Origin of the sequence: Streptomyces lusitanus (genome assembly GCF_042647945.1) — a bacterium.
Taxonomy (GTDB): domain Bacteria; phylum Actinomycetota; class Actinomycetes; order Streptomycetales; family Streptomycetaceae; genus Streptomyces; species Streptomyces pseudogriseolus.
The window spans coordinates 218198-274544 of the sequence record NZ_JBHRWL010000001.1; the positions used below are offsets into that span (position 1 = coordinate 218198).

Annotated in this window: 52 protein-coding genes and 2 pseudogenes (2 of these 54 cut by a window edge); 33 read left to right on the plus strand and 21 right to left on the minus strand. The window is 73.3% G+C overall.

The features are described from left to right. Both ACFOSY_RS01120 and ACFOSY_RS01125 read left to right on the plus strand, forming a co-directional pair. Positions 1 to 623: the end of a restriction endonuclease gene (locus ACFOSY_RS01120; protein ID WP_394304843.1), read on the plus strand. The gene continues 1438 nt to the left of window position 1, outside the view; the window shows 623 of its 2061 coding nt (coding positions 1439–2061); the start codon falls outside the window, past its left edge; its stop codon occupies positions 621 to 623. A gap of 63 nt (positions 624 to 686) precedes the next feature. Continuing rightward, positions 687 to 2078, plus strand: a complete 1392-nt coding sequence (locus ACFOSY_RS01125; RefSeq protein WP_394304844.1) for a hypothetical protein — start codon at positions 687 to 689, stop codon at positions 2076 to 2078. 13 nt (positions 2079 to 2091) lie between these two features. On the opposite strand, the gene ACFOSY_RS01130 is transcribed toward ACFOSY_RS01125, so the two are convergent. Beyond that, entirely contained in the window at positions 2092 to 2544 is a 453-nt protein-coding gene (locus ACFOSY_RS01130) for an NUDIX hydrolase (protein ID WP_031021580.1), read from the minus strand. 244 nt (positions 2545 to 2788) lie between these two features. On the opposite strand from ACFOSY_RS01130, the gene ACFOSY_RS01135 reads away from it, so the two are divergent. The 3 genes from ACFOSY_RS01135 (at position 2789) to ACFOSY_RS01145 (ending at position 4478) form a co-directional block, all read left to right on the plus strand. Further along, positions 2789 to 3748 carry an EamA family transporter gene (locus ACFOSY_RS01135; protein ID WP_394304845.1) on the plus strand — a complete coding sequence of 320 codons (960 nt, stop codon included), beginning with the start codon at positions 2789 to 2791 and terminating at the stop codon, positions 3746 to 3748. Positions 3749 to 3858: 110 nt separating this feature from the next. Continuing rightward, positions 3859 to 4221, plus strand: coding sequence for a DUF6247 family protein (locus tag ACFOSY_RS01140; protein ID WP_394304846.1), 363 nt, complete (start codon positions 3859 to 3861; stop codon positions 4219 to 4221). Further along, complete coding sequence (locus tag ACFOSY_RS01145) at positions 4218 to 4478, plus strand: hypothetical protein (RefSeq protein WP_394304847.1); 261 nt, start codon at positions 4218 to 4220, stop codon at positions 4476 to 4478. Before ACFOSY_RS01140 ends, ACFOSY_RS01145 begins: the two co-directional genes overlap by 4 nt. A 10-nt stretch (positions 4479 to 4488) precedes the next feature. On the opposite strand, the gene ACFOSY_RS01150 is transcribed toward ACFOSY_RS01145, so the two are convergent. Then, positions 4489 to 4794: a helix-turn-helix domain-containing protein gene (locus tag ACFOSY_RS01150; protein WP_394304848.1), complete on the minus strand. Its 306-nt coding sequence runs from the start codon at positions 4792 to 4794 to the stop codon at positions 4489 to 4491. A 199-nt stretch (positions 4795 to 4993) separates the two neighbouring features. Between ACFOSY_RS01150 and ACFOSY_RS01155 the strand changes: the two genes are divergently transcribed. From ACFOSY_RS01155 to ACFOSY_RS01190, 8 genes are all read left to right on the plus strand, one after another. Next, on the plus strand, positions 4994 to 5794 hold the full coding sequence (locus ACFOSY_RS01155; protein ID WP_394304849.1) for a TIGR03084 family metal-binding protein: 801 nt from the start codon (positions 4994 to 4996) through the stop codon (positions 5792 to 5794). Further along, positions 5791 to 7479, plus strand: a complete 1689-nt coding sequence (locus ACFOSY_RS01160) for an acyclic terpene utilization AtuA family protein (RefSeq protein ID WP_394304850.1) — start codon at positions 5791 to 5793, stop codon at positions 7477 to 7479. The genes ACFOSY_RS01155 and ACFOSY_RS01160 overlap by 4 nt, the downstream gene beginning before the upstream one ends. Next, positions 7476 to 9074 (plus strand): acyl-CoA carboxylase subunit beta, encoded by a 1599-nt coding sequence (locus ACFOSY_RS01165; RefSeq protein WP_394304851.1) that lies wholly within the window; start codon positions 7476 to 7478, stop codon positions 9072 to 9074. The genes ACFOSY_RS01160 and ACFOSY_RS01165 overlap by 4 nt, the downstream gene beginning before the upstream one ends. A 7-nt stretch (positions 9075 to 9081) precedes the next feature. Continuing rightward, the gene (locus ACFOSY_RS01170) at positions 9082 to 10953 is read left to right on the plus strand and encodes an acetyl/propionyl/methylcrotonyl-CoA carboxylase subunit alpha (RefSeq protein ID WP_394304852.1); all 1872 of its coding nucleotides are present in this window, start codon (positions 9082 to 9084) and stop codon (positions 10951 to 10953) included. A gap of 42 nt (positions 10954 to 10995) precedes the next feature. Continuing rightward, complete coding sequence (locus tag ACFOSY_RS01175) at positions 10996 to 12159, plus strand: acyl-CoA dehydrogenase family protein (RefSeq protein WP_394304853.1); 1164 nt, start codon at positions 10996 to 10998, stop codon at positions 12157 to 12159. 64 nt (positions 12160 to 12223) lie between these two features. Further along, positions 12224 to 13804: a 4-coumarate--CoA ligase family protein gene (locus tag ACFOSY_RS01180; RefSeq protein ID WP_394304854.1), complete on the plus strand. Its 1581-nt coding sequence runs from the start codon at positions 12224 to 12226 to the stop codon at positions 13802 to 13804. Further along, positions 13801 to 14535 carry an enoyl-CoA hydratase family protein gene (locus ACFOSY_RS01185; protein WP_394304855.1) on the plus strand — a complete coding sequence of 245 codons (735 nt, stop codon included), beginning with the start codon at positions 13801 to 13803 and terminating at the stop codon, positions 14533 to 14535. The genes ACFOSY_RS01180 and ACFOSY_RS01185 overlap by 4 nt, the downstream gene beginning before the upstream one ends. Positions 14536 to 14542: 7 nt before the next feature. Continuing rightward, a complete protein-coding gene (locus tag ACFOSY_RS01190) occupies positions 14543 to 15157 on the plus strand; it encodes a TetR/AcrR family transcriptional regulator (RefSeq protein WP_394304856.1) in 615 nt (204 codons plus the stop codon). Between the two features lie 10 nt (positions 15158 to 15167). Here the strand turns inward: ACFOSY_RS01190 and ACFOSY_RS01195 are convergent, their stop codons facing one another. The 3 genes from ACFOSY_RS01195 to pdxH are packed head-to-tail and all read right to left on the minus strand — an operon-like array spanning position 15168 to position 16531. Further along, positions 15168 to 15572, minus strand: a complete 405-nt coding sequence (locus ACFOSY_RS01195; RefSeq protein WP_394304857.1) for a type II toxin-antitoxin system VapC family toxin — start codon at positions 15570 to 15572, stop codon at positions 15168 to 15170. Further along, entirely contained in the window at positions 15569 to 15805 is a 237-nt protein-coding gene (locus ACFOSY_RS01200) for a FitA-like ribbon-helix-helix domain-containing protein (RefSeq protein WP_394304858.1), read from the minus strand. The genes ACFOSY_RS01195 and ACFOSY_RS01200 overlap by 4 nt, the downstream gene beginning before the upstream one ends. Before the next feature lie 39 nt (positions 15806 to 15844). Next, on the minus strand, positions 15845 to 16531 hold the full coding sequence (gene pdxH, locus ACFOSY_RS01205) for a pyridoxamine 5'-phosphate oxidase (RefSeq protein ID WP_394304859.1): 687 nt from the start codon (positions 16529 to 16531) through the stop codon (positions 15845 to 15847). Positions 16532 to 16858: 327 nt separating this feature from the next. Between pdxH and ACFOSY_RS01210 the strand changes: the two genes are divergently transcribed. After that, positions 16859 to 17959, plus strand: a complete 1101-nt coding sequence (locus ACFOSY_RS01210) for a citrate synthase 2 (protein WP_006134255.1) — start codon at positions 16859 to 16861, stop codon at positions 17957 to 17959. 535 nt (positions 17960 to 18494) lie between these two features. Next, positions 18495 to 19889, plus strand: coding sequence for a PAS domain-containing protein (locus tag ACFOSY_RS01215; protein WP_394304860.1), 1395 nt, complete (start codon positions 18495 to 18497; stop codon positions 19887 to 19889). 575 nt (positions 19890 to 20464) lie between these two features. On the opposite strand, the gene ACFOSY_RS01220 is transcribed toward ACFOSY_RS01215, so the two are convergent. Continuing rightward, positions 20465 to 21220 carry an SIS domain-containing protein gene (locus tag ACFOSY_RS01220; protein WP_394304861.1) on the minus strand — a complete coding sequence of 252 codons (756 nt, stop codon included), beginning with the start codon at positions 21218 to 21220 and terminating at the stop codon, positions 20465 to 20467. A gap of 232 nt (positions 21221 to 21452) precedes the next feature. Between ACFOSY_RS01220 and ACFOSY_RS01225 the strand changes: the two genes are divergently transcribed. Then, positions 21453 to 22145 carry a metal-dependent transcriptional regulator gene (locus ACFOSY_RS01225; RefSeq protein WP_006134258.1) on the plus strand — a complete coding sequence of 231 codons (693 nt, stop codon included), beginning with the start codon at positions 21453 to 21455 and terminating at the stop codon, positions 22143 to 22145. 538 nt (positions 22146 to 22683) lie between these two features. Continuing rightward, positions 22684 to 23598, plus strand: a complete 915-nt coding sequence (locus ACFOSY_RS01230) for an alpha/beta fold hydrolase (RefSeq protein WP_394304862.1) — start codon at positions 22684 to 22686, stop codon at positions 23596 to 23598. Positions 23599 to 23638: 40 nt separating this feature from the next. Here ACFOSY_RS01230 and ACFOSY_RS01235 read toward each other — a convergent pair whose 3' ends face one another. The 4 genes from ACFOSY_RS01235 to ACFOSY_RS01250 all read right to left on the minus strand — a co-directional run bounded on the left by ACFOSY_RS01235 (position 23639) and on the right by ACFOSY_RS01250 (position 27721). Further along, positions 23639 to 24385: a dienelactone hydrolase family protein gene (locus ACFOSY_RS01235; protein WP_394304863.1), complete on the minus strand. Its 747-nt coding sequence runs from the start codon at positions 24383 to 24385 to the stop codon at positions 23639 to 23641. Between the two features lie 220 nt (positions 24386 to 24605). Next, entirely contained in the window at positions 24606 to 26201 is a 1596-nt protein-coding gene (locus ACFOSY_RS01240) for a transporter (RefSeq protein WP_394304864.1), read from the minus strand. Next, positions 26198 to 26989, minus strand: a complete 792-nt coding sequence (locus tag ACFOSY_RS01245) for an ABC transporter ATP-binding protein (RefSeq protein ID WP_394304865.1) — start codon at positions 26987 to 26989, stop codon at positions 26198 to 26200. Before ACFOSY_RS01245 ends, ACFOSY_RS01240 begins: the two co-directional genes overlap by 4 nt. 69 nt (positions 26990 to 27058) lie before the next feature. Next, on the minus strand, positions 27059 to 27721 hold the full coding sequence (locus ACFOSY_RS01250) for a bifunctional DNA primase/polymerase (RefSeq protein ID WP_394304866.1): 663 nt from the start codon (positions 27719 to 27721) through the stop codon (positions 27059 to 27061). A 309-nt stretch (positions 27722 to 28030) separates the two neighbouring features. On the opposite strand from ACFOSY_RS01250, the gene ACFOSY_RS01255 reads away from it, so the two are divergent. Continuing rightward, complete coding sequence (locus tag ACFOSY_RS01255) at positions 28031 to 29416, plus strand: transcriptional regulator (RefSeq protein ID WP_394304867.1); 1386 nt, start codon at positions 28031 to 28033, stop codon at positions 29414 to 29416. A 199-nt stretch (positions 29417 to 29615) separates the two neighbouring features. Beyond that, positions 29616 to 31376, plus strand: coding sequence for a hypothetical protein (locus ACFOSY_RS01260; protein WP_394304868.1), 1761 nt, complete (start codon positions 29616 to 29618; stop codon positions 31374 to 31376). A gap of 19 nt (positions 31377 to 31395) precedes the next feature. On the opposite strand, the gene ACFOSY_RS01265 is transcribed toward ACFOSY_RS01260, so the two are convergent. Continuing rightward, positions 31396 to 32703 (minus strand): ABC transporter substrate-binding protein, encoded by a 1308-nt coding sequence (locus ACFOSY_RS01265; protein WP_394304869.1) that lies wholly within the window; start codon positions 32701 to 32703, stop codon positions 31396 to 31398. Between the two features lie 172 nt (positions 32704 to 32875). Here ACFOSY_RS01265 and ACFOSY_RS01270 point away from each other — a divergent pair, with 172 nt between their 5' ends. Continuing rightward, positions 32876 to 33322 carry an SCO4402 family protein gene (locus ACFOSY_RS01270; RefSeq protein ID WP_031021549.1) on the plus strand — a complete coding sequence of 149 codons (447 nt, stop codon included), beginning with the start codon at positions 32876 to 32878 and terminating at the stop codon, positions 33320 to 33322. Between the two features lie 47 nt (positions 33323 to 33369). Beyond that, positions 33370 to 34251 carry a formyltetrahydrofolate deformylase gene (gene purU / locus ACFOSY_RS01275; protein WP_394304870.1) on the plus strand — a complete coding sequence of 294 codons (882 nt, stop codon included), beginning with the start codon at positions 33370 to 33372 and terminating at the stop codon, positions 34249 to 34251. Between the two features lie 169 nt (positions 34252 to 34420). On the opposite strand, the pseudogene ACFOSY_RS01280 reads toward purU, so the two are convergent. Next, positions 34421 to 35598 (minus strand): annotated as a pseudogene (locus tag ACFOSY_RS01280) (maleylpyruvate isomerase N-terminal domain-containing protein). Further along, positions 35595 to 36176 carry a sigma-70 family RNA polymerase sigma factor gene (locus ACFOSY_RS01285; protein WP_031062474.1) on the minus strand — a complete coding sequence of 194 codons (582 nt, stop codon included), beginning with the start codon at positions 36174 to 36176 and terminating at the stop codon, positions 35595 to 35597. The pseudogene ACFOSY_RS01280 and the gene ACFOSY_RS01285 overlap by 4 nt, the downstream one beginning before the upstream one ends. Before the next feature lie 362 nt (positions 36177 to 36538). Between ACFOSY_RS01285 and ACFOSY_RS01290 the strand changes: the two genes are divergently transcribed. The 3 genes from ACFOSY_RS01290 (at position 36539) to ACFOSY_RS01300 (ending at position 38576) form a co-directional block, all read left to right on the plus strand. After that, a complete protein-coding gene (locus tag ACFOSY_RS01290) occupies positions 36539 to 36919 on the plus strand; it encodes an STAS domain-containing protein (protein ID WP_225657483.1) in 381 nt (126 codons plus the stop codon). A gap of 176 nt (positions 36920 to 37095) precedes the next feature. After that, positions 37096 to 37608, plus strand: a complete 513-nt coding sequence (locus ACFOSY_RS01295; RefSeq protein WP_394304871.1) for an EF-hand domain-containing protein — start codon at positions 37096 to 37098, stop codon at positions 37606 to 37608. 491 nt (positions 37609 to 38099) lie between these two features. Next, complete coding sequence (locus ACFOSY_RS01300) at positions 38100 to 38576, plus strand: ATP-binding protein (protein WP_394304894.1); 477 nt, start codon at positions 38100 to 38102, stop codon at positions 38574 to 38576. A gap of 662 nt (positions 38577 to 39238) precedes the next feature. Here the strand turns inward: ACFOSY_RS01300 and ACFOSY_RS01305 are convergent. Further along, the gene (locus ACFOSY_RS01305; protein ID WP_394304872.1) at positions 39239 to 40315 is read right to left on the minus strand and encodes a GlxA family transcriptional regulator; all 1077 of its coding nucleotides are present in this window, start codon (positions 40313 to 40315) and stop codon (positions 39239 to 39241) included. Positions 40316 to 40387: 72 nt separating this feature from the next. On the opposite strand from ACFOSY_RS01305, the gene ACFOSY_RS01310 reads away from it, so the two are divergent. Next, complete coding sequence (locus tag ACFOSY_RS01310; RefSeq protein WP_394304873.1) at positions 40388 to 41695, plus strand: MFS transporter; 1308 nt, start codon at positions 40388 to 40390, stop codon at positions 41693 to 41695. A 13-nt stretch (positions 41696 to 41708) separates the two neighbouring features. Here ACFOSY_RS01310 and ACFOSY_RS01315 read toward each other — a convergent pair whose 3' ends face one another. The 4 genes from ACFOSY_RS01315 to ACFOSY_RS01330 form a co-directional block, all read right to left on the minus strand. Continuing rightward, complete coding sequence (locus tag ACFOSY_RS01315; RefSeq protein ID WP_394304874.1) at positions 41709 to 42908, minus strand: flavin-containing monooxygenase; 1200 nt, start codon at positions 42906 to 42908, stop codon at positions 41709 to 41711. 141 nt (positions 42909 to 43049) lie between these two features. Next, positions 43050 to 43715, minus strand: coding sequence for a pyridoxine/pyridoxamine 5'-phosphate oxidase (locus ACFOSY_RS01320; protein WP_394304875.1), 666 nt, complete (start codon positions 43713 to 43715; stop codon positions 43050 to 43052). A 38-nt stretch (positions 43716 to 43753) separates the two neighbouring features. Beyond that, positions 43754 to 44179 carry a pyridoxamine 5'-phosphate oxidase family protein gene (locus ACFOSY_RS01325; protein WP_394304876.1) on the minus strand — a complete coding sequence of 142 codons (426 nt, stop codon included), beginning with the start codon at positions 44177 to 44179 and terminating at the stop codon, positions 43754 to 43756. Between the two features lie 234 nt (positions 44180 to 44413). Further along, a complete protein-coding gene (locus tag ACFOSY_RS01330) occupies positions 44414 to 45049 on the minus strand; it encodes a TetR family transcriptional regulator (RefSeq protein WP_031021540.1) in 636 nt (211 codons plus the stop codon). Positions 45050 to 45183: 134 nt separating this feature from the next. Here ACFOSY_RS01330 and ACFOSY_RS01335 point away from each other — a divergent pair, with 134 nt between their 5' ends. The 3 genes from ACFOSY_RS01335 to ACFOSY_RS01345 all read left to right on the plus strand — a co-directional run bounded on the left by ACFOSY_RS01335 (position 45184) and on the right by ACFOSY_RS01345 (position 49249). Further along, complete coding sequence (locus tag ACFOSY_RS01335) at positions 45184 to 45906, plus strand: VOC family protein (RefSeq protein WP_394304877.1); 723 nt, start codon at positions 45184 to 45186, stop codon at positions 45904 to 45906. A 224-nt stretch (positions 45907 to 46130) separates the two neighbouring features. Beyond that, on the plus strand, positions 46131 to 48482 hold the full coding sequence (locus ACFOSY_RS01340; protein WP_394304878.1) for an outer membrane protein assembly factor BamB family protein: 2352 nt from the start codon (positions 46131 to 46133) through the stop codon (positions 48480 to 48482). 203 nt (positions 48483 to 48685) lie between these two features. Further along, positions 48686 to 49249 (plus strand): hypothetical protein, encoded by a 564-nt coding sequence (locus ACFOSY_RS01345; protein WP_394304879.1) that lies wholly within the window; start codon positions 48686 to 48688, stop codon positions 49247 to 49249. 65 nt (positions 49250 to 49314) lie between these two features. Here the strand turns inward: ACFOSY_RS01345 and ACFOSY_RS01350 are convergent, their stop codons facing one another. Both ACFOSY_RS01350 and ACFOSY_RS01355 read right to left on the minus strand, forming a co-directional pair. Then, entirely contained in the window at positions 49315 to 49992 is a 678-nt protein-coding gene (locus ACFOSY_RS01350; protein ID WP_394304880.1) for a hypothetical protein, read from the minus strand. Further along, positions 49989 to 50465, minus strand: a complete 477-nt coding sequence (locus ACFOSY_RS01355) for an ATP-binding protein (RefSeq protein WP_394304881.1) — start codon at positions 50463 to 50465, stop codon at positions 49989 to 49991. The genes ACFOSY_RS01350 and ACFOSY_RS01355 overlap by 4 nt, the downstream gene beginning before the upstream one ends. 232 nt (positions 50466 to 50697) lie before the next feature. Here ACFOSY_RS01355 and ACFOSY_RS01360 point away from each other — a divergent pair, with 232 nt between their 5' ends. Next, on the plus strand, positions 50698 to 51951 hold the full coding sequence (locus tag ACFOSY_RS01360; protein ID WP_394304882.1) for a helix-turn-helix domain-containing protein: 1254 nt from the start codon (positions 50698 to 50700) through the stop codon (positions 51949 to 51951). After that, positions 51936 to 52478 (plus strand): GNAT family N-acetyltransferase, encoded by a 543-nt coding sequence (locus tag ACFOSY_RS01365; RefSeq protein WP_394304883.1) that lies wholly within the window; start codon positions 51936 to 51938, stop codon positions 52476 to 52478. Before ACFOSY_RS01360 ends, ACFOSY_RS01365 begins: the two co-directional genes overlap by 16 nt. 973 nt (positions 52479 to 53451) lie before the next feature. Here ACFOSY_RS01365 and ACFOSY_RS01370 read toward each other — a convergent pair. Then, positions 53452 to 53634 (minus strand): annotated as a pseudogene (locus ACFOSY_RS01370) (transposase); the annotation flags it as partial. Positions 53635 to 54024: 390 nt separating this feature from the next. Between ACFOSY_RS01370 and ACFOSY_RS01375 the strand changes: the two are divergent. The 3 genes in view from ACFOSY_RS01375 to ACFOSY_RS01385 are tightly spaced (each overlapping or abutting the next) and all read left to right on the plus strand, a layout consistent with a single transcriptional unit that may run on beyond the window. Continuing rightward, on the plus strand, positions 54025 to 55647 hold the full coding sequence (locus tag ACFOSY_RS01375) for a type I-E CRISPR-associated protein Cse1/CasA (RefSeq protein ID WP_394304884.1): 1623 nt from the start codon (positions 54025 to 54027) through the stop codon (positions 55645 to 55647). Then, on the plus strand, positions 55644 to 56243 hold the full coding sequence (gene casB, locus ACFOSY_RS01380) for a type I-E CRISPR-associated protein Cse2/CasB (RefSeq protein ID WP_394304885.1): 600 nt from the start codon (positions 55644 to 55646) through the stop codon (positions 56241 to 56243). The genes ACFOSY_RS01375 and casB overlap by 4 nt, the downstream gene beginning before the upstream one ends. Then, a protein-coding gene (locus ACFOSY_RS01385; protein WP_394304886.1) for a type I-E CRISPR-associated protein Cas7/Cse4/CasC crosses the window boundary here: on the plus strand, positions 56240 to 56347 show its beginning. 1254 nt of this gene lie beyond the right edge of the window; only the first 108 of its 1362 coding nucleotides appear in the window; the start codon lies at positions 56240 to 56242; its stop codon lies beyond the right edge, outside the window. Before casB ends, ACFOSY_RS01385 begins: the two co-directional genes overlap by 4 nt.

A 56347-nucleotide genomic window follows, 5' to 3' on the forward strand; every position in this document is an offset into this window, starting at 1 on the left:
ACGGCAAGCCGCTGGAGCTGATTTCCGGTCCCGAGCTCGTCGACCTCCTCCACCGGCACGGGCTGCGGGGGCGGCTGGGGGACGGGACGACCGGGGCCACGGCCCGCCCGGCCGAACCGGACGACGACCGGCTGCCCGACGACTACAACGTCCTCGGCATGAGCTGGACCGGGGGCGTCGCCCTGGACGTGTGCGCCCTGGTGTGCCGCAGCGGCCGTGTGCTCAGCGACGACCACTTCGTGTTCTTCAACAACCCGGGCACCCCGGACGGCGCCGTGCGCGCCCTGCCCGCCACCGCACCCGACAAGGCGGCGATCCGCGTCGCCTTCGACGATCTGCCCGCCGAGGCCGACCGCTTCGTGCTGGTCGCCGCCGTCGACCCGGAGATCAACCCGCACGCCGATCTCGCGGGCTTCACCGACGCCCGCATCCGCCTTCTCGACCCCGCGATGACCGAGCAGGGGCAGCTGGAGGTGTCCGACGGCCGGGAGGGCGAGACGGCCCTGGTCCTCGGCTCGTTCCGCCGCCGCGCGAACGGCGACTGGGACTTCGTCCTGGGCGGCAAGGGATATCGGGGCGGGCTCGAGGAACTGGTGCAGGACTACGGGATCGAGGTGCGGTAGCGCCTACGCGGGGGTGGCAGAATCAGTGGGTTCGGGGCGGGCGGGATGTGGCGGGGGAACGTGGTGACGGCAGATCGTCGGCGTGACGAGCTGATGGCGCTCGCATGGAACACCTCGGCCCCGGCCGGCGTGCTGCTGCGGCTGCTGCATTCGGAGGCCGCCGACGCCTGGCACGCCCTCATGTCGCGTGCGCTGCCGGACGAGGTGGTCGACGCCGCCGTCGTGCACCCGGAACGCCGCATACGAGCCTGCCTCGCGGACAGTGTCCTGGCGTCCGGGGAGCAGCGCGGCCGGCTGGTCGACGATCCGGACCGCCGTGTCCGACAGGGGCTCGCCAACGCGCCGATGCCGTTCCGGGGCTCCGTGCCACCGTTGCCCCTCTCCGTCCAGCGGCGGCTGCTCGACGATCCGGAGCCGGCGGTGCGGCGTGACGCGGCCCATTTCGGGGGCTTCGATCCGCAGCTGATCGCGGGGCTCGCCGACCACGCGGAGGCGGATCTGCGAGCGGCCTCCTGCGGCCATTGGTCCCTGCTGTCCGAGGGCACCCGGGACCGTCTGCTGCACGACCCCGACGACGACGTCCGGCGGCGGGCCAGGATGGAGGCCTGCCGCGACGACGCCGGCTGGACCGGCGTGCTCCTCGACACGGAGCCGGCGTACCCCTCCCGGCGCGACGTGATCCTCCACGGAGCGATGACCACGGCACTCGCCGGACGGATCGCGGCGAGCGACGACGCGGGGGACCGCGAAGCACTGGCGCTCAACCTCGGCGCACCCCTCGAAACCGTGCGGAAGCTGGCGGACGACCCCGAGCACAGCGTCCGGCTGGCCGTGTCGGTCCGTCCGGAGTTCACGGAGGCCGAGCGGGCCGCCATCGACGTCGTCGTCCGTCCGTCCGACCGGCTGCTCCCGGTCACGTGGGTGCGCACATGCGAGGACGCCGACGTGCTGCGCGACTGCGCGCGGTCGTCCCACATCTGGCTCCGGCGCAGCGCGGCCTGCGCCGCGCACCTGCCCGCCGACGCGGTCGACCTGCTGTCGCGGGACGACGACCACGCCGTACGGCTGCTGCTGTGCGAGAACCAGCCGACCGTCGACGGGGAAGTGGTGCTGCGGACCTACCTGGAGTGCCAGGTCATCACCAAGGGACTGCTGCTCGCCCACCCGAACTTCCCCAAGGCGGGCCTCGCGGGCCGTTTCGCCGACGACCCGGACCCGGTGAGGCGCGCCCTGGCGGTGCAGGACCCGGGCATTCCTGCCGACGTCCTGGCCCGGCTGCTCGCCGACTGCGACGGCGGCGTGAGGCGTGCGGCGGCCGGGCACCCCGCCCTGCCGCCGGAGCTGCTGCTCCGGGCCTGCGACGACCCGGGGACCGCCGGCTCGGCCCTCCGCAACCCGGCCCTCCCGCCGGAGGTCATGCACGAGCGGCTGGACGCCCTCGGCGTCCCCCGCTGAGCCCCGCCACGGCTCAGGGCGTCGTCTCGCCCCGGACCAGGGGGTGGCACACCGGCTGGACGCCCTCGGGAAGGGCGTCCGGATCGCACCAGCGGGCCTCCAGGATCTCGAAGGGGTCCAGGCGCAGTTCGCCGCCGAGGAGGCGGGCCTCGAAGGCCACCTCCATGCGGGTGCGCAGGCCGCTGTTCAGCATGACCAGGCGGCCGACCTCCACGTCGAGGCCGGTCTCCTCCTTGACCTCGCGCACCACCGTCGCCCGGAAGTCCTCGCCCTTGCGCGCGAAGCCGCTCGGCAGTCCCCACTGGCGGCCGGGCGGCCACATCCGGTGCCGCAGCAGCAGCACCCGCCCCGCGTCGTCGCGCACCACGCCGGTCACACCGACCACGAACTTGGCGTGCAGCAGCCACATGATGCGGCTCTGCAGCGGGCGCAGGAGCCGCCAGACACGGACCAGAAGTCGTCGCACGGAACCTCGGCTGACTGGGGGAACGGACGGGGTGTCACCAGGGGGAACCGTACCGGGTGCGGCGTCCGCACCGTGGACGGAGTTGACCCGGACGCGACGCGGGTCGCATCGTCAGGCATATGAACGCTTCACGGTACTGACGTAGTTCAATACGCTGGACCCGTGAGTCCATCAAGGTGCACACTCGGAGCAGTCGTGTGCACCACCCTCAGCTCTCGCGTCTCCTACGTCCCTGGAAGGCACCGTGACCACCCCCAGCGCCGCCACCCCGTCGTCCACCGCACCCGGGCAGGCCCACGGTCCCGCCCCCGCGCAGGCCGGCGCGCCGGGCGGCCGCCGCGGCTCCCTGGGGCCGGTCGGGCTGGTGCTGGCGGGCGGGATCTCCGTGCAGTTCGGCGGGGCGCTCGCGGTGACGCTGATGCCCCGGGCCGGCGCGCTCGGGGTGGTGACGCTGCGGCTGCTGGTGGCGGCGCTGGTGCTGATGGTGCTGTGCCGGCCGCGGCTGCGCGGACACTCCCGCGCCGACTGGGGCACGGTGATCGTCTTCGGCGTCGCGATGGCGGCGATGAACGGCCTGTTCTACCAGTCCGTCGCCCGCATCCCCCTCGGCCCCGCGGTCACCCTGGAGGTCCTGGGCCCCCTCACCCTGTCCGTGCTGGCCTCCCGCCGCGCGCTCAACCTCGTGTGGGCCGCGCTCGCCCTGACCGGCGTCTTCCTCCTCGGCGGCGGAGGCTTCAGCGGCCTCGACCCGCTGGGCGTCGCCTTCGCGCTGGGCGCCGGGGCGATGTGGGCGGCGTACATCGTCTTCAGCGCGCGGACCGGGCGGCGCTTCCCGCAGGCCGACGGGCTCGCGCTCGCCATGGCGGTGGCGGCGGTGCTGTTCCTGCCGCTGGGCGTGCTCGAGTCCGGCACGAAGCTGCTCGACCCGACGACGTTCGCGCTGGGCGCGGCGGTCGCGGTGCTGTCCTCCGTCCTGCCGTACACCCTCGAACTCCTCGCGCTGCGACGCCTCCCCGCGTCGACGTTCGCGATCCTGATGAGCCTCGAACCGGCCCTCGCGGCCACCGCCGGCTTCCTCATCCTCGACCAGACCCTCGCCGCGACGGAGGCCGCCGCCATCGCCCTGGTCATCGCGGCGAGCATGGGCGCGGTGCGGACACAGGTGGGGCGGGGGAGGCGCGGCAGGACCGAGGGCGGGTCCTGACGACGCCGGGCGCGTCGAGGCGGGGCGGGACTAGAGTCGCTCCCGTCTCTCCAAGCAGCCGGTCCTCTCGTGTGACCGGCCCCTCCCGGAGGCACGAAGGGAACAGCGCCATGAGCGTGCAGCACAGTGAGTCCGCCGGTGACCGCCCTCTGATCCCCCGTCCGGAGCGGACACCGGGCGCCCTGCGGGCTGCCTGCACGGTCGTCGCCCCCGGCCTCCTGGTGGCCTACGACCGGGCCAAGGACCAGGCGCTCGCGGAGGCGGTGGAGCACGGGTCGCTCAAGCCGATCCACGCCTACCTCAGCCACTGGGCCACCCTGCTGGAGATCGAGCGTCACCCGGCCATGGCACGCGAGTACCACCGCGCGGAGTACCTCGCCCAGATCGCCGGCACGGCGGACGAGGCGCGTGAGCACCTCAGAACGGCCAGCTCGCTGTACCGCGCTGCCGCCGAGGCGGTGCGCGCGGAGTGACGTGGCGCTGGGAGTACGAGCCCGACAGGGAGACGGTGGCGGGCGGCGCCCCGGCCGAATTCCTCGCCGAGGTGGAGAAGATGGCCGGCGAACTGGTGCGGGCGGCCGAGGTGCTCCATCTCCACGGACCCTCGTTCCAGGGCGCGGACGAGGGCGCCAAGCACGCCTTCGTGGCCGGCGGCTTCTTCGTCTACATGATCACGCCGCGCTCGGAACTGCTCACCATCTGGCAAGTGACGCCGGACCCTCTTTCCTGACCGCCGCTCGTCAAAGGCGCACGGACAGGTTGCCGACCGTGGCCGTTATGGTCAGCTCGCCCCCGATGGCGTGCAGATACGCCGCCATGGTCGAAGTGTCGAGGCGTGCCGCGCCTCGCTCGATCCGACTGACCCGGCCCTGGGTGACGCCCATGGTCTTGGCCACCTGGGCCTGGGTGAGACCCTGAGCCTTGCGGAGCGACGCCAGTTCATGCCCGCGTTCCGCGTCGACCATCTCCGCCTTGATGGCGTCGATCCGCTCGCGCTTCTCGGGAGTGATGTCGGCCGTCAGGTCGTCCATGGAGCCAAGGTTCATCAGGAGGATCGTCCGCCCGTCGGTCGGGGTGAAGCCCGGATCGTGTGGTTCTGATACGGGATGGATACCAGCGGCGGCCGGCAAGTAGGGGCAATTCCCCGCAGGAAATTCCATGCAAGCACGCTTGCTTGTTTTACCGGCCCCTGCCATGCTCCCCCCATCCACCCCGCACACCGCCGTGCCCCGAGGGGAGCGACTCGTGTCCGATCCGTCGCCTGTGATCGACGATCTGCGTGAGGAGAGTGAGGAGCTCGACCGGCTGGTCGCCGGGCTGGAGCCGGAGCGGTGGGCGTCGGCCACGCCCGCCGCCGGATGGACCGTCGCCCACCAGATCGGGCACCTCGCCTGGACCGACCACCGCGCCTGGACCGCCGTCACCGACCCCGCCGGTTTCCGCGCGCTCCTCGAGCAGGCCCTCGCCGCCCCGTACTCCTACGTCGACGAGGGCGCCGAGGAGTACGCCCGCGCCGAGCCCGCCGCCCTGCTCGCCCGCTGGCGGGAGGGGCGCGCGGCGTTGGAGAAGGCGTTGCGTGAGGCGCCGGACGGGGCGCGGTTCCCCTGGTTCGGGCCGCCGATGTCCGCCGCGTCCGTGGCCACCGCCCGTCTGATGGAGACCTGGGCGCACGCCCAGGACGTCGCCGACACGCTCGGCGTGACCCGCGCGCCCACCGCGCGCCTCCGCCACATCGCCTGGCTCGGCGTCCGCACCCGCGACTTCGCCCACGGCGTGCACGGGCTCACCCCGCCCGCCGACCCGTTCCGCGTCGAGCTGACCGCGCCGGACGGCGAGGAGGTCTGGGCGTACGGGCCCGAGGACGCCCCCCAGCGCGTCACCGGCCCCGCCCTCGACTTCTGCCTCCTGGTCACCCAGCGCGCCCACCGCGCCGACCTGGACCTCACCGCCGACGGCCCCGACGCCGACCGCTGGCTGGACATCGCCCAGGCGTTCGCCGGGCCGCCCGGCGGCGGGCGGGAGCCGAAGGGGGAGGGCACGCGGTGACGGCGGCCCCCCTGCGCGTCGGCAACTTCTCCGGCTTCTACGGCGACCGCTTCTCCGCCCTGCGCGAGATGCTCGACGGCGGCGAGGTCGACGTCCTCACCGGCGACTACCTCGCCGAGCTGACCATGCTGATCCTGGCCCGCGACCGGCTGAAGGACCCCTCCGCCGGATACGCCCGCACCTTCCTGCGGCAGTTGGAGGACACCCTCGGGCTCGCCCACGACAAGGGCGTCCGGATCGTCACCAACGCGGGCGGGCTCAACCCCGCAGGACTCGCCGACGCGGTACGGGAGCTGGCCGGCCGCCTGGGCGTCCCCGTCCGGGTCGCGCACGTCGAGGGCGACGACCTCACCGCGCGTCACCCCGGCAGCCTCGCCGCCCACGCCTACCTCGGCGGCTTCGGTATCGCCACGTGCCTGCGCGCGGGCGCCGACGTGGTCGTCACCGGGCGGGTCACCGACGCCGCCCTGGTCACCGGGCCCGCCGCCGCGCACTTCGGCTGGAAGCCGACGGACCACGACCGGCTGGCGGGGGCGGTCGTCGTCGGGCACGTTCTGGAGTGCGGGGCGCAGGCGACCGGCGGGAACTACGCGTTCTTCGGGGAGGGCGGCGCGACGCGGCCCGGCTTCCCCCTCGCCGAGCTGCACGAGGACGGCAGCAGCGTCATCACCAAGCACCCCGGCACCGGCGGCCACGTCGACGTCGGCACGGTGAGCGCCCAGCTCCTGTACGAGACGGCCGGGGCGCGGTACGCGGGACCGGACGCCACCGCCCGCCTGGACACCGTACGGCTCACCCAGGACGGCCCCGACCGGGTGCGGATCGACGGCGTCCGGGGCGAGGCGCCGCCGCCGGACCTCAAGGTCGGCGTCAACCGCCTCGGCGGCTTCCGCAACGAGGTCGTCTTCGTCCTCACCGGCCTGGAGATCCCGTCCAAGGCGGCGCTGGTGCGGCAGCAGATGCGGGCCTTCTTCGACGAGTCCGGGGCCCGCCCCGCCGAGGTGAGCTGGGACCTGGCCCGCACGGACCGGCCCGACGCGTCCACCGAGGAGACGGCGAGCGCCCTGCTGCGGCTCGTCGTGCGGGACCCCGACCCGGAGAAGGTCGGCCGCGCCCTGAGCGGGGCCGCCGTCGAACTGGCCCTGTCCAGCTACCCCGGCTTCCATGTCCTGGCCCCTCCGGGCAAGGGCACCCCCTACGGCGTCTTCGAGGCCGCCCGCGTCCTGCAGGACGCCGTGGAGCACGTGGCCGTCCTGCACGACGGGCGCCGGGTCCCGGTGCCGGCCGCCCAGGACACCGCCGTACTCGACGCCGTACCGGAGCCGCCCCTGCCGGAACCCCTCCCGGCCGGGCCCGTCCGCCGTGCCCCCCTCGGTCTCGTCGCCGGCGCGCGCAGCGGCGACAAGGGCGGGGACGCCAACGTCGGCGTGTGGGCGCGGACGGACGACGCCTGGCGGTGGCTCGCGCACGAGCTGACCGTCGAGCGGTTCCGGGAGCTGATCCCCGAGGCCCGCGCCCTGCCCGTCACCCGGCACACGCTGCCCAACCTGCGCGCCCTCAACTTCGTCGTCGAGGGCATCCTCGGCGCGGGCGTCGCCGCGCAGGCCCGTTTCGACCCGCAGGCCAAGGCGCTGGGGGAGTGGCTGCGCTCCCGTCACGCCGACATCCCGGAGGTGCTCCTGTGACGGTCCTCGCGTCCGCCCTCAACCCGTCCGACCCGGACCACCGGGAGCACCGCGAGGCCATGCTCGCCAAGCTCGCCGAACTCGACGCCGAGCACGCCAAGGCCCTCGCGGGCGGCGGCGAGAAGTACGTCGCACGGCACCGGAAACGTGGCAAGCTGCTCGCCCGCGAGCGCATCGAGCTGCTCCTCGACCCGGACACGCCCTTCCTGGAGCTGTCCCCGCTGGCCGCGTGGGGCAGCGACTACACCGTCGGCGCCTCGCTCGTCACCGGCATCGGGGTCGTCGAGGGCGTGGAGTGCGTGATCACCGCCAACGACCCGACCGTGCGCGGCGGCGCCAGCAACCCCTGGTCGCTGAAGAAGGCACTACGGGCCAACGACATCGCGCTCGCCAACCGGCTCCCGCTGATCAGCCTGGTCGAGTCCGGCGGCGCCGATCTGCCGTCGCAGAAGGAGATCTTCATCCCGGGCGGCGCGATCTTCCGCGACCTGACCCGGCTGTCGGCGGCCGGCATCCCCACGATCGCCGTCGTCTTCGGCAACTCCACGGCGGGCGGCGCGTACATCCCCGGCATGTCCGACCACACGATCATGGTCAAGGAACGGGCCAAGGTGTTCCTCGGCGGGCCGCCGCTGGTGAAGATGGCCACCGGAGAGGAGAGCGACGACGAGTCCCTGGGCGGCGCGGACATGCACGCCCGCGTCTCCGGCCTCGCCGACCACTTCGCCGTGGACGAGCCGGACGCGCTCCGCCAGGCCCGCCGGGTCGTCGCCCGCCTCAACCACCGCAAGGCGTACCCCGATCCGGGACCCGCCGAGCCGCCCAAGTACGACCCCGAAGAGCTGCTCGGCATCGTCCCCGGCGACCTGAAGATCCCCTTCGACCCGCGCGAGGTGATCGCGAGGATCGTCGACGCCTCCGACTTCGACGAGTTCAAGCCGCTCTACGGCGCCAGCCTGGTCACCGGCTGGGCGTCCCTGCACGGCTACCCGGTCGGCATCCTCGCCAACGCGCGGGGCGTCCTCTTCAGCGAGGAGTCCCAGAAGGCCGCCCAGTTCATCCAGCTGGCCAACCAGCGTGACATCCCGCTGCTGTTCCTCCACAACACCACCGGCTACATGGTCGGCAAGGAGTACGAGCAGGGCGGCATCGTCAAGCACGGCGCCATGATGATCAACGCGGTCTCCAACTCCCGCGTCCCGCACCTGTCCGTCCTCATGGGCGCCTCCTACGGCGCCGGCCACTACGGCATGTGCGGGCGGGCGTACGACCCGCGCTTCCTGTTCGCCTGGCCCAGCGCCAAGTCCGCCGTGATGGGCCCGCAGCAGCTCGCCGGCGTGCTGTCCATCGTCGCCCGCCAGTCCGCCGCCGCGAAGGGACGGCCGTACGACGACGAGGCGGACGCGGCGCTGCGCGCCATGGTGGAGCAGCAGATCGAGTCCGAGTCCCTGCCGATGTTCCTGTCCGGGCGGCTGTACGACGACGGCGTCATCGACCCGCGCGACACCCGCACCGTCCTCGGCCTGTGCCTGTCCGCCGTCCACACCGCGCCCTACGAGGGCGTGCGCGGCGGCTTCGGCGTCTTCCGGATGTGAGGGACCGATGATCACTTCCCTGCTGATCGCGAACCGCGGCGAGATCGCCTGCCGCATCGCCCGCACCTGCCGCGACCTCGGCATCACCACCGTCGCCGTGCACTCCGACGCCGACGCGGGCGCCCTCCACACGCGCGTCGCCGACACCGCCGTACGGCTCCCCGGTTCCGCGCCGGCCGACACCTACCTGCGCGGCGACCTGATCGTGAAGGCGGCCCTCGCGGCCGGCGCGGACGCCGTGCACCCCGGCTACGGATTCCTTGCCGAGAACGCCGACTTCGCGCGCGCCGTCCAGGACGCGGGCCTGGTGTGGATCGGGCCGCCCCCGGAGGCGATCGAGGCGATGGCGTCCAAGACGCGCGCCAAGCAGCTGATGGGCGTCGAGCCGCTCACCGAGGTCACCGAGGCCGACCTGCCGGTGCTGGTGAAGGCCGCGGCGGGCGGCGGCGGACGCGGCATGCGTGTCGTACGGCGCCTCGCGGACCTGGACGCCGAACTCGCCGCCGCCCGCGCGGAGGCGGCGAGCGCCTTCGGCGACGGGGAGGTGTTCGTCGAGCCGTACCTGGTCAACGGCCGCCACGTCGAGGTGCAGGTCCTCGCCGACACCCACGGCACGGTGTGGGCGCTCGGCACCCGCGACTGCTCCCTCCAGCGCAGACATCAGAAGGTGATCGAGGAGGCCCCGGCGCCCGGCCTCACCGACGCGCTCACCGAGGAACTCCATGCCCTCGCCGTACGCGCCGCCCGCGCGGTCGGCTACGTCGGCGCCGGCACCGTCGAGTTCCTGGTCGCGGGCGGCCGGGCGCACTTCCTGGAGATGAACACCCGCCTCCAGGTCGAACACCCCGTCACCGAGGAGGTGTTCGGCGTCGATCTGGTCGCCGGGCAGCTCCGGGTCGCCGAGGGCCACGCCTTGGATCCCGAGCCGCCGGCCCCGCGCGGCCACGCCGTCGAGGCCCGCCTCTACGCCGAGGACCCCGCCCAGGACTGGGCCCCGCAGACCGGCCGCCTGCACCGCCTCGCCGTCCCGGACTCCGTCCGCCTGGACACCGGCTGCACCGACGGCGACGACATCGGCGTCCACTACGACCCGATGCTCGCCAAGGTCGTCGCCCACGCCCCGACCCGCGCGGAAGCGATCCGCAAGCTCGCCGCCGCCCTGGACCGCGCGGTGATCCACGGCCCCGTCACCAACCGCGACCTCCTCGTCCGCTCCCTGCGCCACGAGGAGTTCGCCGAGGGCCGCATGGACACCGGCTTCTACGACCGCCACCTGCCCGCCCTCACCACGCCCGCCGCCGACCCGTACGCCCCGCTCGCCGCCGCCCTCGCGGACGCGCACGGCCGCTCCCGCTTCGGCGGCTGGCGCAACGTGCCCTCGCAGCCGCAGATCAAGCGGTACGCGATGAACGGCGAGGAGCACGAGGTCCGTTACCACCACACCCGCACCGGCCTCGCGGCCGACGGGGTGACGGTCGTGCACGCGGACGCGTCCCTGGTGATCCTGGAGACCGACGGCGTACGGCGCCGCTACGAGGTCAGCCGCCACGGCGACCGCGTGTACGTCGGCAACACCGCCCTCACCGCCCTCCCCCGCTTCCCGTCCCCGGCGCCCGAACACGCCCCCGGCTCCCTCCTCGCCCCGATGCCGGGCACGGTGGTCCGCATCGCGGAGGGCGTCACGGAGGGCGCGAGGGTGGAGGCGGGCCAGCCGCTGGTGTGGCTGGAGGCGATGAAGATGCAGCACAGGATCACGGCGCCGACGGCCGGGATTCTGACCGACCTCCACGTGACACCGGGCCAACAGGTGGAGCTGGGCGCCCTCTTGGCGGTGGTGGAGGGAAACGCCCTTCAGGGGCGCGGGGAACTGCGCAAATAACCCCCCACGCACCCGCACTGACCCGACGACCCAAGGAACCCCATGCCCCTGATCGAGTCAGAAGAACACAAAGCCCTCCGCGCCGCGGTCTCCGCCCTGGGCACGAAATACGGCCGCGCCTACTACACCCGCACCGTCGACGAAGGGAAACCCCCCACCGAACTCTGGTCGGAGGCCGCCAAACTCGGCTACCTGGGCGTCAACCTCCCGGAGGGATACGGCGGCGGTGGCGGCGGTATCGCGGAACTCTCCATCGTCCTCGAAGAGTTGGGCGCCGCCGGCTGCCCCCTCCTCCTGATGGTGGTCTCCCCGGCCATCTGCGGCACAGTGATCGCCCGCTTCGGCACGGAGGAGCAGAAGCGGGCCTGGCTGCCGGCCCTCGCCGACGGCACCCGCACCATGGCCTTCGGCATCACCGAGCCCGACGCCGGCTCCAACTCCCATCGCATCACCACCACCGCCCGCCGCGACCCCGCCACCGGCGACTGGCTCCTCACCGGCCGCAAGGTGTTCGTCTCGGGGGTGGACATCGCCGACGCCACGCTCGTCGTCGGCCGTACCGAGGACGCCCGCACCGGGCGCCTCAAGCCCTGCCTGTTCATCGTCCCGCGCGACACCCCGGGTTTCCGGCGCCACCAGATCGACATGGAGCTCAGCGCGGCGGAGAAGCAGTTCGAGCTGGTCCTCGACGACGTGCGGCTGCCCGCCGACGCCCTCGTGGGCGACGAGGACGCCGGGCTGCTCCAGCTGTTCGCCGGTCTGAACCCCGAGCGCATCATGACGGCCGCCTTCGCGATCGGCATGGGCCGCTTCGCGCTGTCCCGTGCCGTCGAGTACGCCCGCGAACGGACCGTCTGGAAGGCGCCCATCGGCTCCCACCAGGCGATCGCGCACCCCCTCGCGCAGGCGCACATCGACCTCGAACTGGCCCGTCTGATGATGCAGAAGGCCGCCCACCTCTACGACGCCGGCGACGACGTGGGCGCCGGGGAGGCCGCCAACATGGCCAAGTACGCGGCCGGCGAGGCCTGTGTGAAGGCCGTCGACCAGGCCGTGCACACCCTCGGCGGCAACGGCCTCACCCGTGAGTTCGGGCTCGCCTCGCTCATAACGGCCGCGCGCGTGTCTCGTATCGCGCCGGTCAGCCGGGAGATGATTCTCAACTACGTCTCCCATCAGACCCTGGGCCTGCCCAAGTCGTACTAGGCGACCGGCTCGTACCGGCTCGTACCAGGCAACGGGCAAGCCACCCGGCCGTCCAGGAGGAACCATGTTCCGCAGCGCGTACGCAGACGTCACGCCGGTCGACCTCCCCATCCACGAGGCGGTGCTGTCCCGCGCCGCCGAGTTCGGGAGCACCCCGGCGCTGATCGACGGCACCGACGGCACCACCCTCACCTACGAACAGCTCGACCGGTTCCACCGGCGGGTCGCCGCCGGACTCGCCGAGGCGGGTGTGCGCAAGGGGGACGTGCTCGCCCTGCACAGCCCCAACACGATCGCCTTCCCCACCGCCTTCTACGCGGCGACCCGCGCGGGTGCCTCCGTCACCACCGTGCACCCCCTCGCCACACCGGAGGAGTTCGCCAAGCAGCTAAGGGATTGCGCGGCCCGCTGGATCGTCACCGTGTCACCCCTGCTGGACAGCGCGCGCAGAGCCGCCGAACTCGCGGGCGGCGTGCGTGAGATCTTCGTCTGCGACAGCGCGTCCGGGCACCGCTCGCTGATCGACATGCTGGCCTGCACGGCCCCCGAGCCGGTCGTGGACATCGACCCGGCCGAGGACGTCGCCGCGCTGCCGTACTCCTCCGGGACGACCGGCATCCCCAAGGGCGTGATGCTCACCCACCGGCAGATCGCCACCAACCTCGCCCAGCTTCAGCCGGCGATCACGGCGGGACCCGGCGACCGCGTCCTCGCCGTATTGCCCTTTTTCCACATCTACGGCCTCACCGCCCTGATGAACGCCCCGCTGCGACACGGCGCCACCGTGGTCGTCCTCCCGCGTTTCGACCTGGAGCAGTTCCTCGCGGCCATCCAGAACCACCGCATCACCGCCCTCTACGTCGCCCCGCCGATCGTGCTGGCCCTCGCCAAGCACCCGCTGGTCGCCGAGTACGACCTGTCCTCCCTGAAGTACGTCATCAGCGCCGCCGCGCCCCTGGACGCGCACCTCGCCGCCGCCTGCGCGCGGCGGCTCGGCCTGCCGCCGGTCGGCCAGGCATACGGCATGACGGAGCTGTCGCCGGGCACCCATGTCGTCCCGCTTGACCTCATGGAGGAGGCCCCGCCCGGCACCGTCGGCAAGCTCATCGCCGGCACCGAGATGCGGATCGTGTCCCTCGACGACCCCGGCAAGGACCTGGGGCCGGGCGAGTCCGGCGAGATCCTCATCCGCGGCCCGCAGGTGATGAAGGGCTACCTCGGTCGGCCCGACGCCACCGCCGCGATGATCGACGAGGACGGCTGGCTGCACACCGGGGACGTCGGCCACGTCGACGACGACGGGTGGCTCTTCGTCGTCGACCGGGTGAAGGACCTCATCAAGTACAAGGGCTTCCAGGTCGCGCCCGCCGAGCTGGAGGCGCTGCTGCTCACCCACCCCGGTGTCGCCGACGCGGCCGTCATCGGCGTCTACAACGAGGACGGCAACGAGGTCCCGCACGCCTTCGTCGTCCGCCACCCCTCCGCGCCGGAGCTCACCGAGACCGAGGTCATGCTGCACGTCGCCGAACGCGTCGCCCCGTACAAGCGGGTCCGGCACGTCACCTTCATCGCCGGCGTGCCCCGCGCCGCCTCCGGAAAGATCCTGCGCCGCGAACTCCGGGCGGCGCACAAGGAGCCCTCGTGACCCAGATCGGCCGCAGTCGCACCCGGGGCGTCGAGACCCTGTCCCTCGACGCCCCGGAGCGCCGCAACGCCCTGTCCGCCGCCCTCGTCGCGGACCTCGCCGCCGCGCTCACCGACGCCGGCAAGGACACCGGCGTCCGCGCGGTGATCCTCACCCACACCGGCAACACCTTCAGCGCGGGCGCCGACCTGCGCGACCCGCCCGCCCCCGAGACGCTGGTGGACCTGCTGCGGCAGATCGTCGAACTGCCCAAACCGGTCCTCGCGCGGATCACCGGGCACGTCCGCGCGGGCGGCCTCGGTCTGCTCGCCGCCTGCGACATCGCCGTCGCCTCCCGGGCGGCGACGTTCGCCTTCACCGAGGTGCGCATCGGGGTCGCCCCGGCGGTGATCTCCCTGCCGCTGCTGCCCCGCACCGACCCGCGCGCCCTGGCCCGGTACTACCTCACCGGGGAGCGCTTCGACACCGCCGAGGCCACCCGCATCGGCCTGCTCACCGCCGCCGCCGACGACGTGGACGAGGTCCTCGCCCCGATCCTCGACGGCCTGCGCCGGTCCGCCCCCGAGGCCCTCGCCGAGACGAAACGGCTGCTCACGGCTAGGGTGCTGGAGACCTTCGACCGGGACGCGGACGCACGGACCGCGCTCTCGGCACGCCTCTTCGCCTCCGCGCCCGCGCGCGAGGGCATGACGGCGTTCCTCGAACGACGGGATCCGGAATGGGTGGTGTGAGCGCGGCATGGGTGGTGTGAGCACGGCCGACCGTGCCGGACGCGTCCCCAAGCAGGACCGCAGCCGGGCCACCCGGCAGCGGCTGCTCGAGGCCGCCGTGGCCTGCCTGGCCGCACACGGCTGGGCGGGCTCCACGGTCTCCGTCGTCGCCGAACGGGCCGGCGTCTCCCGGGGCGCCGCCCAGCACCACTTCCCGACCCGGGAGGACCTGTTCACGGCCGCCGTGGAGTACGTCGCCGAGGAACGCACCAACGCGCTGCGCGCCCTCTTCCCCGACGGCGCCGGCGCCCACGACCGCCGCGCGGTGGTCGCCGCGCTCGTCGACCTCTACACCGGCCCCCTGTTCCGCGCCGCCCTGCACCTGTGGGTGGCCGCGTCCAACGAGGAGCAGCTGCGGCCGCGGGTGACCGAGCTGGAGCTGCGGGTCGGGCGCGACTCGCACCGGATCGCGGTGGAACTTCTCGGCGCGGACGAGTCCCGCCCCGGCGTCCGCGAGACCGTCCAGGGCTTTCTCGACATGGCCCGCGGCCTGGGCCTCGCGAACCTCCTCACGGACGACACGGCCCGCCGCGAACGGGTCGTCGCCCAGTGGGCGGATCTGCTGGACGACGCCCTGCGCTGAGGGTTCCGGCTCAGCCCAGCCGCAGATTGTTCACCCGGCAGCGTATGTGCGGCGTTCCGGCGAATTTGGCGTCGACAGTGACGAGCTCGGCGCCCAGCGCTTCGGCGAGCGCCACGTACGAGGCGTCGTAGGGCCACATGTTGTGCCGCAGTTCCCAGACACGTGGGAGCAGCGGCGTGTGGTCGTAGCGTCTGAGCGGCATACGGCGCAGGACGTCGAGGGCGCGTTCTGCTTCGCCCTCGGGAAGCTTCTTGCCCCGGACAAGACCGCGCAGTACCGAGGCGGTCTCCAGATCGACGACGTGGGGTGCGGCCAACCGCCGTCCGCGGGTGTGGTCGCGCACCCGGTCGGCGAGAGCGTCGCCTCCGACGAGGAACTCCACGACGGCTGACGTGTCGAAAACGAGCACGCTCACCAGCGAGCCTCTCGCATTTCCCGTACGGCTTCCGAGATGTCGTCCGCCGTCACATCCCCGCGAGCCGCGATGGCGCGGGCTTCCCGCGCCGCCTCCTCGAGTGACAGGAGGGCGGCCTCGCCGGTGAGCAACTGCAGGACGTAGTTCTGGAGCGACTGCCCGCTCTTGGCCGCCCGCGTTTTCAGTATCCGCAGCGTGTCGTCCGGGACATCACGCACGTGAATCGTGGCCATGCAAGCATTTTACCGCCGCTGCAAGCAGACTGCTCCCAATCAAGGGCTCAGCCTTTCCACCCGCCACCCCCCGCCCGCCTCCGCGACGTACCGCAGGCGGTCGTGCAGCCGGTTCTCCCGCCCCTGCCAGAACTCCACCGTCTCCGGGACGACCCGGAAGCCGCCCCAGTGCGGCGGCACCGGCACCCGCTCGTGTTCCGGATAGCGTGCCGCGAGAGCGGCGTACGCCGTGTCCAGTTCCCCCCGCGACGCGATCACCGTCGACTGCCCGCTGGCCCACGCGCCCAGCTGAGACCCGTGCGGCCGAGTACGGAAGTACGCGGCCGTCTCGTCGCGCCCGGTGCGCCGCGCCGTACCGGTGACGATGACCTGCCGGGCGACCGGATGCCACGGGAACAGCAGCGAGACGTACGGGTTCTCGGCCAGGTCGCGGCCCTTGCGGGACTCGTAGTTCGTGTAGAACACGAACCCGCCCTCGTCGAAGTGCTTCAGCAGCACCGTCCGCGAACTGGGCCGCCCCGCCGCGTCCGCGGTCGACACGATCATGGCGTTCGGCTCGAACAGCCCGCCCTCCCGCGCGGCCTGCGCGAACCACCGCGCGAACTGCTCGACGGGCGTGGCGGCGAGGTCGGTCTCGGAGAGCCCCTCCGTCCGGTACTGCTTGCGCATCGTGGCGGGATCGAGGGGGACGGCGTCTCGGTCGGTCACTCCGTCATCCTGCCGCATCCCCACGCCCCCCGAGCGGCAGGTGCCCCACCTCACATACGGGCGGTGCCCGACCTCACGCACGGGCGGTGCCCAACCTCACGGGTGGCACTCAGTGCCGCGAACCCTCCCCAAAACTGGCACTCAGGGATATCGTGCTGGCACTGATCCGGTTGGGTGACCGCCAGCCGGGCATCACAGGGATGACGTCCACGACCGCGAGTCCACAGAGCCGACCGCGGATCCCCGGACCCGCCACGGCCGTGCCGCCACCCCGACCGCGCCACGACACATGGTCGTCCCACCCCACAACACCATCTGTCACCCACCTACCGAGGGAGCCGCCTGATGTCCGACTTCGTACCCGGGCTCGAAGGAGTCGTCGCGTTCGAGACGGAGATCGCCGAACCGGACAAGGAGGGCGGTGCCCTGCGCTACCGGGGCGTCGACATCGAGGATCTGGTCGGTCACGTCTCCTTCGGCAACGTCTGGGGGCTGCTCGTGGACGGGGCGTTCGCCCCCGGACTGCCGCCCGCCGAGCCGTTCCCCATCCCCGTGCACTCCGGCGACATCCGCGTCGACGTGCAGTCCGCGCTGGCGATGCTGGCCCCCGTGTGGGGCCTGAAACCGCTCCTCGACATCGATGCCGAGCAGGCCCGCGAGGACCTCGCCCGCGCCGCCGTGATGGCCCTGTCGTACGTCGCCCAGTCGGCGCGCGGGCAGGGGCTGCCGATGGTGCCGCAGAGCGAGATCGACAAGGCCGAGTCGGTCGTCGAGCGCTTCATGATCCGCTGGCGCGGCGAGCCCGACCCCAAGCACGTCGCCGCCGTCGACGCCTACTGGACGTCGGCCGCCGAGCACGGCATGAACGCCTCCACCTTCACCGCCCGCGTCATCGCCTCCACCGGCGCGGACGTCGCGGCGGCGCTCTCCGGGGCCGTCGGCGCCATGTCCGGCCCGCTGCACGGCGGCGCGCCCTCGCGCGTGCTGGGCATGATCGAGGAGATCGAGCGCACCGGGGACGCCGAGGCGTACGTCAAGCAGGCCCTCGACAAGGGCGAGCGCCTGATGGGATTCGGCCACCGCGTCTACCGCGCGGAGGACCCGCGCGCCCGCGTGCTGCGCCGCACCGCACGTGAGCTGGGCGCACCGCGCTTCGAGGTCGCCGAGGCGCTGGAGAAGGCCGCCCTGGCCGAGCTGCACGCCCGCCGCCCGGACCGGGTGCTGGCCACGAACGTGGAGTTCTGGGCCGCGATCGTGCTGGACTTCGCCGAGGTGCCGGCGCACATGTTCACGTCGATGTTCACCTGCGCCCGCACCGCGGGCTGGTCGGCGCACATCCTGGAGCAGAAGCGCACGGGCCGGCTGGTCCGCCCGTCGGCCCGCTACGTGGGCCCGGGCCCGCGCGACCCGCGGGAGGTCGAGGGCTACGGGTCCCTCGCCCACTGAGCGCTCCGAGTGCTCCGAGCGCTCCGAGCGCTGTAGATCATCAAAAACGCAGGCGACCCGCGAGTCTGGTTCCCCCTCGGGGGAGCCGGCCGGACGTTACCGGCGACTCGCGGGTCGGGTGACTGCGTTGGATTAGGCCGGTCGCGTGCAACTCGCGCACGCCGGTCCGGCGCCGAACCGAGTACGACGGCGGGCCACTAGCCCGCAGCCACCTCTTCCGTCCGGTTGTCATACATCTGCCGAACCACCTCCTTTCCGAAGTACCGCCACCCTAAGAACCGGCCGCCGCAGGATCAACCACTTTTTTGTGCCGACCTTCCGGCGGCATGCCGCCGGAAGGTCGGCGGACCCCGCAGGGCGCCCTGACCACGTATGAGGTCTTTTGCCTCGTGAAAGCGTGGGTACCGGAGAGCGGACAACAATTCCCAGCATCTTGTCGGGAACTCGATGTGCGCTGGGTCACGTTCAAGTTGAATGATTGTTGGTGAGCGAATCGTCGTGCCGTACGTACGGACGCAGCCTGCAGGGGGTTCAGGTGAGTGCATCCCGGCGTAGTGGGGCCACCGACGAGCTCGGGCCGGAGGGGCCCGAGCCCGAGCGGGAGGGGCCGGCCGGCTCCGACCTGCTCGCGGCGCTGCTCGACGGCATGGACGCCGCGCTGTGCGCCTTCGACGCGGACGGTGTGGTGACCCACTGGAACCGTGAGGCCGAGCGCATCCTCGGCTGGACCGCCGAGGAGGCGGTCGGCCGTGCCGGGTTCGCCGGGTGGGCGGTGCGCAGCGCGGACGCCGAGGAGGTCGAGGCGCGGCTGATGGCGGCCATGGACGCGCCCGGCCGGCAGGTGAACGAGTTCGCGCTGCTCACCAAGGACGGCCGCAGGGTCCTGGTGCGCACCCAGTCCGCGGCCGTACGCGGCCCGGACGGCGAGCCCGCCGGGGTGTACTGCGCGTTCAGCGAGGTCCACGCGCAGATCGATCTGGAGCGCTCCATCGCGCTGAGCGAGGCGCTGCTGGAGGACGCCGGCTGGGGCGTCGTCCTGGTCGACGCGGACCTGCGGCCCGCCGTCGTCAACGCGTACGCCGCGAAGGCGCTCGGCGCGGGCCGTACGGCGGTGCTGGGGCGGCCGCTCGGGGAGCTGCTGACGCAGGGCGTGGAGGAGCTGGAGAGCGCGCTCACCCATGTGCTCGCCGAGGGCGCGCCGCCCGCGCCGGCCGAGCTGTGGGTGGCCGTGCGGACGCCCGAGGGGGAGCGCCGGCGGTGCTGGCGGAACGGGTTCGTGCGGCTGTCCTCGCCGCTCGCCGAGGAGCCCGTGCCGCTCGGGGTGGGCTGGCTGTTCCAGGACGTGACGGAGACGCGGCAGGGCGAGCAGGAGGCATCGCTGCTGCGGTTCCGCGCCCAGCAGCTGCACCGGGCCGCCCGGGCGGCGGCGGAGTGCGAGAACCCGGCCGAGGCGGCCGCCGTCCACCTGGACTTCGCGCTCGCCGGGTTCGCCGACCACGCGATGATCGACCGGGTCGCCGAGGGCGGGGCGGACGCCGACCGGGTCCGGCTGGTGCGGGTCGCCGAGACCCCGTCCGGCGCGCCGGGCCCCAGCCGACTCGACGGCAGGGCGGGCCTGCCTGTGCTGTACGGGGAGGGGCATCCGGCCCTCCAGTGCGTGGAGCGCGCCGGATCGGTACGGGCCGGCGCGGGCTCGCTCAAGGGGGACGCGGCGCGGGAGTGGGCGCTGGCCCGCCAGTGGCCGAAGGACACGGTCCACGCCCTGTGCACGGTCCTGCGCAGCCGCGGCCGCACGCTCGGTGCCGTGACGTTTCTGCGCACGTCCAACCGCACGGCCTTCGAACGCGCCGACGCGATGTACGCGGAGGACGTGGCGGCCCACATCGCCACGGCGATGGACCTGGCGTCGCTGCTGCCCGGGGAGGGATGAGCCCCCCCGACCGGGGGCCGCGCCCCGGGACGCGTTGACACGGGCTGGGCGTACGCGAGCGCGCGGCGGGAGTCGCCCAGAACCGCTCCGGCGATGAGCCGGTAGGGCGCGGCCCGAGCCGCGTCGACGCGAGCCGCCCGCGTGGCGCGCGCATATGCGAGCTTTGGCAACAGTGGCTCGGGCGCGATGACGCGTCGAGGCGTCGGCCTCCGAGTGCCGCCACGGATGGCCAGGGCCACGCGGGCACGGGTGTGCCGGCCCTTGCCTGCTGGGGCGTGAGGGCCTGCCGGGGGCGTTCCGGAGGGACATCGCGACCCGGCGCGCGGGCGCAGGCGAGCCCGCGGCGGCAGTGGCTCGGGCGCGAGGACGGATTGAGGCGCCGGCCTCTGCACACCGACGCGCGGCGGCCGGAGCCACGCCGGCACGGGGAGCCGCCCGATACCGCCGTAGGGCCGACGAGCCGGCCGGGCGCAGCCCGGGCCGCGTCGGACACGCGCGGGCACGGGGGGTACCCCGCAAAGAGGGGGCCCCGCCCCACCCGCCCGGGGCGGCCCGCGGCCGGCCCGGGCTCCCGCTCAGTGCTGGTAGAAGATCCGGTCCCCGTACTCCGTCATCACGTGCGCGTTCCAGTCGAGGCCGCCATCGACGTTGCCCGAGCGGAGCAGGGGCGGTTCGATGCCGCGGTCGGCGAGGGTGGCCGCGGCGGTGGCCATGACCGCCTGGAGCAGTGCCGAGGTGACGACCGTGGACGCGGGCGCGAACGGCGCGGACACGCCCTCCCAGGTCAGCTCCGCGTCGCCGACCGGGATCCCCTGGTCCAGGACCAGGTCGCAGTGGTCCTTGAGGAACGTCCCGGAGGGATTCCGCGGCGACGTCTCCGACGCGTACGCCACCGACGTCACGCCGATCACCTTCACGCCCTTGGCGCGCGCCTTCGTCGCCATCTCCACCGGCAGCACGTTGCGCCCGGACAGGGAGATGACCACCAGGAGGTCGCCCTCCCGCAGCGGGGAGGAGTCCAGCACCACGCCCGCCAGCCCCTCCACCCGCTCCAGCGCGGACCCCAGCGTCGCCGGCCGGACGTCGACACCGACCGCTCCCGGCACGGTGAGCAGGTTCATCAGGGCGAGCCCGCCCGCGCGGTAGACGAGGTCCTGCGCGGCGAGCGAGGAGTGGCCCGCGCCGTAGGCGAAGAGCCGTCCGCCGTCGGCGACCGTGTCCGCGATCATCGTGCCCGCGGCCGCGATCGGCCCGGCCTCCTCGTCGCGGAGCCGCCGCAGCAGCCCGATCGCGGCGTCGAGGTACTGACCGGCGGGCGTGCGGTCGCTCATGCGGCTCCCTTCGGGGCGGACATGTCGCGGATCACCGTGCGGTCTGGACCACTGCCGTGTCAATACGGTCTTCGGACGCCTCTCCCGCCGCCCCGCCCAAGCCGCGCGTTTGCCGGGCGCGGCCCGGTTGTCCGTCCTATGCGTAAGAATTGAGTCTCGGGCCAGCGCACACGCCGGTGAGCCGTCCAGCCTTCCGGCAGAGCCAATCCGCAGATCTCATCGAGGGGCACGTATGTCCGGACTGATCGACACCACGGAGATGTATCTCCGCACCATCCTCGAGCTGGAGGAGGAAGGTGTGGTCCCCATGCGCGCCCGGATCGCCGAGCGGCTCGACCAGAGCGGGCCGACGGTCAGCCAGACGGTGGCCCGGATGGAGCGCGACGGCCTGGTGTCCGTCGCCCCGGACCGCCATCTGGAGCTCACGGAGGAGGGCCGCCGGCTGGCCACCCGCGTGATGCGCAAGCACCGCCTCGCCGAGTGTCTCCTGGTCGACGTGATCGGCCTGGAGTGGGAGCAGGTGCACGCCGAGGCGTGCCGCTGGGAGCACGTGATGAGCGAGGCCGTCGAGCGCCGCGTCCTGGAGCTGCTGCGGCACCCCACCGAGTCGCCGTACGGCAACCCGATCCCGGGTCTCGAGGAGCTGGGCGAGACGGACGGGACGGTGCCGTTCCTCGACGAGGGCATGGTGTCGCTGGCCGACCTGGACCCGGGCGCCGAGGGCAAGACGGTCGTGGTGCGCCGGATCGGCGAGCCGATCCAGACGGACGCGCAGCTGATGTACTCGCTGCGCCGGGCGGGCGTGCAGCCCGGCTCGGTGGTGAGCGTGACGGAGTCCGCGGGCGGCGTGCTGGTGGGCAGCAGCGGCGAGGCGGCGGAGCTGGAGTCGGAGGTCGCCTCGCATGTCTTCGTCGCCAAGCCCTGACGCGGGCCGGTATCGGGCGGCCCCCCACCGGACGCGAACGCGCCGAATAACGCGCCGAATCCGGCTCCACCGCGTCTGCGTTGCGCCGAATCGCAGCGTTCGCCCGGCCGGCGTGCGAGGCTGTCGCGTGAGGCATATGACCTGAGGGGTTCTTGGCCCGGTGGCGGGGAGGCCGCCCGGGCCGGGGAGGGGCGGGACGATGTGCCGTGACCACGTGAGGAGCCCCGGCGCCGCACGGCGCCGGGGCCTGTCCTCCCCTGTGCTGACCCGGAGCCCCGAGCTCTCAGGGTCATTCCCCTCGGACCGGTTTCCCCGAGCGGTCCGCCTCCCGCTGAAGATCTCCCCCCGGCAGCGCCGGTCAATCCCCGCGCGGGGTCACTCGAACGAGGGGTGTTGCCGGGCAGAACGGCATTTTCGAATACCTATTCGATAGCGTGCGGCAGTGGCAACAGGCAGGGACCGGCGGCCGGCACGGGCCGGAGCGCCGGCGGCAGTCAGTGGGCAGTGGGCAGGCAGCGAGCTTGGGGGGTGCCAGACCATGGCGCGACGCATCGACGTGACGGGGGCCGACGGCGTACGCCTGGCCGCCTGGGAGTTCGGCGACCCGGCCAAGGCCGGACCCGGCTCGAAGGACTCGCGGGACCCGGGAGACCCGGGAGACGCGGGGGAGGGGACCGCGCCGGACGCGCCCGGCGTGCTGTTACTGCACGGCCTGATGGGCCGCGCCTCGCACTGGGCGTCCACCGCCCGCCGGCTCTCCGCGCGGCACCGCGCGGTCGCCCTCGACCAGCGCGGCCACGGCCGCAGCGAGAAACCCCCGGGGGGCGCCTTCACCCGCGGCGCCTACGTGGACGACGCGGAGGCCGCCCTCGACCAGCTCGGCCTCGGCCCCGCCGTCCTGATCGGCCACGCGATGGGCGCGCTGACCGCCTGGCAGCTGGCCGCCAAACGCCCCGACCTGGTCCGCGGCCTGATCATCTGCGACATGCGGGCCTCCGCCCTCGGCGGCGCCTCGCAGCGCGAGTGGGCGGAGTGGTTCGCGTCCTGGCCGGTCCCCTTCGCGACCCTGGCCGACGTCCGCAAGTGGTTCGGCGAGGACGACCCCTGGGTGGAGCGCCCCAACCCGGCCCGCGGCGAGTTCTACGCCGAGGTGATGGCCGAGTCCCCCGACGGCTGGCGCCCCGTCTTCGACCCCGACCAGATGCTCCGCTCCCGCGAGACCTGGGTCTACGACGCCCACTGGGAGGAGCTGGCCCAGGTCCGCTGCCCCGCCCTGGTGGTCCGCGGCCTGGACGGCGAACTGGGCCGCGCCGAGGCCCAGGAAATGGTCCGCGTCCTCCCCCGCGGCCAGTACGCCGAGGTCCCCGACGCCGGCCACCTGGTCCACTACGACCAGCCCGAAGCCTGGCTCACCACGATCGAACCGTTCCTGGACTCCCTCGACGGGGAGTGAGACCCGGGGCCCCGCTCCAGCGAGGCCCCGGGCCCGGACGTCAGCCCGCCCTCAGATGCCGCTCGAAGAATCCCGCCGCCGCGTCCCCCGCGTGGGAGGGGACGCCGGTGTGGCCGCCCAGGTGGGCGTGGAGGGACTTCTCCGGGGAGGCGAAGGCGTCGAAGAGGGCCAGGGAGGCCTCGCGGTCGTTGCCCTCGTCGTCCCACTGGAGCAGGACGTGCAGCGGCACCGTGACCTGCCGGGCCTCCTCGAAGATGACCCGCGGCACCAGGCTGCCCGCGAACAGCACCGCGGCCGTGATGCGCGGGTCCGTCACCGCCAGGCGGACGGCGACGGAGATCAGGCCGCCCGAGAAGCCGACCGGGCCGTCGATCTCCGGCAGGGAGAGCAGGGCGTCCAGTGCGGCCCGCCATTCCGGGACCGCCGCGTCGACCAGGGGGAGGACGAGGGCGTCCACCAGGTCGTCGCCGACCGGTTCGCCCGCCCGCATCGCGCGGCGGAGTTCCTCGCGGGCCTGGTTCAGGGCGGGCCGGGCCGGGCGGTCGCCGCTGCCGGGGAGTTCGATCGTGGCCGACGCGAAACCGTCCGCCGCCGCGCGCCGGGCGCGGGACACCAGCCGGGGGTGCATCGCGCGCAGGCCGAGCGGCGGGTGGCCGAGCAGGATCAGCGGGACGGGCGCGGAAGCGGACGCCTCCGGGGGCGTCCACAGGAGGCCCGGGATGCCGTCGAGGGTGAAGTGGCGTTCCAGGACGCCGTCGTCGAGACGGGTCTCAGAGGTGAAGTGCATGGTCGTGCCTTCCGGGAGTGCGCTGGGACGGCGCTCCCGGATGACCTGCCTGTCACCCGACCGTGACCCCGGAGGGGAGCACCCATGTCGTCGCTGCTGCGTTCACGGGTACCACCTCCTCGTCACCAGGCACGGCCGAGGACGGACGCTAGCAGCGTCCGTGCTCCGGCCTCCACCCTTTTTCGCCCCGCCCCTCAGGACGGGCCCCGGGACGGACCCCTCAGCCCTTGCTGACCGCCATCACGATCTCCGGGAGGCGCGCCGCCGTCTGCGGGGCGGCCAGGCGGAGGCCGCCGAAGGTGAGCAGGGCGCCGTAGGCCGTGCCGGCGGGGAGGAGGAGCCAGCGGAGGTCCTGGCCCGCGTTGTCCAGGTTCAGCCAGATGGTGAGGGCGATGACCGGGAGGCAGAGGAGGGCCGCCGCCGTCATGCCGCCGAAGATGGAGATCCAGGCCAGGCCCACCTGACCGGGGGCCACGTTCTTGTAGCCCTCCTGCGGGACGGAGTACGGGAACCGCGCCGAGGTCCACGCGCCCGTGGCGAGCATCGCGCCGAGCAGCGCGAAGGACAGGCCCAGCGCCTCCGGCAGCCGCGCCCAGTCGTCCAGCATCGCCGTCGTCAGCACCGTGACGAGCGCGGCGTACGGGAGGGTGATCAGCAGCAGCGCCTGGGCGCGGGCGCGCAGTTCGGCGTAGGCGTCGCGGGCGGAGGAGATGGTCATCGCGACCATCCAGAACGCGGACGTGTCCTGCCCGAACTGGTTGTACATCTGGATGCCCAGCATCCCCGCCGCGAAGCAGGCGAAGTACACCGAGCCGGTGCCCTGCCAGGCGTTGAACACCGGCACGATCAGGCCGATCGCCAGCGACGTCACCCACGCGGCCTTCGTCTTCGGGTCGCGCCAGATGTAGCGCAGGCTGCGCTCCATCACCGTGCCGGTCCTGCCCGGCGGCAGCAGGCGCGCGAGGCCCGTGGAGGGGCGGTCGCGGACCGCGGAGTCGCCCGCGGCCTGGAGGGTGGAGCCGTCCGGCGCGGTCATCAGCCGGGTCAGGGTGCGTGACCACAGCGCGAGCAGCACCGCGAGCGCCCCCGCGCTCACCGCCAGCTGCGCCGCCGCGACCCCGTACGCCCCCTCGCCCGCCGCGTGCACGGCGCCGATCGCCGACGCGCCCGGCAGCCAGCCCAGCACGTCCGCGACCGGGCCGAGCTGGTCCAGGCCGCCCGAACCCAGCCGCTGCGCGCCGAAGTTGACCACCTGCGCGCCGATCGCGACGACCAGGCCGCTGAGCACCGCCAGGTCACGTCCCTTGCGGCTGGTCAGCAGCCGTACGTTCGCCGCGGCCACGGCCCGCGCCAGCGCCACGCACACCAGCAGCGCCAGCGGCACGGCGAGGACGCCCACCGCCCACGCCGCCGCGCCCCGGGCGACCGCGAACACCGAACCGACCAGCAGGCACACCGTGAACAGCGGCCCGATGCCCACCAGGGACGCCGCCAGCAGGGCCCGCACCAGCGGCCGGGGGCGCAGCGGCAGCATCACCAGACGGGTCGGGTCGAGCGTCTCGTCACCGCCGGGGAAGAACAGCGGCATCACCGCCCAGCCCAGCGCCAGCACCGCCACCAGCAGCACCACCAGCGACTCCACGCCGTCCACGCCGCGCAGCGCCACCAGCCCCAGCACCTGGAGCGCGGCGAACAGCAGCGTGACGACGGCGGAGGCGACCCAGGCGGCACGGCGGCCGCCGGACTGGCGCAGGCCGTTGCGCAGCAGGGACAGCTTCAGCCGGACGACGACCGGGGTGAGGGCGGGCGCGCTCACCGGGCGCCCCCGCCCAGCCAGTCGAGGTCGGAGCCGGCGTCGCGGCTGTCCGCGCCGACGAGTTCGAGGAACGCCCGTTGCAGGGAGGGCGCGTCGCCGCGCACCTCGGCGAGCGGACCGTGGGCGCGGATCCGGCCGGCGGCCATCACCGCCACCCAGTCGCACAGCGACTCCACCAGCTCCATGACGTGGGAGGAGAACACCACCGTCGCGCCGGAGGCGGTGTACCGCTCCAGGACGCCGCGGATGGTCTGCGCGGACACCGGGTCGACGCCCTCGAACGGCTCGTCCAGGAACAGCACTTCGGGGTTGTGCAGCAGCGCGGCGGCCAGGCCGATCTTCTTGCGCATGCCGGTGGAGTAGTCGACGACGAGCTTGTGCTGGGCGCCGGCCAGGTCGAGCACGTCGAGCAGCTGGGTGGCCCGCTTGTCGACCTCCTCGCCGGGCAGCCCGCGCAACCGGCCCGTGTAGCCGAGCAGTTCACGCCCGGACAGCCGCTCGAACAGGCGCAGCCCTTCCGGCAGCACACCGATACGGGCCTTCACCTGCACCGGGTCCCGCCACACGTCGTGCCCGGCGATCTCGACGGTGCCGTCGTCCGGGCGGAGCAGCCCCGTCACCATGGACAGGGTGGTGGTCTTCCCGGCGCCGTTCGGCCCGACCAGACCGATGAACCGCCCCGCGGGCAGCTCCAGGTCGATCCCGCCGACGGCGACCTGCTCCCCGAACCGCTTCCACAACCCCTGCACGCGTACGGCGACTGCGCCCACCACGTCTCCCTCCGTCACTCCCGAGCCTACGGGGAGCGGACCACGGCAGTAGGGCACGGGGGCGGGGCGGCCGGGACGGCGTCCCCGTCACCGGTCCCGGCCGCAGGCGTACGCCAGCGACGGCACCAGCTCCTCCGCGTCCGGCAGCCAGCGGTTCTCCCGGGTCGGCCGGCGGGCCCACTGCACGGCCCCGTGACGCCCGACGCGGGTCGGCGGCGCCGCCACGTACGCGCCCTCGCCCAGGACGGCCAGGTCCAGCGACGACGCCGTCCAGCCCAGGGTGCGCAGCAGATCCGGAAGCTTCGCCGCCGCTCCGGGCAGCACGAAGAACTCCGTGCGCCGGTACGGCGTCAGGGTCACCGGGCCGGGCGTGAGCCCCATCCGCTCGATCCGCGCCAGCGCCAGCAGGCCCGCCGTCTCCGGCACGGAGATCGCGTCGAAGGCGCGCCCCGTGGGCAGCAGGATCGAGGCGCCGGGCTGCTTCTGCCACATCCGGCGCGCGGCGCTGGCGCTTCCGGTCGCCAGGCCCGCCCAGGCGGGCTCCGCCGGGTGCGCGCCGGGGGCGGGGCACGCCGCGTCCCCGCACGAGCAGGCGTACACGCCGTCGACGACCTCGGTCCAGGTGCCCGGCACCACGTCCCAGTGGCGCTCCTCGGCATAGCGCACGGCGGTGTCCAGCAGCGATTCCCCGCGCTGCTTCGGGATCTGTACGGCGTCGGCGCCCGCGATCGTCTCTTCCACGATGAACACAACTTCACCCGCCACCAGGGGTTACGCCCCGCCGTGTGCGCGGGGGAGGGGCACCGGGCCCGCCGACGGGGCGCATGGGTGCATCCATGGGGGCGCGCGGGGGGATCCGCCACCGCATCGGGGTAACCAGGAGGGGGGTCGGCAGCCGTCGATACCCCGGCAATTCTCACATGTCCCGCATTGTCGGTATGTTGACGGGGCATTGATCCTCCCGGCCGGACGTCTCGCCGGGACGACGTGAGACGTACGGCCGCGGAAGACACGTCAACCCGGTGCGTGGGCAGGCACCGCAGCCTCAGGGGGTACGCCATGGCCGCAAGGCCGCTCGTCGCCCGGCAGCCGAACGAACGGCTGCAGGCGCTCATCCAGGAAGCCGGATGCTCCAACGCCGGACTGGCCCGCAGGGTCAACATGTGCGGCGCGGAGCACGGCCTCGACCTGCGCTACGACAAGACGTCGGTGGCCCGTTGGCTGCGCGGACAGCAGCCGCGGGGCCGGGCGCCGGCCGTCATCGCGGAGGCGCTGGGCCGCAAGCTGGGCCGCACGGTCACGATCGACGAGATCGGCATGGCCAACGGCAAGAACCTCGCGTCGGGGGTCGGCCTCCAGTTCTCGCCGACGGTACTGGGCGCCATCGAGCAGGTCTGCGAGCTGTGGCGCAGCGACGTGGGCCGGCGGGACTTCCTGTCCGGGTCGTCCGTCGCCGCCTCGGCGCTGGTGGAGCCCAGCCGGGACTGGCTGATCTCCGCGCCGGACGGGCAGGTCGCGCGCAACACCGGCCCGCGCGTGGGCCAGTCGGACGTGGCGGCGGTGCGGTCCATGACGGAGTCACTGGTCGCGCTGGACCACCAGTACGGCAGCGGGCACGTCCGCCCGGTCGTGGTGCACTACCTCAACAGCGTGGTGTCGGGGATGCTGGCCGGGTCGTACCGCGAGGCGGTGGGCCGCGACCTGTTCGCCGCCGTCGCCCGACTGACCGAACTGGCCGGGTACATGGCCGTCGACACCGGCCAACCGGGCCTGGCGCAGCGGTACTACATCCAGGCGCTGCGGCTCGCGCAGGCCGCGGGCGACCGCGGCTACGGCGGGTACGTGCTCGCCGCGTCGATGAGCCATCTCGCCGCGCAGCTCGGAAACCCGCGTGAGATCGCCCAGTTGGCGCGCGCGGCACAGGAAGGAGCACGGGGGCGCGTGACACCGCGCGCGGAGGCGATGTTCCTCGCCGCCGAGGCCCGCGGGCACGCGCTGATGGGCGACGCCCCGGCCGCGCACGCCGCCGCGGGGCGCGCGGTGAGCGCCCTGGAGGCCGCCGACCCGGACACGGGCGACGACCCGCCGTGGATCGCCCACTTCGACGAGGCCTATCTCGCCGACGAGTTGGCGCACTGCCACCGCGACCTCGGCCAGGCGGAGGCCGCCGCGCGGTACGCGCAGGACTCGCTGGACGGCCACCCGCCCACCCGCGCGCGGCGCCGGGCGATCGGCTATGTGCTGCTCGCCACCGCCCAGGTGCAGCAGCGCGAGATCGAACAGGCCTGTGCCACGGGCCTGAAGGCCGCCGAACTGCTGGGCGGGCTGCGCTCCAACCGGGGCGCGGAGTACCTGGACGACCTCCAGCAGCGCCTGGAGCCGTACCGGGAGGAGCCGGTGGTACGGGAGTTCGGGGCGCGGATGGAGCTTCAGACGGCGGCGTGACGTACGCGACACCGCTCACGGGCGCGGGACGGAGACGGGACGCAAGGGAAGGAGGGGACGTAAGCGGCGTGCGGTGACCTGGTTTTGTTACCGCGCTCACAGGGCAGGAGGGCCTGTTCTGTGCTGCGTGGCACCGGGCTCCGGGGACCCGGTAGCGTGAGCCGACGATTCACAAGGTCCCCCATTGGTAGGAGTCCCGGTGACGCAGAGTGGACAGGGCGAGGAGCCCTCGGCGCGCCAAGCGCGCGAAGGCATCGTGCTGCCCTCGGACGGTGGTGAGCCCCTGCTGCCGGGCATGACGTCCGGTCCGGTCGCGCCCGGCGGTACGGCAGGTCAGCCCGCGCCGGGCGGGTTCCCCGCCTCGGCGCCGCCCGGCGGCTCGACCTGGGGGACCCCCTGGGGACCCGAGCAGCAGTCCGCCGCCCCGTCCGCCGCCCCGTCCGCAGGCCAGGAGTGGCCGTCCGCGAACGACGGCCAGTGGCAGCAGCAGGCGCCCGCGCCCGCCTGGGACGCGGGTCAGCAGCACGGCGGCCACGCGCAAGGTCAGCAGCACGGCGGCCACGCGCAAGGTCAGCAGCACGGCGGGCAGCCACAGGGCGGGCAGGGGCCCGGGCCGCTGCCGCCCGAGGGCGCGCCGTCCCAGGGCGGCTACCCGCCCGCGCACGGGGGGCACGACGCCTACGGACAGGGCGGCGCGCACGCGGGACAGCAGGGCGGCGGGTACGCCGGCACGGACGGCTACGGCCAGGCCGCCGCGTACGGCGGACACACCTCGGGCGGTCAGCTGCCCCCGCAGAACGGCTACGCCGCGCCCGGCGGCGGGTACGGCTACCCGCCCGCCCACGGCGCCCCGGTCCCGGCGCCCGCGCCCGGCGTGGACGAGGGCGCCACGCAGGTCATCCCGCCGGTCCCGGCGGGAGGCGCCGACGAGGGCGCGACCCAGTACATACCCCCGGTCGCCCCGGGCGCGCTGCCGCCCGAGATGCCCGCCGCGCACGACGCGGAGGCCACCCGCAACCTCGGCATCGCCCAGCAGCCGGCCGGCCCCGGCCCGCTGCCCGGCAACCCGGACGCCGAGCCCACCCAGTTCATCGCCCCGGTCACCGACCAGGGTCCCCAGCCGTACGGCGCCGCGCAGGGCGACGCGGGCCGGCAGCCGCCCGCCGAGTTCGACAACCTCTTCCGCAACGACGACGGCCCGGCCGGCGCCACCCAGCAGATGCCGCGCATGGACTACGGCCGTCCCGTCCGGACCGACCGCACCCCGCCCGGACCGCCCGCGCCGCCCGCCTCCGGCCACGGCGGCGGACGCGGCGGTGGCGGCGGCAACGGCGGCCCGCGCTGGCCGCTGATCGCCGCGGTCGGCGTCGGCCTCGCGGTCGTCGGCGTCGGCGCGGGCGCCCTGCTCGGCAGCGGCGGCAAGGAGGACGACGGCACCACCGACCAGCCCGTCTCCGCCACCGCGCCCGCGAGCACCGAGGCCTCGCAGTCGCCGGCCGCCGACCCGGCCCGGGAGCAGGCCGTCGAGCTGGACAAGCTGCTCGCGCACAGCGGTGACAGCCGCAGCAGCGTGATCGACGCCGTGGAGGACGTGAAGGCCTGCCGTGACCTCGGCGGGGCCGCGTCCGATCTGCGGGAGGCGGCGAAGCAGCGCAAGCAGCTCGTGACGGACCTGTCCCAGCTCTCCGTGGACAAGCTGCCGCAGCACGAGGCGCTGAGCGAGGCGCTGCGCAAGGCGTGGCAGGCGTCCGCCTCGGCCGACGACCACTACGCGAAGTGGGCGGAACAGGCCAAGGGCAAGAAGGGCTGCAAGAAGGGCCAGGCGCGCTCCACCGAGCAGACCGCCGCGGGGAACCGGGAGAGCGGGACCGCCACCGAGCAGAAGAAGAAGGCCTCGGCGCTGTGGAACGTGATCGCCCGGAAGTACGGGCTGACCGAGCGGGCCCCCACGCAGCTGTAGCGCGTCCCGCGCGGGGCGCCTAGAGGGCCGCGTCCTTCAGGGTGGCCGTCACGTCCGTGAAGCCGTCCGCGGCCGAGACGAGGCGGCCCTTCTCCACCTGCTGGAGGGTGACGTTCGCGTTGACCAGGCGGGGGAGACCGATGGAGGCCAGGGTGTCCTGGAACTTCCAGCGGAGGGTGGGGGTGAGGTCGCCGGTGCTGATCTTCAGGCCGCCGTCCAGCGCGCCGGTCAGGGTGTCCGCGGTGACCTCGCCGTCCCCGAGGGACTCCACTGCCTGGCGGAACACGGTGTAGGCGATCCACGTGGTCTGCACCCCGGCGTCCGCCGGGTCGATCCGGTTGTCGCCGAAGGCCTCCGCCCGGATGACCTCCTTCATCGGCTTCCAGCGCGCGTCGCCCGCCTCCGGGTACCAGCCGGTGACGTACGCCCCCTCGTACGGGCTCGACGCGCCGCCGGAGGCGTCCAGCACCGTCTGGTCGACGCTGCCGAGCACGGTCGCGGTGCGCACCTCGGGGTGGTCGCCGCGGGCGCGCCGGAAGGAGTCCATGAAGGTGCCGGTGCGGTCGCCGAGCGCGGGCACCACGCAGCCCTCCTCCCCGGTGCCGGCGGCGGCGTGCTCCAGCGCCCGCTCGGCGGCGTCGCCGTAGGAGGTCGCGGCCTCGGCGGCGCGCAGGTCCCCGGCCGGGTCGTGGCCGCCCGCCGCGAGACCGGAGTCCAGCAGCGGCGGGAGCTGGTCGCCCGCGATGGTGTCGGGCCGCACCAGCGCGACCGGGCCGCACGCGTCCGCCAGGGTCCGGCCGAGCCCGGCGAGCAGGGCGGGCTGCCCGCCGTTGACCGGGTAGGACAGCGGGCTGGTGAACTCGTCGTGGGTGAGGCCGTAACCGCCGATGTACGGGATGCCGGCGGCCTCCAGCGTGGGCAGGAAGGCGTCGCCGTGCTGGCTGTAGGAGCCGACCACGGCCACGGCGTTCTCCGCGACCGCGCGCCGGGCGCAGCGCGCCGCGGCCACCGCGTCGTCGCGTTCGTCGCAGGTCAGCACCTTCAGCCGGCGGCCGGCGATGCCGCCGTGGTCGTTCACCCAGCGGCCGTAGGCCTCGGCGAACGCGGGCATGCCGGGCTTGTTGGTCGCGCCGGTGTTCTCGGGCGCCCAGGTCATCACCGTGATCGTGTCGTCCGCGGAGCCCTGCGCGACCCCGGGGACGATCCCGCAGCCGGCGAGCAGCGCCGAACACGCCGCCAGCGCGCCTGCTGCCAGGGCGCCGGCGCGGGCGGGCCGCACGAGGGAGCGGGGGAGGACGGTGCTGCGGATGCGTCGCCTGCCGGTCATGTCCCCGCACCATTCCCTCACATGGCGAACCGCGACGTGACGCTCGGTCGACGGGAGGTGACGCGGAGGTGAATTGCGGGGGCCCGTCGGGTGCGTCGAGGGCGGAAACGTACGATCGACGACCGTGCAAGGTTCGGAGAACTCTTCCCGTCGCGGCCGTCGCTCCTCCACCATGGGCGGCATGCCACTCAACGACATGCCGTGGTGGCGCTGGCGCAGCAATGTGCGCTCCGCGCTGCACATGCTCTCCGACCCCGCCTTCCAGCGGGACGTCTGGCTGGCCGGGGTGCCCGGCTACGGGGACGTCACCGACGCCGTGTACCGGCTGGTCGAGGACACCTGGCTGGACAACTGGTCCGCCGAGAAGTACGTCGGCACGATCTTCCGCGACTCGCAGGAGGCCGCGCTCGTCGACACCGCCGTGCTGCGCGTGCTGCGGATCATGCACCAGGTCGGGCCTGACGCCCCGGTCACCGCGTACATGGAGCACGAGGGCTGGCCGGAGGCGGTGCGCGCCGCGCGCGACGCGCACGTACGGATGGCGGCGAGCGACGGCGACGACCCGGACGCGCCGCCCAGCACCCTCGAGGTGCTGCGCATCATGACCCGTTCCGCGTAGCGGGACGACCGGCCGGGCGCCGGCCCGGGTGTGCGACCCTTTTCCCCATGAGCGAGCAGTCCACCCGCGCCGCGGCACCGGCCGACCAGTACGTCCTCACCCTGTCGTGCCCCGACAAGCAGGGCATCGTGCACGCCGTGTCCAGCTACCTGTTCATGACCGGCTGCAACATCGAGGACAGCCAGCAGTTCGGCGACCACGACACGGGCCTGTTCTTCATGCGCGTCCACTTCTCCGCCGAGGCCCCGGTGTCGGTGGACAAGCTGCGGGCGAGCTTCGCGGCGATCGGCGACTCCTTCCAGATGGACTGGCAGCTCGACCGGGCCGACGAGAAGATGCGCATCCTGCTGATGGTCAGCAGGTTCGGGCACTGCCTGAACGACCTGCTGTTCCGCGCGCGGACCGGCGCGCTGCCCGTGGAGATCGCCGGGGTGGTGTCCAACCACACCGACTTCGCCGAGCTGGTGGCCTCGTACAACATCCCCTTCCACCACATTCCGGTGCCGAAGGACGGCAAGCCGGAGGCCGAGGCGCGGCTGCTGGAGATCGTGCGCGAGGACGAGGTCGAACTCGTCGTCCTCGCCCGCTACATGCAGGTGCTCTCCGACGACCTGTGCAAGCAGTTGTCGGGGCGGATCATCAACATCCACCACTCCTTCCTGCCGAGCTTCAAGGGCGCGAAGCCGTATCACCAGGCGCATGCGCGGGGGGTGAAGCTGATCGGCGCGACCGCTCATTACGTCACCGCGGATCTCGACGAGGGGCCGATCATCGAGCAGGAGGTCGAGCGGGTGGGGCACGACGTCACGCCCGACGGGCTCGTCGCGATCGGGCGGGACGTGGAGTGCCAGGCGCTGGCGCGGGCGGTGAAGTGGCATGCGGAGCGGAGGATTCTGCTGAACGGTCGCAGGACTGTGGTGTTCGCCTGAGAGGCTGGGGACTTCTCCGTCGCCCGGCGGCCGCGGGTGCGTCGTGGTTGCTCGCGCAGTTCCCCGCGCCCCTTCGGGGCGCGTTCACCGCAGCGCCCTCAAGGGGCGCGGGGAACTGCGCGAACGGCCCCCACCGGCCCGCAGCCGCCGGCGATGCAAAGGGACCCCCCTACATCCTGCTCAGGCTCGCCGCAGCGAACAGCACATCCTTGATCGCCTCGCGATCCCCTCCTGCCCGGCGGCAGCCTCACGAGGCGGCACGTGACCGGCCGCCAACCTGCAGAACTCCGCCCCGTCCAGCGCGACATGCGCGACCTCGTGCTCCGCGGACCCCTTCGCCGCGGGCGAGTCCAGCGGGATCAGCCACTCCCCGCCGCCGGACCCCTCGATCTCCAGCCGCAGGCTGCGCCCCGGCTCGCCCGCGGCGACCAGCCGGCGTTCGACCGGCGCGGCCAGCCCGTGGTGGCGGCGGTTCTCCAGGACCAGGGGCAGCATCCGGGCCGCGAGGTCCACCATGTCGTGCAGATGGCGTCCGGAGGGCGGGTCGTAGGGGTAGTCCACCGCCTCGGCGATGTCCTCCCCGTGCACCCAGCACTCGAAGGCCCGGTCCAGCATGGCGTCGTGCAGCGGCAGCGCGAAGTCGCCGTAGGGGACGGGCACGCGGCCGGTGTCGCTGCCGGTGAAGCAGACCGTGCGGATCAGCCGGTGGCTCTGCTCGCGCCAGGGGCCGCGGACGGCCCGGGTGGGCGGGAAGCGGGCGGCCCGCCAGTACGCCTCGGTCCGGCCCGACGGGGTGGGCTGCTCGGGCTTGACGTCGCCGAGCGGGTCCTCCAGGCCCAGGGCGACCGCGACCAGTCCGTCCACGGTCAGCAGATGGGCGATGACCCCGGCGACGGTGGTGCGGCGGCTGCTCGCTTCGTCGCCCTCGTACCAGCGCAGCCGCACCGGCGCGTGCCATTCGTTGTCGCCGAAGTCCTGGAGCAGCGCGTCGAGCCGGGCGGTCTCGGTGTCGTAGGCGGCGGCCCACTCGGGGACCGGGATGCGCGGCGGGCGCCGTTCCAGGCAGGCCTCCAGGACGCGGGTGCGCAGGGCCGGGTTCAGGTCGAGGGTCTCGGGGCGCTGGAGCAGGCCGACGGCCTCGCGCAGCCGCAGTGCCTCGTCCGCGCAGGGCCCGCAGACGCCGAGGTGCTCCTCGACGGCGTCGGCCTCGGCGGGCGCGCAGGCGGCCAGCGCCCAGGCGCCCAGCAGCGACTTCAGCACCTGGTGCTCCGGTCCCGGGGGCAGCCCGTCGGGCCCGGGGGCGAGGGATCCGCGGTCGTCGTACGGCCCGGGGCGGCGCCCGCTCACGCGGCACCTCCGATTCCGGGCGGTGCGCCCGGCGTCCCGGCGTCGTGGGCGGTGGCCAGCAGCTGGAGGCCGAGGCGCAGCCGGCGGCGGGCCTCCTCGTCGGTGACGCCGAGGTCGGCGGCGGTCTGGCGGTAGTCCCGGCGCTGGAAGTAGGCCAGTTCCAGCGCGGCCCGCAGGGGCGCGGGCATGGACTGGACGATGTAGTCGGCGCGGGCGGTCACCGTGGCGTGCCGGACCTTGCGCTCCAGGTCCTCGGTGGTGCCGGGGCCGCCCCGGGCGAGCGCGGCGGTCTCGGTGGTGCGCAGCCGCTGCACGGCCAGCCGGTTGGTCAGGGCGGCGAGCCAGCTGCGCAGCGGGCCCTGCCGGGGGTCGTAGGTGTCGGGGTGCTGCCAGACGTGGGCGAAGACGTCCCGGGTGACGGTGTCGGCCGCGCGTTCGTCACCGAGGACGCGGTGGGCGAGGCCGTGGACGAGGGACGCGAAGCGGTCGTAGAGCTCGCCGAGGGCGGCCGCCTCCCCGCGGGCGAGCCGCTGCTGCATCGTGCGGTCCCAGCGGGGCGGTACGTCTCTTCTGCGCATGCGGCCCCTCACCCCCTGTTCGTCCCGCGGGCCCCCGGGGTGGTCGGTGCCCGGGTCCGGCGTGTGACCGGCGACGCCACGAATGTAGTCGCCATGAACGTGCGTGCACGCCCCTTTGTGGCAATGTGCGCCCCTCGCGGCGCCTTCCGTGGTAGAGGGTCGCCCGCGCAGGTCGCACGGCGTGCGCATGATGTCTGCCCCGACGCGTGTCGACAACAACCGATCGAATCGGATCGATTACGACCAGAACAAGCCCTTTCTGTTCGCGAACCGTTTTCAGGGTCGCGTTTCAGGGAACGGCCGCTGGGCAGCCGCGCAGCAAGGAAGCGTAGGCACTGCTTCCGTTTCGGCGAGCGAGGGGCGTGGTGGTGACCTTCACAGTGACCGACCAGGACAACGGCGCATGGGCCGTCCTCCGGGTCTCCGGCGAGCTGGACCTGGTGACCTCCCCGGTGCTGCGGCAGCGGGTGCACGACGTCGTGGCCGAGGGGCGGCACCGGCTCGTCCTCGATCTCTCCGAGGTGTGGTTCTGCGACTCCAGCGGGGTGGGCGTGCTCATAGCCTCCCGCCGGCTGCTGCGTTCCTGCCAGGGCCGGCTCCGGCTGATCCTGCCCGCGCGGGGCGCCGCCGACGGCAGCCACGTCAACAAGGTGCTCGGCGCGCTCGGGGTACGCCGGCTGTTCGAGATCCACCCGGACGTGCCGTCCGCCGTCGACGAGGACGCCCGCCCGCTCTCGGCCTGAACCCGGCTCTCCCCTGACTCCGCGGCCGTGCGTGTCCGCGCTCACCCGTGTCACACGTGTGTCCCGGTGTTCCCCCGGTCCTGGTCCAAGCGCCGCTTTCCGGCTCCGCCGCGCCCCCGCACCCCGTACGCTCCCAGCGAGACGACCCCTCCGACCTAAGGCGGCCTGAAGAAGACATGGTCACCAGCGAGTACGAGCGCAGGATCGCGGCCCGCTTCGCCGGCTTCGACCAGGACGGCAACGGCTACATCGACCGCGAGGACTTCATGGCGGCGGCCAAGGCGCTGCTCGCCGAGTTCGGCACGGCGGCCCGCTCCGACAAGGGCCAGGCCCTGTACGTCGGGGCCGAGGCGTTCTGGCAGGGCATGGCGGGCATCGCCGACCGGGACGGCGACCAGCGCATCACACGCGAGGAGTTCGTCAACGGCGCGGTGAAGCGGCTGCGGGACAACCCGGACCGGTTCGCCGAGATCGCCCGCCCCTTCCTGCACGCGGCGCTCGCCGTCGCCGGCGCCGGCGGGGACGCGGGGGTCGGCGTGGACGAGACCGCGCGTGTGCTCCGGGTGCTGGGCGTCGACGGGGACGTCGCCGCGCAGGCCGCCGCACAGCTGGACACCGACGGGGACGGGCGGATCGGCGAGGAGGAGATCGTCTCCGCGTTCGCCCGCTACTTCACCGTCCCCGAGTGACGCGCCTGACGCGCCGGAAATCCGTGTCACCGATCGTGGCATTTTCCTGATCACGGAGCGTCCGGGACGCCCGGGCCGGGTGAGTTCTGTCGTCACGGCCCGGAGTCGGGGTGCGGCTCCGGTACGTTGGGCGGGATGCGGGTCGTCGTGGGCGCGCACCGCGGCCGAACCGCCCTCGGGGAGGTCGTCCGAGGGGCCGTGCCTGCGGCTTCTTGCGCGGTCAACGGGCCGCCGGCGGCGCTCCGTTCGAGTCCGCGCGGCATGCGTCGCACAGTATGCCGCACGGGTACTCCTTTGCGCTGGAATATGCCCGAAGCGCTTGTTGAGGTGACTGTACGTCAACCATGCTGTCCGATCAGGGAGTCACGGTCCGTGATCCCGGTCCGGCCATTGTTCTGGCCATGCGGAAAATGGCTAGGATCGTGGCCCTCGTGAGGCGCGAGTCCAAGTGTCCGCCGGTTCGGATGGTGTGAGCGGTGCAGGTGCTTCAAGTGCAGCTGGAGATCCGGCCCGACCCCGCTGAAGTGGGGCGGGCCCGGCGCTGGGCCCGCTCACGGCTGGCCGGGTCCGGCATAGGGGCCGACGAACCGCTGGCCGAGACGCTGATCCTGCTCGTCTCCGAGCTGGTCACCAACGCCGTGGTGCACACCGGCTGTCCGGCCGTCCTCAGACTTTCGCTGCCCGGCGCGGACGCGGCCGAGGAGGTCGGCGTGCGCCTCGAGGTCGCCGACCGCAGCGGCCGCGCGCCGGTGCCGCGCTGCGCGGGCGACGAGGCGACCGGCGGGCGCGGACTCGCCCTCGTCGACGGGCTGGCCGACCGCTGGGGCTGGAGCGCCGAGGGCGCCGGCAAGCGCATCTGGTGCGAACTCGACCGCTGCGGCGGGGCGTCCGACGCCGCCCGCGCCTCCTGTGGCGGCAGCGCGGTGACGTACGACGGGCTGGCGTACGAGGCGGTCCGAGCGGTCTGAGCGCTGTGCGCCGTGACGGTTGCCGCGCTTTCGGGGAGGCACGGGGGCACGGCGGGACGGCGCCCCGGTGCCGCGCGTGAACCGGTGCGCCGGGTGTGCTCCCGTGCGCCGAGCCGACGAAACGGGCAATTGCCGCGAACTCCGTATCACTTGCCGAAACGGTGTTGACGTGCCGTGACCGGGTGATCACGCTGGTCGTCAGCGATTCGCCGCGAGGGGACGGCGAGGGCACCGCGACGGGGGTCCTCGGCGAGTGTGGGTCGTCATTCGGCGCGTGCCTCCCGGGGGCGGGGGACCTGGCGGGGGCCGCCGGAATCGAAGGGCGGTGCGGGGCTGCCGTGCTCGGGGCGAGCAGCGCCGCCCGCCACCGGGCGTCTGTTTGTCCACAGCCTGTGGACAAACAGACGCCCGATCACCTCGGGCGGCGGTCAGCCGATGCGCCTGGGGCGGCGGACGCCTGATGCCTCGGCGGAGCGGATGCTGGGTTGCCCTGGGGTGGCGGTGCCTGATGCCTCGGGGAGCGGGTGCCGGGTTGTTCCGGATCGGGGGATGCCTGACGCCTCAGGGAGCGGGTGCCGGATTGCTCCGGGACGGCGGACGCCTGACGCCTAGGGGGCGCCCTCAGGGGAGCACACCGCCCGACCGCCTCGCAGAGGGGCCGCTCAGACCGTGACCGCCCCCGCCCTCACGCCCCGTTCCGCATCCGCACGGGCGTCCAACGTCCGCTCCGCACCCGCGCGGAACGTGCGGCGGTACGCCGTCGGCGTCACGCCGAGGGCCGTCTGGAGGTGGGCCCGCATGGACTGGGCCGTGCCGAACCCCGCGTCCCGTGCCACCTGGTCCACCGTCAGCTCGGTGGTCTCCAGCAAGTACCGTGCCCGCTCGACCCGTTGGCGGGTGAGCCACTGGCCCGGACTGACCCCGGTCTCCTCGCGGAAGCGGCGGGTGAAGGTGCGTACCGACATCGACTCCCGCTCCGCCATGTCGCGCAGCTGGATCGGCTCGTGCAGCCGGCCCAGCGCCCACGCGCGGGCGCCGCTCGTGGACGCCTGCTGCGGGTCGGGCACCGGACGCTGGATGTACTGCGCCTGGCCGCCGTCCCGGTGCGGCGGCACCACCGTGCGCCGGGCCACGTCGTTGGCGACGGCGGCGCCGTGGTCGCGCCGCACCATGTGCAGGCACAGGTCGATCCCGGCCGCCACGCCCGCCGAGGTGAGGATGTCGCCGTCGTCGACGAACAGCACGTCCGGGTCGACGTCGATCTTCGGGAACAGCCGCTGGAGCCGCTCCGCGTCCGCCCAGTGCGTGGTGGCGCGGCGCCCGTCGAGCCGGCCGGCGGCGGCGAGGACGTACACCCCGGTGCAGATGGAGGCGATGCGGGCCGTCGGCGGGATGCGGCCGAGCGCGTCGGCCAGTTCGTCCGTCAGCTCGCCCCGCTCGAAGACCGGGCCGAGCTCGTAGCAGGCCGGGACGATCACCGTGTCGGCGGTGGCCAGGACCTCCGGGCCGTGGGGGACGTGAACCGTGAAGTCGGCGTCCGTCCGCACCGGCCCCGGCGGCCGGACCGAGCAGGTGAGCACCTCGTACAGCGGCCGGCCCCGCTCGTCCCTGGGGCGGCCGAAGATGCGGTGCGGGATGCCCAGCTCGAAGGGGAGCAGCCCGTCGAGGGCGAGCACGACCACGCGGTGGGGCCGGTGGCCGTCGGGGGAGGGGGACGGCTCGGGCGGGATGACAGGCATGGCCCGATCCTAGCGAAGGCTGTCCCCCGGGCCACTCGTTGAAGCGGACGTGCGTGCCCGACGCTGTACGGCGTGACCACGACCAGCAAGACCGCCGCCGTCGGGCCGCCCGCGAGCGGCCGCAAGCCGACCCGCCTCCGGGTGCACCGCGCCTGGTTCGTCGCCGCCGTCACCTTCGTGACGATCATCGGCGCCGCCGCCTTCCGCGCCGTGCCGGGGCTGTTCATCGACCCGCTGAACGCCGAATTCGGCTGGTCCCGCGGCACCATCGGCGCCGCGGTCTCAGTCAACCTGGCGCTGTACGGCCTCACCGCCCCGTTCGCGGCGGCGCTGATGGACCGCTACGGCATCCGCCGGGTCGTCGCCGTCGCGCTGACCGTGATCGCGGCCGGCTCCGGCGCCACCGTGTGGATGACCGCCGCCTGGCAGCTGATGCTCTGCTGGGGCCTGCTGGTGGGCCTCGGCTCCGGCTCGATGGCGCTGGCGTTCGCCGCCACCGTCACCAACCGCTGGTTCACCGAGCGGCGCGGCCTGGTCAGCGGCATCCTCACTGCCGCGTCCGCCTCCGGGCAGCTGATCTTCCTGCCGCTGCTGTCGTGGATCGTCGACCGCTATTCCTGGCGGCCCGCCGCCGTGACGGTGGCGCTCGCCGCGCTCGCGGTGGTGCCGTTCGTCTGGCTGCTGCTGCACGACCACCCGGCCGACATCGGCCAGAAGCCGTACGGGGCGAAGGAGTTCGTGCCGAAGCCGGCGCCCGTGCCCGGGGCCGCCCGGCGCGCGCTGACCGTGCTCGCCTCGGCCGCCCGCACCGGCCCGTTCTGGCTGCTCGCCGGCACGTTCGCGATCTGCGGGGCGTCCACCAACGGGCTGATCCAGACCCACTTCGTGCCCGCCTCGCACGACCACGGCATGCCGATCACCACCGCCGCGTCCCTGCTGGCCGTCATCGGCGTCTTCGACGTGGTGGGCACGGTGGCGTCCGGCTGGTTCACCGACCGCTTCGACGCGCGCCGGCTGCTGGCCGTCTACTACGCGCTGCGCGGCGTGTCCCTGCTCTTCCTGCCCCTGCTGCTCGCGCCGTCCGTGCACCCGCCGATGCTGCTGTTCATCGTCTTCTACGGCCTGGACTGGGTCGCCACCGTGCCGCCGACGCTCGCGCTGTGCCGGGAGCGCTACGGCGACGACAGCCCCATCGTGTTCGGCTGGGTGCTGGCGTCGCACCAGGTGGGCGCGGCGATCGTGGCCTTCGTGGGCGGCCTCGCGCGGGACGCGTTCGGCTCGTACGACGTGGTCTGGCTCGCGTCGGGCGCGCTGTGCGCGGCGGCGGCGCTGATGGCACTGGTGATCCGCAAGCGGCCGGCGCCTCTCGCCGCGAGCTGAGGCGCCCCGAGGCTCAGGCGCCCGGCAGCCGGGACGCCTTGCCGCTGTGGTCGACCGCGCGGGCGATGCGCCGGGCGTCCAGGGCCATCTCCCGGAGGTTGCCGCTGATCGGGTTGGTGAAGCCGGTGAAGTACAGGTCCGGGGCGCCGGCCGGGGTGCGGGCGCCGTGGGCCACGGGTCTGCCCCGGTCGTCCAGCACGCCGAGGCCGCCGACCAGGCCCTCCAGGCCGCGCTCGTACCCGGTGGCCGCGATCACCGCGTCCGGGGCGACGTGCTCGCCGTCGGCCAGCAGCACCTCGCCCTCCTCGAAGCCCTTCACGGCGGCGACCACCTCCACCGAGCCCTTGCGCACGGCGTCGATCAGGCCGACGTCCTGCACGGGGATGGCGCCCTCCAGGACGCGGCTGTAGAGCCCGGTCTCCGGGCGGGGCAGGCCGTGCTCGGACAGGTCCGGCACCGCGATCCGCGCCTGCAGGCGGCTGATCCGGTCGACCAGCGGCACCGGCAGCCGGCGCACCAGGATGCCGGAGTACTGCGCGGGCCAGCCGGCGGTCGAGCGGCGCACGATGTGCGGCGGGGTGCGCACCGCCAGCCGCACCCGGGAGGCGCCGCCCTCCACCAGGTCGACGGCGATCTCCGCCCCCGTGTTGCCGACGCCCGCCACCAGCACGTCCCGCCCGGCGAACGGCTTCGCGTTGCGGTACCCGGAGGCGTGCAGGAACTCGCCGGTGTACGTCTCCCGGCCGGGCCAGTCGGGGATGCGCGGGGTGTGGTTGAAGCCGGTGGCGACGACGACCGCCGCGCCGGTCAGCTCGCGTCCGCCGGTGGCGCGCAGCAGCCAGCCGGTGCCGTCGGGGGTGCGTTCGACGCGGGACACCTCGACGCCGGTGACGATCTCCAGGCGGTGGTGCTCGGCGTACTTCTCCAGGTAGCGGACCACGTCGTCGCGGGACGGCCAGCGTCCGAAGCGGCGGGGCATCGGCAGGCCGGGCAGGGCCGAGCGGCGCCGGGTGGTGTGCAGGTGCAGCCGGTCGTAGTGGCGGCGCCAGGAGTCGCCGACCCGCTCGGACCGCTCGAGCACGACGGCCCGCACCCCGCGGGCGCGCAAGGCGTACGCGACGGACAGTCCGCCGGGGCCGCCGCCGACGACGTAGACGGGGCGGTCCGCCCGGGCGGGCGCGGTGGGCTGCGCGGACGTGGTGGAGTCGGCCATGACCGCGAGCGTAATCCGGCAGGTGGTTGATGGGTCTCGGTCAAGACCGGAATTGGTTGCGGAATGATCACATGATGTCGTGATCGCGCGTTCAATGTCCCCATGAAGTCCCCACACCTCACCTGACCCGGGCAGGCTCCCTCACGGCCACAGCAGCTCCCGGACCCACCCCTCCCCCTCCCGCCGGTACCGCAGCCGGACATGGCGGCGGTCGGGGTCGCCCTGGAAGAACTCCGTCTCGTCAGGGGCGAGGTGGTAGAGGGTCCAGGACGGCGCCGGGGTGTCCGGGGCGCGGCGGGCCCGGTCCCAGGCGGCCTCGGAGGCGCGGGTCAGCTCCTCCGGGGAGGGGAGCACCGCGCTCTGGCGGCCGGTCAGGGCCGACGCCAGCGCGCCCGTCGAGCGGGCGTGCAGGTCCGCCCGGGCCTCCTCGGGCGGGGCGGCCGTGACGGGGCCCCGTACGCGCACCTGGCGGCCCAGGACCGGCCAGTAGAAGGCGAGGGCCGCGTACGGGCGGGCGGCGAGGTGCCCGCCCTTGCGGCTGTGCGCGTGCGTGGCGAACGACCAGCCCCGCTCGTCCGCGCCGTGCAGCATCACGATCCGTACGTCCGGCAGGCCGTCCGCGTCCGCCGTCGCCAGGGACATGGTGTGCGGCTCGGGCTGCCCGGCCGCCGCGGCCTCGGCCAGCCACCGCGCGAACAGCGGCAGCGGCTCGGCGGGGGCGCGTCCGGGGTCGAAGGGGCGCAGGTCGGTGACGGCCGGGTCCCACACCCGCAGGGACCGCAGCAGCTCGTGGAGGTCGGGTTCCATGGGGTGATTGTCGGCCCCCGGGACGGAGCCGGCCCGTCTCAGACCGAGCCGAGGTCCGACGACACCCACCGCTCCGGGCGCATCCGCACGACGACCTGCTCCCCGTGGTTCTTCCACGCGAAGTCCACGTACCCGTCGACCTTCTCGGGCGGCAGGTAGCGCTCCGAGAGCTCCCGCAGCTTCTCGATCGTGGCGGGGGAGGTGTCGACGACCGGGCCCTCGACGGAGACGTAGCGGATGGTCGGCTCGACGCGGTCCACCAGGAGGGAGAAGCGTCCGGCCGCCTGGAGCAGCCGGTTCTTGCGGGAGTGCAGACCGGTGAGGATCCACGCGTCCTTGCCGGGCGTGTACTGGTACCAGATCGGCACGGTCAGCGGGGCGCGGCCCTCGCCCGCGTCCACCGCGATCGCGGCCACGCGCGGTTCGGACAGGAACTGTTCGCGCTCTTCACGGGACAGGGCCATGGCGGTTCCTCCAGCGTCGTCTGCGTCGGGGCGGGCACTTCGGCGGGCGGGTGCGCCGGCGGCCCCGGCCGGGCGGTGCGACGCCGGCCGGCGGGGACGTGTTCCGCACGTCGCGCCCCCACCATCGGAACCGGACCGCCCCCGGGGACGCGACAGGCGGCGGTCCACCGGAGTGAACCGCCGCCCGGATGACAGGAAGTGCGAGGTCGCGCGGGGGCGCGGGGCCGCGCGCGGCTACTTGGTCGGCTTGCGCCCGGTGACCCCCAGGTGCACGAGCAGCGCCAGGTTCGGCTTGATCTCGGCCTGCTTGACGCCCCAGGAGGAGAAACCTTTCTGGTGCGAGGCGACGGCCGCCAGCATGGCGACCAGGGACCCGGCGACCGCGCCGGGATTGACGTCCTTGTCGATCCGCCCCTTCGCCTGGAGCTCGGAGACCGCGCCGGCGAGGGAGGACTCCACGGCGTTGAGGACCTTCAGACGGATCTTGGAGAAACGTTTGTCCCCTTCGGCGGCGCCGAGATCCACTACGCGCAGGATCGCGTCGTTGTGCCGCCAGAACTCCAGGAAGCCGTCCACCAGTTCCTGCGCCGTCTGCCAGCCGGCCCGCCCGCTCCACGAGCGTCCCTCGACCAGCTCGGTCAGCGTGCCGCTCTCCGCCGCCATGGTCTCGGCGAGCTCCAGGACGGCGCCCTCGACGTCCGGGAAGTACTGGTAGAAGGTGGCCGGCGAGGTCCCGGCGCGGCGGGCGACGTCGATGACCTTGACATCCCGGTACGGGGACGAGCTGAGCATCTCGCTGAGGCAGTCGAGCAGCTTCTGCCGGGTCTCCTGCCCACGCCGGCCGGCCACGCGGCCGTCGACGGTACGCACTTGTCCTGTCATGCCGTCAGCTTACCGACGGGGTCCGGGAGCGCGATTCGGCCGACTGCAAATGGGGTGCGGGGCCCGGGGAACCCTGGTGTGCCTGGTCGGCGGCGTGCGCGCGGCGCGGCTACGTTGTCGGTATGGCCGAAAACAGGGCGTCGGAGTACACGGAGGGCACCCCCTGCTGGGTGGACGCGCAGCTGCCCGATCTGGAGGCGGGCAAGCGGTTCTACGGTGAGCTGTTCGGCTGGGCCTTCGAGGACCAGCCCACCGGGACGGTCCGGGCGTCGAAGGACGGCGACCCCGTCGCCTCCCTCGCGCACAAGACGGACGGACGGCTCCCGACGGTGTGGACGGTGTCCTTCTCCACCCCGGACGCCGACGCCCTGTGCGCCCGCATCCGGGCGGTTGGCGGTCAGGTGGTGGCACCCCCCGCGCCCTTCGGCGACCTCGGCCGCACCGCGCTCGTCACCGACCCCGAGGGCGCGGTGTTCTCGCTGTGGCAGCCCGGCACCACGGCCGGCTTCGGACGCCGCCACGAGCCGGGCGCCTTCGCCTGGGTCCAGCTCTACACACGGGACACGGACACGGCCAACGCCTTCTACGGCGACCTCTTCCACGACGCCCTGTTCGGCGAGGGCGCCGACCCCGACTTCGGGCGCGCGCCCGTCTCCGAGGTCTTCGCCCCCGAGATGCCGCCGCACCTCCTCGTCCACTTCGCCGTACGGGAACTGGAGCCCGCCCTGGAGCGGGTGACCCGGCTCGGCGGCCGGATCCAGGTGCCGCCCTTCGATACCTCGTACGGGACGGCGGCCGTCGTCACCGACAATCAGGGGGCGTCCTTCGCGCTGCTGCGCCGCTGACCGTACGCTCGGTGCCGCCGCCGCGGTCCGCCCCCGCGCACATCGTCCGACCGTCCGTTCGCGTCATATGCAAACCTGGACACCCGATTTGTCGGCCGGTTCGCACCTGGGGGCCCGGACAGGAAGAATCGGGGTGCGTGCCGCCACGGCGGTGCGGTGGTGAGACGCTGCACTACGGTCGCGCACAGGTGGTGGCGCGACGCGTACGGGGAGGTGGCAGGCAAGTGGTGGATCAGCTGACGCAGCACGATCCGCGGCGAATCGGGCCGTTCGAGGTGCTGGGACGGCTGGGAGCCGGCGGCATGGGGCTGGTCTATCTCGCGCGCTCGGCGTCCGGCCGGCGGGTGGCGATCAAGACGGTCCGGACCGAGCTGGCCGAGGACCAGCTGTTCCGGGTGCGCTTCACGCGCGAGGTCGAGGCGGCCCGCGCGGTCTCCGGTTTCTACACGGCGGCCGTCGTCGACGCCGACCCGCGCGCCGCCGTGCCCTGGCTGGCCACCGCGTACGTCCCCGCCCCCTCGCTCGAGGAGATAGTGAACGAGTGCGGGCCGCTGCCCGCGCAGGCCGTGCGCTGGCTCGCCGCGGGCGTCGCCGAGGCGCTCCAGTCGATCCACGGCGCGGGCCTGGTCCACCGCGACCTCAAGCCGTCCAACGTGCTGGTCGTCGAGGACGGCCCCCGCGTGATCGACTTCGGCATCGCCTCGGGGGTGTCCAACACCCGGCTGACGATGACCAACGTCGCCGTCGGCACCCCCGCCTACATGTCCCCCGAGCAGGCCAAGGACTCCCGCAGCGTCACCGGCGCGAGCGACGTGTTCTCCCTCGGCTCCATGCTGGTCTTCGCCGCCACCGGCCACCCCCCGTTCCACGGCGCCAACCCCGTCGAGACGGTCTTCATGCTGCTGCGCGAGGGCCCGGACCTCGAGGGCCTGCCGGACGAGCTGCGTCCGCTCATCGAGTCGTGCATGCAGATGGACCCCACGGCCCGGCCCAACCCCGCCGACCTCCAGGCGCAGCTCGCCCCGCACCTGTTCGGCTCCGGCTCCGACGACAGCGGCACGGCGTCGGCCTGGCTGCCCGAGCGGGCGGTCGGCCTGATCGAGGCGCGCCGCGGCGGCCGCCCCGCCCGACCGCCGCAGAACAGCGGCCGCAGCGGGGGCGGCGCGCGTCCCCCCGTACCGCCTCCGCCGCCGCACGACCCGGTCGTCCCGCCGCAGCAGGCCCCCGTGGGCGCGGCCGGCACCGGGCCCGTCCGGCTGGCCGGCGCCGCGGTGCCCATCGGTCCCGGCCCGCGCGTCGCCGACACGCGCGCGGCCGCCGTGCAGGCGCCCCCGCCCACCGCCGCCCTCGCCGCGACCTGGACCACGTCCCGCGCCGGCGTCAACGGCGCCGAGCCCGCCGCCGCGCCCGGGCCCCCGGCGCCCGCCGCGCCGCCGGAGCAGCCCGGGGGCTGGCGCCCCTGGCGGTTCCGCATGTCCAACGACGTGTGGGGCACGCCCGCCGTGGCCGGCGACCTGGTGTACGTCACCTCCTTCGAGGTGCACGCCCTGGACGTGGCCACCGGCCGGCGCCGCTTCAAGACGCGGGACGTCGCCTGGTCGATGGCGGTCGCCGACGGCCGTATCCACGCCTCCGACGGCCCCACCCTGTACGCGCTCGACGCCCGCGAGGGCGGCGACCTGTGGCGGCTGAACACGGACGCCTGGGTGTACTCCCTGAAGGCCGACCGCGGCACCGTGCTCACCGGCACCCGCGGCGGCGGCGTCCAGGGCTGGGAGGCGTCGAGCGGGCAGAAGCTGTGGGAACTGACCGGCTGCCAGACCGACTTCGAGTCCCCGGAGGCCGGTCCCGCCCTCTTCGACGGCACCGCCTACGTCTGGCAGGATGCCCGCCTGCGCGCCCTGGACGCGCGCACCGGCGAGGAGCGCTGGTCGTACCCGATCGGCGACGCGGCCTCCTGCGGCGGCGTCCCGGTCCGCCTCACCGCCGCGCCCGACGGCTACGTCTACGTCTGCGCCGGCACCCGGGTGCTCGCCCTGGAGGCGGCCTCCGGGCACGTGCGCTGGCACTTCGAGGCCCCGGCGGTCTTCCTGTGCCCGCCCGCCTTCGTACCCGGCCCCGCGGTCACCGGCGGCGGGGTGTACCTCGCCGACTACCTCGGCACGGTCTACGCCCTGGACGCCACCGACGGCCGCGACCGCTGGCGCATCGCCACCGAGGCGCGCTCCTCGGTCGAGCCGGTGCTGGTCGCGGCGGGCCATGTCCACGTGGGCAGCGGCAAGGGGCTCTACACGCTGGACGCGGTCACCGGCACGCCCAAGTGGCGCTTCCAGTCCGGCGGCGAGATCGTGGGCGCGCCCGCGGTCGCCGAGGGGCGCATCCACTTCGGCTCCAGCGACCACCTGCTGTACACGCTGAAGGCCGACGACGGCCGGCTGCGCTGGAAGCTCGCCACCGGCGGCGAGATCACCGGCTCGCCGGTGGTGCGGGACGGCGTGGTGTACGCGTGCAGCAAGGACCGCTGCGTGTACGCGCTGGACGCGGAGAAGGGCACGGGCACGGCGCGGACGGCGTGAGGCGGGGCGGTCCCCGGCGTCGCCGCGGGAGGCGTCTCCGGCGCGGGACGGCCGTCGTGCCGGCTGCACGGAAGGGGCCCGGACGGCGGCCGCCGCTGCGGGGCGGCGGTGTCCGCCGCCCTCAGGGCCGACGCTACGCCGGGTGCGGGACGGTCGCCAAGCAGTGACATGGCCGTGACAGAAAGATCGCTAACCTGACGGTCATGACTTCTCGGGGGAAGACACTCAAGCTCACGGCCGTCTCGGCGCTCGTCGTCCTCGCCCTCACCGGGTTCTCCACCGGCCGCGGCCACGGAGGCGGCAGCGGGAGCCACGACGGCGGTGGCGGCGGCGGATGCAGCAGCTCCAGCCAGAACCACGACTCGTCGAGCGGCGGTTCGCACCGCGACTACTACGACGACGACGATGACTACGGCTCCGGCTCCGGCGACTACGGCGACAGCTACGACGACGACGGCAGCAGCGGCTCGTCCGGCGGCTCGGAGGCCACGGCGACCCCGGAGGACGCCACGGTGACGCTGGTCGACTGCGCCTCCGAGGAGACGCCGTACGCCACCGTCGAGGTCGCCAACAACGACACGACGGCCGGTGTCTTCTCGGTGACGGTGGTCTTCCGGGACGCGGCCGGCGAGGAACTGGTCAGCAGGACCCAGGAGGTCGCCGTCCTGTCCGGCCGGACCACAGCGGCCCGCATCCTGGTGGACGACCCGGAGAGCGTCCCGCTGATCGACGAGTGCGACCTGGACACCTTCGCTCCCGCGGTCTGACCACGGCGGATTTACCCGGTCTGGCGGCCAAGGCAGGGGGGACTTCCGGGCCGCCGGGCCGGGTGTTATGCGGTGCTCTCCAGCGCGGTGAACAGCTCGCCGAGGCTGAGCAGCTGGAACGCGCCGAGCCTGCGCACCATCTGCGAGGCCAGCACGGTGGGCATGAGCGGGTGGCCGTACGGGATCGGCCCGTCGGGGCGCTCCACGACCCGCACGTTCCCGTCGCGGACGCCGTAGCCGACGCCGTTCACCCCGTACAGCGGGGCGCTGCGGGCGAGGAACACCATCGGTTCGGCCGTGAGGTGCGGGCACAGCTCGGCGGCGGCGCGGGCATGCTCCGGGCACACGGGCGGGTGGTTGGTGAGCATCGGCTCGTCGCTGGGGTCCACGGCGCCAGGGCCCGCGAGGAAGATCCAGCCGAGCGGGGTCCGTGCGGGCCCGGCGCACACCTGGCAGCGCAGCGTCTGCATGCAGCCGCGCTGCCGCAGGGGATGCATCATCCGCCACTGCGGCCGGCCCGTCGGCTGTTCCTGGTCATCGACCTCGCTGAACGCGCAGCGGGCCCACAGCACGCCCCGAAGGTCGCGGTCGCGGGGGTCTTCGTCGGCGTAGCGCAGCCGGTAGCGGCCGCCTCCGAGAGGAGTGAGCCGCAGGTTGTCCGGGGCGGCTTCCTCGCCCTCACGCTGGACGACGAAGGGGATCAGGGCCGAGTCGGGGCGCACGGTGGTGCCGGGGCGGGTCATCGAGCGCTCTCCGAGGTCGGCACCGGATCGGGAGCGGAGGGCGCTGTGGTCATCGTTTTCAATTCGGCCCAAGTGCTTTTTCCCCAGTCGTATTCGTCGCAGCCCCACCGCCAGCTGAGTGCGTCGACGAGGAACAGGCCGCGGCCGCTCTCCGCGTCGGCGTCGGCGTCGACGTCGTAGTCCGCGAGCTGCGGGCGTGTGTGGGACCCGTCGGCGACCTCGATCCGGATGACCTCGTCCATGCAGCGCTCGATCACGACCCTGACCAAGGGGCAGGTGGTGTGGTCGAGCGTGTTCGTCAGCAGCTCCGACACGATGACTTCCCCGTCTTCGGCCAGGCTCCTTATCCCCCAGGTCTCGAAGACCCCGGCGACGAAGGCTCGGGCTCGGCCCACGGATTCGGGCCGGCACGGCAGGAGCATGGTGTAGCCGGGTCTGCCGACCGCATGCGGTGTGGCGATGGTCAAGGTCACGCCGTCATCCCCTCTGGGTGGGCACCCGGCCCTGACGAGGGAGAAAGGGCCGGGTGATCCTCCATACCGCCGTGGCAGTTGTCGGCACGGCGGCTGATGTCCAGTCAACGAGCAGGGAAAGGCGCGTACCAGGAAGCCTTATAAGTTCTTCGACGCCCAGCGACCGGAAGACTTTACGCTCGCATTACCCGCCCCCTGGTGCGGAAAGTGATCAAAGGGCTACCGTCGCCGCATGGGGGCTAATCGCATCCTTCGGAGCCGGATGCAGGAACTCGGGCTCACGCAGGAAGAGTTAGCAGGTCAGCTCAACAAGGCGCTGCTCGAAATCACGGGTCGGCCGGGAGATGTTTCATCACGGACGGTCCGTAACCTGCTGAGCGGGGAGAGCAGACGGCCCATCAGCCGTACTTGCGCCGCATTGGAGCGAGTGTTCGGCTGTCCTGTGACGGACTTGGGGTTCAGCGCACCACGCTCCATGCAACATCTTCCGGAGGAACCTGTGCGGCGTCGCGACTTCATCGCCTCGGCCACCGGAGCGGCTGCCTCGGCAGCTCCCGTCATGGTGACGCGCAGCTCAGTCGGTATGACTGACGTGGCGCGTATCGCCGCCGACATGAACCGGCTCATCGAGGCAGATGACCGCCAAGGCGGACACACGTCCCTGGCTTCAGCGGCACTTGAGAAACGTGCCGCGGTGCTGGCCCTCCAGCAGAAGCGCGCCGGCGAGCGCGTACGCCGTGCCCTGTACGCCCTCGCAGCCGAGTTCACCACCATCGCCGCTTGGGCGTACATCGATCTGCGGGACCTCGACTCGGCCCAGAGGCACCTTCACGAGTCTTCGACCTTCGCCGGCCTTTCGCACGACCCGCCCACGGCCGTGCGCGTGTGGATCACTTTGGCGATCCTCGCCTACCAGCGCAAGAACTGGGCTGAACAGCTCGCGGCAGCACAGGCGGCGGAGGCATCCGCGGCTGCGTGCAGAGACCCGTTCTTCGGCTCCATGGGGCGGGTGCGCGTCGCCCTGGCCCATGCAACGCTCGGCGACGGCAATGCGGCACAGCGGTCGCTCGGCGCCGCGCAGGACGCCCTGTACAGGGCATCGGACGGCGAACGCCCACGGTGGACGGCGTTCTACGGCTCGGCCGAGCTGAACCACCTCGCGGCCATTGTCTTCAGCCACAACGGCCGGCACGCCCACGCGGAGGCGATGGCGCACCGCGCTCTGGCCACAATGCCTTCCGATTTCCGACGCAACCGGGCACTCGCCACCTGCCAACTCGCGCTCGCTCAGCTCCGTCAGGGGGAGCCCGAGCAGGCCACCCGGACAGCCTCCAGCGTCTTCACCATCATGGACGGCACTCCCCTGCCCGGCCGAATGCGCACCCTGATCGGTGACTTCCACCGGGATCTTTACAGGTTGGCGCCATCCACGTCCTACGCCCGCGACTGGGCGGACCGTATGCGAGAGGAATGGAGCCGAGCGTGACCAGAAGTGTGATCGACCTGCGGCACTACCACCATGGGAGTCTCCCGGACGGTTTCAGAGAACTGCTGATCACAGTGCACGCCGACGCCTATGCCGAGGCCATGGACGACGAGTTCAACCAGCGTTTCCCGTGGTTCGTGGACCACTGGTCCGCAATGGACGGCTTCACCTGCGTCGTGGCCTTCGACGGCGAAGAGCCAACCGGCTTCGCCTACGGCGCCCCACTCCCGCCGGGCCGGGAATGGTGGCGCCTCACCGACTACCAGCCGGACATCGGATACACCTCCACCTACGCCGTGTCCGAGGTCATGGTGCGCCCGCAGTGGCGAAAGAAGGGAATATCCGCCCAGCTGCATGAGGCGCTGCTGAAAGAGCGCGGCGAAGACCTCGCGGTACTCCTGGTAGACGTGACGCACCCAAGGGTGCAGGACCTCTACGAGTCATGGGGCTACCGCAAGGTGGGGGAACAACAGCCGTTCGCCGACTCCCCGCTGTACGCGGTCATGGTGAAAGACCTGCGGGCTTGAGAGTGGCCAGTGCGAGGCCTCCCGCCAGCGCCGGCGGGGGTGTCTCGCAGCGCTCCGCTCCCCGGCGGCCGGCGGCTGACGGCCCGAATCCGCCGAGCGGCGCCTTGGACAGCGGGTCGTCCTCCAGGCGGATGTGAGTCCGGTCGTGGACCGTGTCAGCGGGTCGATCCGGCCGCCCGGCGGACGCGCCGGTTGCACTCCGGGCTGGCAGCGGCACCCTGGCGGCAGCCGTGCCGGTGTTCGGACCGACCCCTGGGCTGCGCGTCCGCACCTTGGCCCGCGTCAGTAGAGCGCGGTCCGGCTCGCGAACAGTTGGGCACGGCCGTTGACCGTGCCGCCCTCGACGCCGCCGAACTCGATCGGACCGTCCCCGCGGGTGCGGGGAGCAGCCGAGGTCGGCCACGCCCGCGATCCATCCGGCGGGACCATCCCCGCGGGTGCGGAAGGCAGAGATGCGCGAGGCTCGCCTCGTCGTACATGTCGGGTCCATCCCCGCGGGTGCGGGGAGCAGCTGCTGGAAACCCAGGAACAAATCTTCCGTTTGGGACCATCCCCGCGGGTGCGGGGAGCAGGAGGCGGGCACCTGGGCGGTGACTGTGAGGACGGGACCATCCCCGCGGGTACGGGGAGCAGGGCGGCCGGGACTACGGGCACTTCGTGCTTCCGGGACCATCCCCGCGGGTGCGGGGAGCAGGTGGCGAACGGGCCGTAGTCGGCCACGATGGCGGGACCATCCCCGCGGGTGCGGGGAGCAGAGCTATACGGACATCGTGACGGCCTTGGGCCAGGGACCATCCCCGCGGGTGCGGGGAGCAGGCGCCGAAGTTGGTCGTGTTGCCGAAGGTGATGGGACCATCCCCGCGGGTGCGGGGACGACGGACAGCATGGCCACCCTGAGTTAATCACGCAGGAGCTACCCCGCGGGTGCGGGAACGACTGCTGGTTGGCCCGGAGCCGGTACCGGCCCCCGGAGCTACCCCCGCGGGTGCGGGGAGCAGGACGCCCACGCGAGCCACTCGATGTCCCCGGCTGCGTCGGCCTTGGCCTGAGCGGCCCGGTGTATGCGCTCGAAGGTGCCGTCGTTGGCCCACCGGCGGAAGCGGGTGTGCAGCGTGGCCCAGGAACCGTACCGCTCAGGCACGTCCCGCCAAGCGGTCCCGGTACGAAACTTCTACACGATCCCGTTGAGCACCGTACGGTCGTCCAACCGCTTCCTGCTTCGCAGCGACTCGGGCAGCAGTGGCCGGACGAATTTCCCCTCGGAAACCGACAGTTCATGGCGACGTGTCACCCCACCATGATCCACTACCGAAGATCATTTGACGACAGACCCTAGGGCTGTGCGGGAGGCGAGAGACAGCCCCCAGAAGAAGCCGGGCCTGCAGTGCGGCGAAGGGCGCAGGGACGACGAGCGGAGCCTCATAACTCATCGCTAGAAAGGGTGAGTTGATGTCACATAAACCCTCATACGGTCGCCGTCCGCTTGCTAGCGTCATGCCCTGTCACAGCACGCAACCGTTATGGTCAAAGAGGCGGTCGATGCACATTGGCTGACGTACGCGGACCACTCGCCGCAGCGACACGCCCCCGATGGGATCCCCGGGAGGAGGCGTGCGTCCGGGTTCTGACGCTCGACGGTCGACTCGTCGCGCGGAATCTCGTCGAGATCCTGCACGACGCCGACGAGCTGCGGACCGTCGAAGGACAGACGCCCGGCGAGAAGGTCGCGGTCATCGAGTTCCTGCTTGCCATCTGCTACGCCGCGGGCGTCTACCCGGCCTCTGCCGCAGACTGGCCGGCCTGGGTGGACAAGGAACACGCACTCCGCCCTGCCGCCGAGTGGCTCACTCAGCGCCCTGACGACGAGATCTGGGACCTGTTCCACCCCACTCACCCTCTCGGGCAGAACGCCCTCCTCGCCCCGTTCCTCGACGAGCACGGTGCCGGACCTGCGCAGCTGGTGATCGAGCGGGTCGGTGACTACAACCAGTTCTTCGACCACCACCACCTCGACCACTCCAGCCCGTTACCCGTGGCCGAGGCCTTCCGGGCGATGCTGACGCAGCACGTGTACGGGCCGGCCGGACGGGCCCGGATATCCGGAAAGGCGACGCTCGGTGCCACCATCACGAACCTCGCCGCCACCCGCCTCGGCACCCGGATCCGCGTGATCGCGCTCGGCGCCACGCTCGGTGAGACGTTGCGCCTCAACCTAGCCCCCGTCACAGGGTCACCCGGGGAGCTGAACCTCTCCTGGACGAAGGGGAAGGAGCGCCGGGGCTTCACCCACAAGCCTGACGCCCGCCCCGTCAGCGGCCCGGCGGACCTGCACAGCTGTCTGGGCCGCTCCGTACTGCTCCGCCCGACACGGCACGGGGACGCCGTGGACCGGGTCCTGCTCGGGGCGGGGGAATTGCTCGCCCTGCGCAGCGAGCACATGCAGGACGCCGTGTACGCGAAGAAGGCCGACGGCAGCGCGAAGCCGTTGTGGGCGTCGGCGACCCGGGCCGTCTGGCGTGAGGCCCATGCCCTCTACGCCGCCGTGGACAAGGCGCGCTCCTCCGAGGCCAGGAACGACGGATCCACGCTCTACCATCGACTCGCTCTCTTCCCGCCACAGGACGTGGCGCCGGAGCCCGGTCAGCAGCCCGCGCGCCGCATCGAACTGTGGACCGTCGGGCTCGTCGCGAAGCAGACCACGGCCATCACCTGGGTCGACGGCACGTTCCCCTTCGCACCAGGTCTGGAGGCCAGGCTCTACCACGCCTCCTTCCGCGGATCCGAGCTCGCCGAGTTCGTGGCCTCGGCCCTGTACAAGGCGGCCTACGCGGCCTGGACCGTCGCCTATCCGAACCCCAAGCCGGCCGACAAGGCAGGGCAGATCGCCCGCTTCGACGCACGCGGCCGGCACTGGGCGGCGACACGGGAACCGTTCGACCTGCTGATGGACGACACCACCGTCGGCCAGCCCGTGCAGGAGAGTCTGCTCGACTTCGCGGCCGGGGTGTCCGCCGACGCTCGAAGGTTCCTCACAGAGTCGCTCGACTCGCTGCCGCGGAACTCGCAGGGGGTGAAGGCACGGGCCGCCGCGTTGCGGCGGTTCGACGACGAGTTGGCGTCGCCCAAGGCTCCGACCGAATTCCAGGAACTCCGTAGGGAGAGGGCATGACCACCGCCCAGACCAAGAGCTCCGATCCCGCCTCCGACCGACCGGCCAGCGAGAGCGCCCTCGCCCTCACCTCGTGGCTCATCTCTCTGGTCCGCAATCACGACAACGGCAGTCTCGCCGAGCTCCGCCGGCCCCGCGTCCGCAAGGAACCCCACTACCGGGCCATCTGGTACAGCCCGACCGACGACGCGGAGCAGCGGGAGGTCTACGAGCAGGTCGCCTTCCTGTTCGCGGTCTACCACCAGGGCCGCTCCAAGCCCACGCCCGGCTACGGGAGTCTCGGGGAGGCCGCCCGCCGCATCGGCGGTGGTGTCAAGCGAGGGCCCGACGATCCGGGCGCGGCCCGTCTCGTCGACCGCATCGTCTCCAGCCGCCGCATCCCGTGGCGGCATCTGCAGCACGCGGTGGCCCGGCTACGCGCCTGCGACCGGCAGCCTCCCTCCTGGGCCCACCTCGCCGACGACCTCAGCCGCTGGCACGACCGCAAGGCACGCGTCTCCTACGAGTGGGCGCTGGCCTTCCACGAGCCGCCGAGAAAAGGCCCGCCTCAGACGTCTCCCGCCGCCGACACGAACCAGAAGGGCCCCACCACGTGACCAGCAACTCCCCCGCCGGCAGCCAGTTCCTCTCCTTGCACCTGCTGGAGACCCTGGTCGCGGTGCTCCCCGTCCGCGACGAGAACGGCTCCCCGAAGTCCATC

Coding starts and splice junctions, on each gene's coding strand:
- ACFOSY_RS01140 (WP_394304846.1), top strand. CDS start 3,859: ATGAGCGTGCAGCACAGTGAGTCCGCCGGTGACCGCCCTCTGATCCCC.
- ACFOSY_RS01150 (WP_394304848.1), bottom strand. CDS start 4,794: ATGAACCTTGGCTCCATGGACGACCTGACGGCCGACATCACTCCCGAG.
- ACFOSY_RS01170 (WP_394304852.1), top strand. CDS start 9,082: ATGATCACTTCCCTGCTGATCGCGAACCGCGGCGAGATCGCCTGCCGC.
- ACFOSY_RS01175 (WP_394304853.1), top strand. CDS start 10,996: ATGCCCCTGATCGAGTCAGAAGAACACAAAGCCCTCCGCGCCGCGGTC.
- ACFOSY_RS01180 (WP_394304854.1), top strand. CDS start 12,224: ATGTTCCGCAGCGCGTACGCAGACGTCACGCCGGTCGACCTCCCCATC.
- ACFOSY_RS01190 (WP_394304856.1), top strand. CDS start 14,543: ATGGGTGGTGTGAGCACGGCCGACCGTGCCGGACGCGTCCCCAAGCAG.
- ACFOSY_RS01200 (WP_394304858.1), bottom strand. CDS start 15,805: ATGGCCACGATTCACGTGCGTGATGTCCCGGACGACACGCTGCGGATA.
- pdxH (WP_394304859.1), bottom strand. CDS start 16,531: ATGCGGCAGGATGACGGAGTGACCGACCGAGACGCCGTCCCCCTCGAT.
- ACFOSY_RS01210 (WP_006134255.1), top strand. CDS start 16,859: ATGTCCGACTTCGTACCCGGGCTCGAAGGAGTCGTCGCGTTCGAGACG.
- ACFOSY_RS01220 (WP_394304861.1), bottom strand. CDS start 21,220: ATGAGCGACCGCACGCCCGCCGGTCAGTACCTCGACGCCGCGATCGGG.
- ACFOSY_RS01225 (WP_006134258.1), top strand. CDS start 21,453: ATGTCCGGACTGATCGACACCACGGAGATGTATCTCCGCACCATCCTC.
- ACFOSY_RS01230 (WP_394304862.1), top strand. CDS start 22,684: ATGGCGCGACGCATCGACGTGACGGGGGCCGACGGCGTACGCCTGGCC.
- ACFOSY_RS01235 (WP_394304863.1), bottom strand. CDS start 24,385: ATGCACTTCACCTCTGAGACCCGTCTCGACGACGGCGTCCTGGAACGC.
- ACFOSY_RS01255 (WP_394304867.1), top strand. CDS start 28,031: ATGGCCGCAAGGCCGCTCGTCGCCCGGCAGCCGAACGAACGGCTGCAG.
- ACFOSY_RS01265 (WP_394304869.1), bottom strand. CDS start 32,703: ATGACCGGCAGGCGACGCATCCGCAGCACCGTCCTCCCCCGCTCCCTC.
- ACFOSY_RS01270 (WP_031021549.1), top strand. CDS start 32,876: ATGGGCGGCATGCCACTCAACGACATGCCGTGGTGGCGCTGGCGCAGC.
- purU (WP_394304870.1), top strand. CDS start 33,370: ATGAGCGAGCAGTCCACCCGCGCCGCGGCACCGGCCGACCAGTACGTC.
- ACFOSY_RS01285 (WP_031062474.1), bottom strand. CDS start 36,176: ATGCGCAGAAGAGACGTACCGCCCCGCTGGGACCGCACGATGCAGCAG.
- ACFOSY_RS01295 (WP_394304871.1), top strand. CDS start 37,096: ATGGTCACCAGCGAGTACGAGCGCAGGATCGCGGCCCGCTTCGCCGGC.
- ACFOSY_RS01305 (WP_394304872.1), bottom strand. CDS start 40,315: ATGCCTGTCATCCCGCCCGAGCCGTCCCCCTCCCCCGACGGCCACCGG.
- ACFOSY_RS01315 (WP_394304874.1), bottom strand. CDS start 42,908: ATGGCCGACTCCACCACGTCCGCGCAGCCCACCGCGCCCGCCCGGGCG.
- ACFOSY_RS01320 (WP_394304875.1), bottom strand. CDS start 43,715: ATGGAACCCGACCTCCACGAGCTGCTGCGGTCCCTGCGGGTGTGGGAC.
- ACFOSY_RS01325 (WP_394304876.1), bottom strand. CDS start 44,179: ATGGCCCTGTCCCGTGAAGAGCGCGAACAGTTCCTGTCCGAACCGCGC.
- ACFOSY_RS01335 (WP_394304877.1), top strand. CDS start 45,184: ATGGCCGAAAACAGGGCGTCGGAGTACACGGAGGGCACCCCCTGCTGG.
- ACFOSY_RS01345 (WP_394304879.1), top strand. CDS start 48,686: ATGACTTCTCGGGGGAAGACACTCAAGCTCACGGCCGTCTCGGCGCTC.
- ACFOSY_RS01350 (WP_394304880.1), bottom strand. CDS start 49,992: ATGACCCGCCCCGGCACCACCGTGCGCCCCGACTCGGCCCTGATCCCC.
- ACFOSY_RS01360 (WP_394304882.1), top strand. CDS start 50,698: ATGGGGGCTAATCGCATCCTTCGGAGCCGGATGCAGGAACTCGGGCTC.
- ACFOSY_RS01365 (WP_394304883.1), top strand. CDS start 51,936: ATGGAGCCGAGCGTGACCAGAAGTGTGATCGACCTGCGGCACTACCAC.
- casB (WP_394304885.1), top strand. CDS start 55,644: ATGACCACCGCCCAGACCAAGAGCTCCGATCCCGCCTCCGACCGACCG.